This window comes from Micromonospora sp. NPDC000121, assembly GCF_042899165.1.
Classification (GTDB): domain Bacteria; phylum Actinomycetota; class Actinomycetes; order Mycobacteriales; family Micromonosporaceae; genus Micromonospora.
In genome coordinates, this window is sequence record NZ_JBIAZP010000011.1 from 225,932 (window position 1) to 280,511 (window position 54,580).

The window sequence follows — 54,580 nt, forward strand, 5'->3', positions numbered from 1 at the left end:
TGTCCCGGCTGGGCCTCCGGTCCCTCGCCGACGGTGATGTCCTCGATGACGAGATCGGCGGGCGGCGCGCCCTCGATCGGGCCCACCTCGGGTTTGCCGGAGCGGGCGCCTGCTGCCTGGTTCATACGGGAGTCTCCTGCCGTTTCGGTCCTGATGTCCCGGTCACCATCCTGCCGGATGGCGACCGGTCGGCGCGCGGCGGTCCCGGGGACCCGCTCGCGTGGCGGGCGTGAGCCGCGCCCGGCCAGGCCCGAGGCGGGCGCGCGCACGGATCGGCGGGCGCCACCGGTGGTGACGCCCGCCGAGGGAGGTGCCGGACCCGGTCAGCGGAGCCAGGGGAACCGCCGGACGAGGGGGAGCTTCGCCCACGTCGCGCCCAGGCCCAGGGTGGCGCCGGCGTCGACCAGCGCGAGACCGACCAGCAGGGCCGCGTTGAGCAGGTGGTCGTCGAGGAAGGGGTTGTTCTCCGGGGGCAGGACGACCGTCCACATCATCACGTAGAGCACCGCGCCGGCGACGGCGGCGACGCGCATCCCGATGCCGAGCAGCAGCGCCACGCCGATCGCGGCCAGGCCGGTCATGAAGAGCACGTCCGCCCAGGCGGCCCCGGCGATGCCGGTGTAGAAGCCCTTGAAGGGGCCGGTCGCGCCGAAGGTCAGGAAGCCCTTGGTGGGGCTGCCGCCGTTGATCCAGGCGTTCTTCGCCTCGGTGGCGTGCCCCAGGCCGAAGACCTTGTCCAGGAACGCCCAGAGGAAGGTCCAGCCGAGGGCGATGCGGATGCCGGCGAAGACGTACCGCGTGGCGCGCTCCCGGGTGGTCTCGGCGGGGTGTCGGGTCTGCGCCGCGGGGGCGGTGGTCCCGGCGGTGGTCCGCTCGGTCGCGATCATGGTCTCCACGTCCCTTCCTGTGCCTCGCACCGCGCTTCCCGGTGGCGTCTCCATTGGACGCTCGCGGGCCGCCCGCCGGCCAGGGCCGACCGGGCCCCGCCGGACCGGGACCTTGGGCCCCTTCCGCACCGGTCCAACCGGCCGTGTCGACCCGGTCGCGCGGCCCTGACCCGGCGGGTCGTCGCGGCCATACCGTCGCAGGTGCCAACGACAGGGAGGTCGTGATGAGGACGTGGCAGGTGGGCGACGTGATGACGCGGGACGTCGCGACAGTGGGGGAGGACACCCCGTACCGCGAGATCGTCGACGCGCTGGTCCGGCGGGGCATCAGCGGCGTGCCCGTGGTGGACGGGTTCCGCCGGGTGCTCGGCGTGGTGTCCGAGTCGGATCTGCTGCACAAGGTCGAGCGGGCCGGCCACCCGGACGAGCGGCGGATCTTCGAGGGGCGGCGACGCCGCAGCGCCCGGGAGAAGGCCGACGCGCTGCTGGCCCGGGACCTGATGACCGCGCCGCCGGTGACCACCTGGCCGGAGGCGACCGTCTCCGCCGCCGCCCGGCAGATGGACCGGGAGACGGTCAAGCGGCTGCCGGTGCTCGACGACCTGGGTCGGCTCGTCGGCATCGTCACCCGGGGCGACCTGCTGCGGGTGCACCTGCGCACCGACGCGGAGATCCGCGAGGACGTGGTGCAGGAGGTGCTGCGCCGGGTGCTCGCGGTGCGGGACGGCCTGGTCACCGTCCAGGTGCGCGACGGTGAGGTGACGCTCGACGGCCGGCTGGACCGGCGCAGCGCGGTGGAGCTGGCGGCGCGGCTGGCCGGGCAGGTCAGCGGCGTGGTCCGGGTGACCAGCACCATCGCGTACGACGTCGACGACGACGCGCCCGCCGAGCGGGACGCGACCCGGCCCTCCCGGGCGGCCTGACGGGCGACGCCGGGGGTCCCGCCGTCCGGGCGGGGCCGTCGGCATGCCGCCCGGCCGGACCCGCGCGGCCGGACCCGCGCGGCTCCGGCCGACGGCAGCCGGCGTCAGGCTCGGAAGCAAGCCGGGCCGCGGTGGCGGGGCCTGGCCGGCCGCCCCGCCGACTTGCCCGGACGGCCGTCGGCCGGCGGGCGGCTCGCCTAGGCTCGGGGGCGGACGCGGTGCGGCGCCGCCGCCGAGCCCCGCGCCGCGGTGACCGCGCCCGTACCGGAGCCGGCGGGCATGCGGAGCGCGGAGAGCGGAGCCGCCCTGTCCCGTCGTGGATGCGGAGGGCGCCGGGTGGACGAGGCGACGTTCGCGGCGCCGCTGTGGGCCTGGGCGGCGGTGGGCGCGGTCATCGCCGTCATGCTCGCCGTGGACATGTTCTCCCACCGCGACAACCACGTGATCGAGCTGCGCGAGGCGCTGGTGTGGAGCGGCGTCTGGATCACCGCCGGGCTCACCTTCGGCCTGGTGGTCTGGCTCTGGCGGGGCGGCGAGCCGGCCGTGGCGTACTTCTCCGGCTACCTGCTGGAGAAGGCGCTCTCGGTCGACAACGTCTTCGTCTTCGCGCTGTTGTTCGGCTACTTCCGGGTGCCCGCCGGCTACCAGCACAAGGTGCTCTTCTGGGGGGTCGTCGGGGCGCTCGCGTTCCGGCTGGCCTTCATCTTCGCCGGTGCCGCGCTGCTGGAGCGGCTGGCCTGGGCCGGGGTCGGGCTCGGCGCCTTCCTGGTCTGGACCGGGTGGCGACTCGCGGTGCGCGGCGAGCCGGACGTCGATCCGGACCGCAACGTCGCGGTCCGGTTGTTCCGGCGGCTGGTCCCCACCGAGCCGCGCTACCACGGTGGCCGGTTCCTCGTCCGGGTCGACGGCCGGCGCAGGGCCACCCTGCTGCTGGTCGCGCTGGTCGCGATCGAGGCCACCGACGTGGTCTTCGCGATCGACTCGGTGGCGGCGATCCTGGCCATCACCACCGACACGTTCCTGGTCTGGACGGCGACGGCGTTCGCCGTGCTCGGGCTGCGCAGTCTCTACTTCTGCCTGGCCGGGCTGCTGCGGCACTTCGGCTACCTGCGGTACGGGCTGGCCGTGCTGCTGGCCTTCGCCGGCGCGAAGCTGATCCTGGCCGAGACGCCGGTGGGGAAGCTGCCGGTCTGGCTCACGCTCGCGGTGGTGGTGCTGACCCTGTCGGTCGCGATCGGCTGGAGCGTGCTCGCCGCCCGTCGGGAGCGACGCCGGCACGCGGGCGCCTGACTCCGCCCAGCGCGTCGACCCGCTGACCTTCCCATTCGCCGCCGGGGCGGGAGGACCGCCGGGCGGCGGGGCCACGGCGGTCAGCCCGGCCCGACGACCGGGTCGGCGAGCTGGGCGGACAGCAGGGCGGGCGCCTCGGCCAGGGACGGGCCGTACCAGGTCAGGTGCCGCCCGGACAGCAGCGCGCAGGGGACGCCGGGAAACGCCTCCGGCCCGTCGTCGGCGGTGAAGCGGTACGGCTCGTCCGGCAGCACCACCAGCTCCGGCTCCCGGGCGCGCAGCTCGTCGAGGCCCGGCCGGGGATAGCGCTCGGCGTCGTCGGCGTACAGGTTGGTGACGCCGAGTCGGCGCAGCACGTCCCCGGCGAACGTGTCGGCGCCCAGCACCACCCACGGACGACGCCAGACCGGCACCACCGCCCGGCGGGGCGGCCCGGCCGCCGGCGGGGCGGCCCACGCCCGCCGGGCCGCCGCCAGCCACTCCGGCTCGGCCGGCGCGCCCAGCTCGCGGAGCAGGTCGCCCAGTTCGGTAAGCGCCCCGTCGACGGTCCGCGGGTAGGTCACCCGCACCGGCACGCCGGCCGCGGCCAGGGCGTCGGCGTCGGCGCGGCGGTTCTCCTCGACGTTGAGCAGCACCACGTCCGGTCGCAGCGCGAGCACCCGGTCCAGGTCGGGGTACTTGCTGCCGCCGACCCGCGGCACGTCCAGCCCCGCCGGGTGGGTGCACCAGTCGGTGGCCCCGACCAGCAGGCCGGGCAGGGTCAGCGCCACCGCCTCGGTCAGCGACGGCACCAGCGACACGACCCGCACCCCGCACCCCCGCTCCGCCGGTCGACGACCGGCCACGCTCGATCATGCCTCGGCGCGGGGTCCGCTCCGCCGCCCGGTCGCCTTGCGGCGGTTCTACAACGTTTAATACTCGCCTCGTCCCCTCAGGAGGTTCGATGAGGTCCCACGCCACGCCGCCCTCGCCACGCACCGGCCAGCACCCCGCCCCGCCCGAGGACGACGTCCCCGTGGAGGCGCTCGGTGACCTCTACCGGGACGGCATCACCGCGTGTCGGGGCGCCTTCGACGTGGAGTGGGTGGAGCGGGTCGGCGAGGACATCGAGGCAGCCTTCCGGGAGGCCCGCTCCCGCCCGGACGGCGCGGTGGGTCGCGGGCCCCAGCGGTGGTACGTGGAGATCCACCCCGAGCAGTTGCGCGGCTTCGTCGACCTGGTCACCCACCCGTGGGTGGTCTCGGTGTGCCGGGCCGTGCTCGGCCCCGACTACCAGATCGTCGAGTTGGGCTTCGACATCCCGTTCCCGGGTGCGGTCACGCAGCCGTGGCACCGGGACTTCCCGATGCCGGAGGACACCAGGCGGCAGCGGCGGCTGACCTCGCTGGCCTTCAACCTCACCACCGTCGACACCGTCGACGAGATGGGGCCGTTCGAGATCGCCCCGGGCACCCAGTGGGACGACGGCCGCGACTTCGACCACGAGATGTTCCCGCCGAAGGAGCGCTATCCGCGCTACGAGCAGCGGGCGGTCCGCAAGTACCCGCGGCGCGGCGACATCTCCGCCCGGTCGGCGCTGACCATCCACCGCGGCACGCCGAACGTCTCCACGCTGGCCCGGCCGGTGCTGGTGCTCGGTGTCGACGCGCCCGGAGCGGGCAACGCCGGCCACCACGACATGGCGGTCACCCGGGGCTACCGGGCGAGGCTGCCCGAGCTGGTGCACGCCCACCTGCCCTGCCCGGTGGTCGACGCCCTCACGCCGATCCGGCAGAAGCACACCATCGAGGGCCTGGTGATGGGCGCGGAGTAGCCCGGGCGGGCCCGAGGCTCGCGGCGGGCTAGTCGGTGCCGGTCAGCCACTCCTGTCGGGTCAGCGCGTACTCGACCTCGCCGTGCTCCGCCCCATCGATCATCTCCGGCCAGTCCCCGACGTACGTACGCACGTGGCGCAGCCCGGACTTCTCCATCACCCGGCGGGAGGCCGCGTTGACCGTCATCGTGTTGGCGGTGACCCGCTCCACGCCCAGCTCGGTGAAGCCCTTGTCGACCAGCGCCCGGCAGCCCTCGGTGGCGAGGCCGCCGCCCCACGCCGCCCGGCGCAGCCGGTAGCCCAGCTCCACCTCGCGGGCGTCGCCGTCGCGCGTCGGGCGGAACTCGAACCAGCCCAGGAACTCGTCCGATCCCCGGCCGAGGGCCGCCCACCAGCCAAGCCCCGGCGGCCGCCGGTAGTGGGCGAGGATCCGGGGCAGGGTGCGCTCCCGGACCACCTCCGGCGGGGTGGGGCGCCCGCCGGTGAGATATCGCATCACCTCGGGGTCGCCGTCCAGCTCGACGAGGAGTTCCGCGTCGTCGGGGGTGAACTGGCGCAGCACCATCCTGTCGGTGCTCAGGAACAGCGTCACCGGCCCATCCCACCGGGCGGCTCCCGGCCGGCTCAACCGAATTCCCCGCCCGTGCCGCCCGGCCGCACCACCGCGGTGCCGGCCATGATCGACGGCCTAGACTCGCCTCCGGCCGACCAGTCGGCCCGGGTCGACGGCACGACGGACGGATCACGCGGATGACGAGCACCGGTGGCGGGGACGGTTCCTGGCTGCGGGCGGTGACCGGGGACGGCGACCGCGGTCCGCTGCTCGTCCGGGCCGGGCAGCTCGTGCACGGCGCCCGCCGCCTCGGCGAGCTCGCGCACCGGCGCCCGACCGGCATCACCGGGCACCAGTGGAGCACGGCCACGCGGGAGGGCTACGACTTCGTCGTCTGCGCCGCCGACACGGCCCGGCCGGTCTTCGCCGTCGAGGTCGGCCCGGTCGCGCCCGCCGGCTCCGCCGGGCAGCGCGCCGAACGGATGAAGAACGTGGTCGCCGAGGCGGTCGGCCTGGCGGTGCTGCGGATCGGGTCGCCCACGCTGCGCGCCGACGAGCACGGACGGCGGATCGTGGCGTACGTGCTCGACGCCCGTGCCTACGCGGCGCTCGGCGCCGGGGAGCCGGAGGCGGGGGACGTGCCCCCGCTCGGGTTCCGGGACATCCTCGGCCGGCTGCCCGACGGGCGGACGGGCCACGTCAACGACCTCGGCGCGCTGGCCCGGGCCGCGGCGGTCGACGCGTACGTGTCGCGGCGGCTGGTGGATCCGATCGTGCGGGGGCTGCACCTGAGCTGGCGGGGCGGGCCGGCCGAGGGGTGGAGCTGGGTCGAGGTGCGTCCCGGCGCCTGCCTCGTGGAGCGGGTGACGGTGCACGAGCAGCGCGTCTCCGCCGGCGTGGACCCCGCCCGCCTGGCCGAGGACCTGGCGGCGATGGCCGTCGGCGAGCGGCTGCGCGAGCTGGAGACGGCCGAGCCGGTCCTGACGCCCCGCGAGGAGCTGCTCGCCGACATCCGGCTGCTGGAGTCGCGGCGCGACGAGATGGCGCACGGATTCGCCTTCGCGCACCTCTGCGCGGACTGACCCGCCCGACCCGCCGGCCGCCGCGGCCTGTCTGGAGCCGAGCCCCGGCGGCCCCGGCAGGGCGGTCAGGCCAGCGCTGCCGCCTTGCGGGCGGGGGCGGCGGCGGAGGTGGCGCCGGCCCGGAGGGCCTCGATCCGCCTGGCCCGGGGGCGGACCGCGAGGAGGTTGCCGGCGGCCACCAGCAGGGCCAGACCGAACAGGCCCAGCCAGAGCGCGTCGGTGGAGAACCGGGCGGCGACCAGCCCGCCGAGCGTCGGCCCGGCGAAGCTGGCGAAGGCGTAGCCGAGCGAGTAGACCCCCTGGTAGCGGCCGCGCTGCGCCGCCGGCGACAGGTCCGCTGTGAGAGCCGAGTTCGCCGGGGTCATCAGCATCTCGCCGAGCGTCCAGACGGCGACCGTGAGCGCGTAGAACCACACCGCGTCGGCCAGCGCGGTCAGCGCGAAACCGGCGCCGACCACCACGACGGCGGCGGCGATGGTGCGGGACCGGTCGTAGCGGCCGACCAGCCGGGGCACGAAGAGCTGCCCCAGCACGATCATCAGCCCGTTGACCGCGATGACCGGCCCGTACGCCGACGCCGGCAGCCCGTCGGCCTGCAACGCGACGGGGAGCATCACGCTGCCCTGGATGCAGAGCCAGGCCAGCCCGGTGAGGGCGGTGAACGCCAGGAAGACCCGGTCGCGCAGCACGGTGCCGAGCCCGCCGGAGTCGGCGCGGGTGAACTGCCCGACGGTGACCGGTGCGGGGCGCGACTCGGGCACCTTCAACCCGATCAGCGCGGCGGTGCCGAGCAGCACCGCCGCGTTGACCACGAACAGCAGCAGCGGATCGGCACGGACCAGCAGGCCGGCGACGGTAGCGGCGACGGCGAACCCGATGTTGATCGCCCAGTAGTTGAGCGTCAGGGCACGCAGCCTGTCCCGCTCGCCCACCACGTCGATGATGGTGGCGGTGAAGGCCGGCCGGGCGACGCCGAGGAAGAGCCCGAGCAGGAGGGTGAGCGCCGCGACCGCCGTCGGATGGCCGCTCAGGCCCAGCGACACGGCCGCCGCGGCGGCGGCCACGTTGCCGGCCAGCATCGCCGGCCGCCGTCCCCACCGGTCCGCGACGACTCCGCCGAGCACGCCCCCCGCCGCGCTGCCGGCCCCGTGCAACCCGATCACCACTCCGGCGTACGCGGGGCTGAAGCCCCGCACCGAGACCAGGTAGACGCCGAGGTAGATGGCGACGAAGCTGCCCAGCCGGTTGATCAGGGTGGCCGTCCAGAGGTACCAGAACGTGCGGGGCAACCCGCCGGCCGTCTGGCTCCACCAGCGCGTCATCCGCCACCCCCGAGTCGCGTTGCGTAATGCCCGACAAAGCTGTCGCTCATTACACCCCGGGGGTGCGACGGTCCCGGGCCGCGCGGGCGCGAATCGTGGCGGCGATCACGCGCGGGCGGGTCCGCCCGGCTCGCCGCCGGCCGCGTCGTCACCCGGGCGAGCCGCCGGTGCTCGACGGGACGCCGTCAGCGTCGCCGTGGGAATCCGCCCGACGCGACCACTCGGGGGCGACCCGTCAGCGGGCGGTCGGTGAATGCGCCGCCCGCGAATGCGTCAGCCGCCAGACGCGGGCCGTGCGAATGGGTGGCCGTGGGAAAAGACCGGCGGGGCCCCGCTGATTCCGCAGCGTGACCCCGCGTGGACGCGAGCGTGAACCCGGCGCCGGGTCAGCGGTTCTTGTACGCCTCGGCGACCTCGACCGGGATCCGGCCGCGCTCGGAAATCTTGTAGCCGTTCTTGACGGCCCATTCCCGGATGGCCCGGTTCTGCTCCCGGTCCATTCCCGCGCCGCCCGGGGCGCCCGCCCGGCGGGGTGCCCGCCCGACGTCGACGGCGCCGCGCCCGATCCGCCGGCCAGCGCTGATGTACGGGTCGAGAGCCTTGCGCAGCACGCCCGCGTTCTCGTCGGAGACGTCGATGGTGTACGCCACGCCGTCCAGACTGAACTCGACGGTCCGGTCGGCCTTTCCGCCGTCAAGGTCGTCGGTCAGAACCGTGATTACTTTTCTCGCCATCGCCGATTACTCCTAGTGTGGGGCGGGGTGTGGTCAAAGTTTGACCTATGCCGCGCCAATTGCGCAACAATACGCGTCGTTTTCATTTCGGCGGGTCGCGTTATCGCGGGAAATCGGTGGGGCCGACGCAAAGACGGGGAAGTGCAGTCGCCTGGCATACCGGCCTGGCCGGCGAGCGCCGCGGTCGCGGCCCGACTGGATGGCCGGGCTGCCCGGCTGGGCGGTCGCCACTGGCGCTGAGCGGCCTCGGGGATCCCGCTCGCCGTGGCGGTCGCCGGAGGCGCCGGCCTGGTGCGTGAGCTGCTGCTTTCAAGACGGCCGGTGGCGCGGGGAAGTGGTCTGGGTCACAATGCGGAACAAGGGGAACGGTTTGTTACTTGAGTTGGACACGCTCAACCCAACGCGATAGCAGGTGTTCGATGGCAACTCTTCCGGTACTGCCCCTGACCGACGCCGTGCTGCTGCCCGGCATGGTCATCCCGGTGACCCTCGACCCCACCACCCAGGCGGCCGTCGACGCGGCCCGCGCCACCGGCGAGGGCACCCTCCTCGCCGTGCCCCGCATCGACGGCGAGTACGGTCCCGTCGGCGCGGTCGCCACCATCGAGAAGGTCGGCCGGCTGCCCAGCGGCGAACCGGCCGCCGTCGTCCGCGGTCTGTCCCGCGCCCGGATCGGCTCCGGCGTCCCCGGACCCGGCGCCGCCCTCTGGGTCGAGGCCACCGAACTCGACGAACCGGCCCCCGCCGGCCGCGCCCGCGAACTCGCCCGCGAGTACCGCGCCCTGATGACGTCCGTGCTCCAGCAGCGCGGCGCCTGGCAGGTCATCGACGCGATCGAGCGGATGACCGACCTCTCCGAGCTGGCCGACTCCGCCGGCTACGTCTCCTGGCTCAGCCTCGCCCAGAAGACCGAGCTGCTCGCCGCGCCGGACGTCACCGCCCGGCTGGAGCTGCTCGTCGGCTGGGTGAAGGACCACCTGGCCGAGCAGGAGATCGCCGAGCAGATCAACACCGACGTCCGCGAGGGGCTGGAGAAGTCCCAGCGGGAGTTCCTGCTGCGCCAGCAGCTCGCCGCCATCCGCAAGGAACTCGGCGAGGACGAGCCGGACGGTTCCGCCGACTACCGGGCCCGCGTCGAGGGCGCCGACCTGCCCGAGAAGGTCCGCGAGGCGGCGCTGCGCGAGGTCGGCAAGCTGGAGCGGGCCAGCGACGCCTCTCCGGAGGCCGGCTGGATCCGCACCTGGCTCGACACGGTGCTGGAGATGCCGTGGAGCACCCGTACCGAGGACAACACCGACCTGGCCGCGGCCCGCGCGGTGCTCGACGCCGACCACGCCGGCCTGGCCGACGTGAAGGACCGCATCCTGGAGTACCTCGCGGTGCGCAACCGTCGCGCCGAGCGCAACCTCGGCGTCGTCGGCGGCCGCGGCTCCGGCGCGGTGCTCGCCCTCGCCGGCCCGCCCGGCGTCGGCAAGACCAGCCTCGGCGAGTCGATCGCCCGCGCGCTCGGCCGTAACTTCGTCCGGGTCTCCCTCGGCGGCGTCCGCGACGAGGCCGAGATCCGGGGCCACCGCCGCACGTACGTCGGCGCGCTGCCCGGGCGGATCGTGCGCGCCCTGCGCGAGGCCGGTTCGATGAACCCGGTCGTGCTCCTCGACGAGGTCGACAAGCTGGCCGTCGGCTACTCCGGCGACCCGGCCGCGGCCCTGCTGGAGGTGCTCGACCCGGCGCAGAACCACACCTTCCGCGACCACTACCTGGAGGTCGACCTCGACCTGTCCGACGTGCTCTTCCTGGCCACCGCCAACGTGGTGGAGACCATCCCCGGCCCGCTGCTGGACCGGATGGAGCTGGTCGCCCTGGACGGGTACACCGAGGAGGAGAAGGTCGCCATCGCCCGGGACCACCTGCTGCCCCGGCAGCGGGAGCGGGCCGGGCTCACCGCCGAGGAGGTCGGCGTCGGCGACGACGCCCTCGCCCGGATCGCCGGCGAGTACACCCGGGAGGCCGGCGTGCGCCAGCTCGAACGGTCGCTGGCGAAGATCCTCCGCAAGGTCGCGGTGGCCCTGGCGACCGACCCGGCGCCGGTACGCGTCGACGCCGGCAACCTCGCCACCTACCTGGGGCGGCCGAAGTTCACCCCGGAGTCGGCGGAGCGGACGGCGGTGCCCGGCGTGGCCACCGGCCTGGCCGTCACCGGCGCCGGCGGCGACGTGCTCTTCATCGAGGCCACCAGCATGGAGGGCGAGCCGGGGCTGACCCTGACCGGCCAGCTCGGCGACGTGATGAAGGAGTCCGCGCACATCGCGCTGTCGTACCTGCGCTCCAACGGGCGCCGGCTCGGGCTGGACCCGAACGCCCTCGCCGGGCGGCGGATCCACCTGCACGTGCCGGCGGGCGCGGTGCCCAAGGACGGCCCCAGCGCCGGCATCACCATGGTCACCGCCCTGGCGTCGCTGGCCAGCGGCCGGCCGGTGCGGCCCGAGTTCGGGATGACCGGCGAGGTGACCCTCTCCGGCCGGGTGCTGCCCATCGGCGGGGTGAAGCAGAAGCTGCTCGCCGCCCACCGGGCCGGCCTGACCGAGGTGATCATCCCGGCCCGCAACGAGCCGGACCTCGACGACCTGCCGGCCGAGGTCCGCGAGGCGTTGACGATCCACACCCTCGCCGACGTCGCCGACGTGCTCGCCCTGGCACTGCGCCCGGCCGAGGCCGACACCGAGTCGCTGGACGGCCGGGCGCTCGCGGCCGCCTGAACCTGCCGGGAGCGTGCTCCGGCGCAGGTGGGCCCCTGTCGTCCGAACCGACGACAGGGGCCCACCTGCTAGGCGGGGGCGCCGGTGCGGCCGAGCCCGAGCCGGCGCGCACCACGGCCCATGGCCTGCGACAGGCGGGCGGGCGCCGAGTCCGGCGCGGGAATCCGCACCGGACGGACGCGGCCGTTGTGCAGCGCGGTGAACCGCCACCCGGCGGCCGTCCGCACGGCGACCAGGGTCTGCCGGGACAACCGGCGGCGCGGCAGGCGCGAACGCCAGGGCATCAGCACCGAGCCGGTGCCGTGCACGATCGCCACGTCGGGGGTCACCGCCCGGATCGACTCCACCTCGCCCACCAGCGCGGACCCGGCGAGCACGCCCCGGAAGAGCCGGTCGTGCGCGTCCTGCATCGGCGCCCGCCCGGCCGCCCGGGTGCCGTCGTACGACACGTAGTCGGAGTCCGCGGTGAAGCAGGCGCCGTACGCGACGGCGTCGTTGTCGGTCCACGCCCGCAGCAGCCGGTCGAAGAGCTCGTGGATCTCCCTGCGGTCGTTCTCGGTCATGGTCGCTCCCTGCTAAAGTTCGACTATCGAAATCTAAGATAGCAGGAAGGTTCGAATGTCGAAAGATGAGCTGGTGTTCCGGGTGGCCCAGGAGATCCGGCTGCTGCAGCAGAGCTTCGACGCCTTCGACGAGGCGGCCGCCGGCCGCCTGGGAATCAACCGGACCGATCTGCGGGCGCTGGACATCGTCCTCGGCCGTGGCCCGGTGACGGCCGGCGAGTTGACGGCGGCGCTGCGGCTCAGCCCGGCGGCCACCACCACGGTCATCGACCGGCTGGAACGGGCCGGCCTGGTGGCGCGCACCCGGGACGCCGCCAACCGGCGTCGGGTGCTGGTCGAGGCGACCGGGGCCGCCCGGGCCGCCGAGCGGAGGATCTACCAGCCGGTCGGAGAGGCCGGCCTGCGCGCGCTGGCACGCTACGACCAGCGACAACTCGAGACGATCATCGACTTCCTCGGCACCGCTCGCGCCGTGCAGCAGGAGCACGCCGAACGGGTGGCCGAGGAGCCGGCCGACTGATTCCCGCGCAGACGCGACGAGGCCCCCGCCGGCAACAGCGGGGGCCTCGTCGGTTCGTCAGCGGCGGTCGCGGCGGTCGAAGTCGCGGTCGCGGCGCTCGCGCCGGTCGGCCCCGTCGAAGCGGCGCTCGCCGCCGCCGTCACCGTCACGATCCCGGCGTACGGTCGCCTTGCGACCCTTGATCGTGCTGCCGCGCAGCCCCGCGATCACCTCGTCGGCGACGGCGTAGGGCACCTCCACCAGCGAGAACCGGTCGGCGATCTCGATCGAGCCGATGTCCCGGCCGCTGACCCCCGTCTCTCCGGTGATCGCGCCGACCAGGTCCTGCGGGCGGACCCCGGCGCGCCGGCCGAGCCCGATGAAGACCTGCGTGGTGCCGCCCGCGCGGGGCCGGCCACCGCCGCGCCGCTCGCCCCGGCCGCCGCCCTCCGGCCGCCCCTCGCGCGGGCCCCGCACCGGGACCTGCGGGATCTCCTCCTCGTCCTCGGTGCCCGGCGAGGTCGCCTCGTGCGCCAGCTTCACCGCCGCGAGCGCCACCTCCACCAGGTCGAACTCGTCGGTCAACGACTCCACGATCGCCCGGTACGGGTCGAGGTCGTCCTCGAGCAGGCTCTCCCGCAGGGCGCCCTGGGTCAGCTCCAGCCGCCGGGTGCGCATGTCCGCCACCGTCGGGATCTTGTCGATGGTGATCCGCTGGCCGGTGACCCGCTCGATGGTCTTGAGCATCCGGTGCTCGCGCGGCTCGGCGAGGGTGATCGCCACGCCCTCCCGCCCGGCGCGGCCCACGCGGCCGATCCGGTGCACGTACGACTCCGGCGCCGACGGCACGTCGTAGTTGACGACGTGGGTGAGCTGCTCGACGTCCAGGCCGCGGGCGGCCACGTCGGTGGCCATCAGCAGGTCCGCGGTGCCCGCGCGCAGCCGGCCCATCACCCGGTCGCGCTGCTCCTGGCTCATCCCGCCGTGCAGCGCCTCGGCGCGGTAGCCCCGGCCGTTCATGGTCTCGGTGAGCCGGTCGACCTCCTCGCGGCTGCGGCAGAAGACGATCGCCGCGGTGGGGGACTCGACGTCGAGCACCCGGCCCAGCGCCGCCGGCTTGTGCGCCCGGGCGACGATGTACGCGCTCTGTCGTACCCGGGGCGCCTCGCCGGCCACCGGCTGCTCCCGGGCGATGAGGATGCGCACCGGATCGGTCAGGTGCTGGCGGGCCAGCCCGTCGATCCGCGCCGGCATCGTCGCCGAGAACAGCACCGTCTGCCGCTGCGCGGGCGTGTGCTCCAGGATCGCCTCGATGTCCTCGGCGAAGCCCATGTCGAGCATCTCGTCGGCCTCGTCGAGCACGACCGTGGCCAGCGAGCCCAGGTTGAGCGTGCCCCGGGCGATGTGGTCCAGCGCCCGGCCCGGGGTCGCCACCACCACGTCCACGCCCATGTCCAGGGCGCGCAGCTGCCGGCCGATCGGCTGCCCGCCGTAGATGGGCAGCACCCGGGTGCCCAGGTCCTTGCCGTAGCGGTGGAACGCCTCCGACACCTGCACCGCCAGCTCCCGGGTCGGGACCAGCACCAGCGCCACCGGGTCGCCGGGCCGCTCGTCGGGCATCCGCTGCAGCAGCGGCAGGGCGAACGCGGCGGTCTTGCCCGTACCGGTGGCCGCCTGGCCGAGCAGGTCCCGACCGGCCAGCAGGGGAGGGATCGCCTCCCGCTGGATCGGCGTGGGCTCCTCGTAGCCGAGGGCGGACAAGGCGCCCAGCAGCTCGGCGCGCAGTCCGAGATCCGCGAAGGCGGTCGCCTCGTCGGTGGCGTCCAGGGCGGGGTCGGTCGGTGGGTCGTGCCGTACGGGTGCGGAACTCATGCGGCAAGCTTTTCATCATCACCGGCCGGCGGTTCCGCCGACCGGCACAACAGCCCGCCCGTGCCGGGTCGCCGCCCCGTGTCGGCGACCCGGCACGGGCGGGATCAGCGGGTCAGCAGGGCCAGCACGACGGCGACCCCGACGACCGTGTCGATGACGGCGCACCACTCCGCGTAGCCGCGCGGGACGACCCGGTTCGCGCGGTGGTGCACCACGTCCCAGGCCGCGTGACCGAACCAGCCGGCGGCCACCAGCCAGCCGGCCAGGCCGTGGTCGACCACGGTGGCGGCCAGGGCCAGCGCCGCCCAGCCGGCCAGCCCGGCCACCTGGAGGACGAGCACCCGGCGCTCGCCAAGCTGCCCGCGCGCCGCGCCGATGACCAGGTAGGCCGCCGGCAACGCCAGCAGGAACAGTGCCGGAAGCACCGACGGGGACAGGAGCATGTCCAGCGTCATCAGCAGCGCGAGCCCCGTCGGCCAGCGGCGCGCCAGCGCCGCGACGAGCCGGTGACGCGCGACCGCGGGCGCGGTGGCCGGGTGCCGGGCGTACTCGGCGCGCCGGCGCAGCACCGCGAGCGCCATCGCCGGGAGCATCAGCAGGTGGCTGCCGAGAAGCAGGGCGTCCGCGCCGATCAGTCCGGCCCGGAACGGTACGAACAGCACCAGCACCGGCAGGTACATCGCCGCGGTCATCTCGCCGACGGCGGCCCAGGAGTGCCTCCGGTACCGCATCCACACCGCCATGCCGACGCTCATGTCCGTCGCCATCAGCACGGCGCCGACGTCGGCCCGTCCGAGGTCGGGGGAGAAGCCGAGCGCTGTGCCCACGGCCGCGCGGAACGGCCCGAGCAGCAGCATCCCGGCGATCATGGCCAGCGCCATCTCCAACAGGTGCCGCAGCAGCGCGGCGCGCGGTCCCGCGTGACCGGCGTGCGGTGTTGTCGGGATGGCGTTCGGCGTCGTCTCCGTCATGCCATCGAGCCTGCTTCCGGGTGGCCGCGTCGGACACCCTCGCCGGGTCACCCGTCGACCGTGCGAAACGCACCGCCGATCCGTGCGTCCCGCGTACGGCGGCGGGTCGGTGCCGGGCCCTACGATTCGGACCGTGGCGTTCGACCCGACGGTGTCCGGACCCGACCGGCGCCTGCGCCGGGCCCGGGCCGGCGCGACGGTGTCCCTCGCCACCGGGGTGGCCTCCGGCCTGTTCCTGCCGGCGGTCGGGCTGACCCGGGAGCCGGCGGGGCTGCGGGTGGCGCTCGGTGCGGTGGGGCTCACCGCGGTCGCCGTGGTGCTGGCCGTGGCGTTGTACGCGACCGTCACGCCGGACGTGGCGGACCGGGTCCGCCGCCGGTGCCGCGTGGCGTTCGCCGTCGTGGCGGTGCTGAGCGTCCCGTTGGTGGCGCCGGTCGCCACCGGGGCGTGGCCCACCTGGGCGTGGCTGGGCGCGGTGGTCGTGGGCGCGGTGCCGCTGGTCGCCCGGCCCTGGACGGTGGCCCCGGTGGCGGCGGCCACCGCGGCCGTTGCCGGGGCGGTGGCGACGGCGACCGGGACGCCGGTCGGTCGGTCCCTGGTGATCAGCGGCGGCCTCGGCCTCGGCATCGCCGCGGTGAACGGATTCCAGGTGTGGTTCTGGGAGCTGCTGGTGCAGGCCGGCCGGGGGCAGGTCGCCCAGGCCCGGCTCGCGGCGGCGCAGGAGCGGCTGCGCTTCGCCGGCGACGTGCACGATCTGCTCGGGCACCACCTCACGGTCATCGCGCTGAAGGCCGAACTCGCCGCCCGGCTCGCGGCGACCGACGCGGAGCGGGCCGGCCGGGAGGCGGCCGAGGCGCAGCGGCTGGCCGCCACCGCGCTGACCGAGCTGCGTCGGACGGTGCACGGTTACCGCCGCGTCGACCTGACCGAGCAGGTGAACGCCGTCGGGCAGGTGCTGCGCTCCTCCGGGGTCCGGTGCACCGTGGTGCCGCCGGCCCACGAGTTGCCGGCGGAGGCGTCCGCCCAGCTCGCGGCGGTGCTCCGCGAGGCCGGCACCAACGTGCTGCGGCACAGCCGGGCCGGCTGGTGCCGGATCGAGATCGACCAGGAGGCGGACGTGGCGCGGATGACGGTGACCAACGACGGCGCGGGCGCGGCCGGCGCGCCCGACCGACACAGCCACGGCCTGCGCGGGCTGGCCGAGCGGCTGGCCGCCGCCGGCGGGGAACTGCGCACGTACCGGGAGGACGGTGTCTTCACCGTCGAGGCGACCGTCCCGACGGCGTCATGATCCGGGTCCTGCTCGCCGACGACGAGGAGCTGATCCGGGCCGCCCTCGCCGCCCTGCTCGACCTTGAGGAGGACCTGACGGTGGTGGCGCAGGCGGCCGACGGCGGCGCCGCTGTGACCGCCGCCCTGGCGCACCGCCCCGACGTGGCCGTCGTCGACCTGGCGATGCCCGGCCCCGACGGCTTCCAGGTCGCCGCCGAGCTGGCCCGGGTGCTGCCGTCCTGCGCGGTGGTGATCCTCACCGGTCAGGGCCGGCCGGCGCACCTGGCCCGCGCGCTCACTGCCGGGGCCCGCGGGTTCCTGCCCAAGGGCGCGCCCGGCGGGGCGCTCGCCGACGTGATCCGGCGGGTGCACGCCGGCGGCCGGTACGTCGACCCGGCGCTGGCCGCCGACGCGCTGACCATCCCGCCGTGCCCGCTGACCCCGCGCGAGCTGGACACGCTGCGGCTGGCCGAGGACGGCGCCCCGGTGGCGGTGGTGGCCCGCCGAGCCCACCTGTCCAGCGGCACGGTCCGCAACTACCTCGCCGCGGCGGTGCAGAAGCTCGGCGCGACGAGCCGGGCGGAGGCGGCGCGGACGGCCCGGGACAACGGCTGGCTCTGACCGGGCCGCCCGTTAGCCTGGCGCAGTGCGTACGGTCGAACTGGTCTGCTCGCCCGGTCTGGAGGCGGCGGTGCGCGGGGCGTGGCAGCGGCTGGCCGCGGCGGGGCTGCCCAGCCTCGCCCGCAACACCCACCCGACGAACCGGCCGCACCTGACCCTCGCCTCCGTGGACGAGTTCCCGCCCGGCGCGCGGGAGCGGCTGACCGCCCTGGTCGACGCGGCGGTGCCGCTGCCCGTACGGCTGGACCGGATCGCGGTCCTCGACGGCAGCGCCCCGCTGGTGTGGCTGCTCCGCCCGTCGCCGGAGCTGACGGCGCTGCACGCGGCGGTCTGGGACGTCCTCGCCACGGCCGGCGGACAGAACCCGTGGCACGCGCCGGGGCGCTGGGTGCCGCACCTGAGCCTGGCGCTGCGCTTCCGCGACGCCGACCGCCGGCTCGCCCGGGCGGTGGCGGGCGTCGACCGCCCCACCGGCGCCTTCGTCGCCGGGCGCAGCTACGACGGGGCGAGCAGGACCGTCAGCCGGCTCGGCGGCACCGAGCGCTGACCCGCGACATCCACCCACCGGCGGAGATCGCGCGGGCGTACGGGCTGGCCGGCCCCTGCCGCGAGGAGCAGAACCGGCGGGCCCCTGCCGCCCCTCGACGGCGGGGGCCCCGACCCGCTCAGCGGTGGAAGCGGACGTAGTCGAACTGCGCGGTGAGCGCCGGCTCGGCGCCGCCGTGGGCGACCAGCCCGATGCGCGGGGTGGTGTCGGCCGGGAAGGTCCACACCCCGCCCCACGTCCAGTTCCGCCCGTCCCGGCTGGAGGCGGCCCGGAACTCGTGCTCGCCGGTGACCGGGTCGACCCGGTGCGCCAGCCGCAGCCAGGTGGTGGTCGCCGGGGTGCCGACGATGTTGCCGCCGTAGACCGGCCGGCCGGCGAAGGGCAGCTCGTAGCCGTACTCGACCTGGCGGGTGTTCCAGATGGCGACCTGCGTGAGCCGGGCGAAGCGGTCGTCGTCGACGTAGGCGACCAGGCCGGCCTGCTGGTAGTTGCGCACGGTCTCCTCGCCGAGGTCGAGCGTCACCTTCGTCTCCACGACGTAGTCGCCCGTCGGCGCGTCGCGCAGCAGCACGCCGGCGTTGTTGCCGGTGCCGGTCAGGTCGGCGCCCTGCACCGGCCAGCGCAGCGTCCCGCCGGACACGGTGGCCGCCGGGTCCGGCCGGACCCACCGCCACGCCGGGCCCAGCCCGTCGGTGAACTCGTCGGAGAACGCCGGCAGCAGGGCACCGGGTCGGGGCTCGGGGACGGCGTGCCGCACCGGCCGGTGCAGCCGGGCGACGCTCACGTTGTCGAACCCGGCGTCCCCGCCGGTGGCGGTCAGCGCGATCCGGCCGACGACCGGGCGGTCCAGCCGCAGCGAGACCACGGCCACCTGGTCGCCGAGGCGCGCGGGGCTCAGCTCGGCCGTCAGGTCCCGGCCGCGTACCTCGACGGCGAGGTTGTGCCCGACCGCCGCGTCGAAGCCGGCGGGCAGCGGCGCGCTCGCGGTGCGGGCGCCGTCCCGGGCGACCAGCCTGCCGGCGGCGGCGTCCACCCGCACCGCGACGCGGTCGCCGAGGGTGAGCCCGGCCGCGCCGGTGGCGGCGGGCCGCAGGTCGACCTCCGCGCGCACGTCCCCGCCGACGGTCGTACGGCCGGTCAGCGTGCCGCTGCCGGTGAGCCGGCCGTCGGCGACCCGCCAGTCCCCGGCGGTGCCCCGCCAGCCGGCGAGGCCGGCGTCGAAGCGCTCGTCCACCCGGCCGGTGGTGACCGGCGCGGGCCGGGTGCCCTCCGACGGGCCGGCGCCGGCGTTCACGGTCGGCCAGCCGTCGATCCAGTCGAGGCGGTCGAGCAGCATCGGCCGCTCGTTGATGCCGAACGGTTCGTCCAGGTACGGGTCGGCCCGGTCGATGGCGTGGTAGACGATCCAGTCCTGGCCGGACAGGTCGGTCAGGAAGCCGTTGTGGCCGGTGCCGATCCAGCGGTTGCCGTTCTGGGCCAGTACGGGGGTGCCGCCGGCCCGCGAGGCGGTCAGCGGGATGCCGTCGCGGTCCACGAAGGGCCCGCGCGGGGTCCTCGACCGGCCGACGTGGACGGAGTAGCCGGTGGCCGGGCCGGCGCAGCAGTTGGCGGCCGACGCGAACAGGTAGTACCAGCCGTCGCGGCGCAGCACGTAGCTGCCCTCGAACTTGTTGTCGATGGCGACCAGCGTCGGCGTGCCGATGGCGCGCAGCCCGTCGGGGGAGAGTTCGGTGACGGAGATGCCGCCGTAGTAGCTGCCGTAGTAGAGGTAGTGCCGGCCGTCGACGTCGGTGAACTGGCTCGGGTCGATGGTCCACAGCCAGCCGCCGCCACCGCCGGGGCGGGGCGCGACCACGGGCTCGTCGGCGAAGGTCCACGGGCCGGTCGGGGTGGGCGCGGTGGCCGCGCCGACGGCGAAGTCGCCGCCCTCGGGGGAGACGGTGGTGTCGGTGACGGTCACGTACATGACCCAGCGGTCGCCGACCCGGCGCACGTCGGGGGCCCAGAAGCCGGCGCCGGGCGCCGCGTACGCCGGGCGCTGGTCGGCGCCGAAGGCGTCCCCGACGTACGTCCAGTCGACCAGGTCGGCGGAGCGGGCGGTGGGCACCCGGTGGAAGGTGCCCTCGCCCTCGCGCAACGGGTCGGTGGTGCCGTACGCGTACCAGAAACCGTCCTCACCACGGACGATCACCGGGTCGGCGAAGGTGTCGGCGAACCCGGCCGAGACCGGGTTGCGGTAGCGGGGGTCGGGCGCGGCGGCGGCCGGCGCGGACGCCGTCCCGGCCAGGACCAGACCGATGACGGCGGCGAGCGCGCCGGCGCGGCGGAGATGTCCCATCAGACCTGCCTCGGGTGGAGAGATGTCGACCAGGATCACTGGGACCGTTTCTACAACGTTGGATACAACGTTGTAAAGGCGCGGGCGACGCTTCGGTGGGCACCGGAACGAGTCCGTGCCAGCATGGGCCCGTGACCACCACCGCCACGGACGGCCCGACCCTGGCCCGGCTCGCCGCCCTGCTCGCCGACGACACCCGGGCCCGCATCTGCCTGGCCCTGCTCGACGGCCGGGCGTGGGCGGCCGGCGAGCTGGCCCGGCTCGCCGGGGTGGCGCCCTCCACCGCCAGCGACCACCTCACCCGCCTGGTCCGGGGCGGGCTGCTCGTCGAGGAACGGCAGGGGCGGCACCGCTACGTCCGGCTCGCCGGCCCCTCGGTGGCCCAGCTGATCGAGGACCTGGCCGGCCACGCGCCGGCGCGGCCCCGGCCCGCCCGCTCGCTGCGCGCCGTCCGCGCCGACGCCGCCCTGGCGTACGCCCGCACCTGCTACGACCACCTGGCCGGCCGCCTCGGCGTGCTGCTGCGGGACACGATGCTCGACCGCGGCCTGCTCGACGGCGCCGACGGGCTGGCGCTGACCCCGGCCGGGGTGGGCTGGCTGGACGGGCTCGGGGTGCCGGTCGCGCCGCTGCGGGCCGCCCGCCGCCCGTTGATGCGCGACTGCCTCGACTGGACCGAACGCCGGCCGCACCTGGCCGGTGCGCTGGGCGCCGCGCTGTGCGCCCGGTTCCTCGACGTGGGCTGGCTCACCCGGGGCGGCGGCCGGGCCGTCCGGCTCACCCCGGCCGGCGGCCCCGCGCTGGCCGCCGCGCTCGGCCTCGACCCGGCCGACCTCGCGCCCGACGGCGCACCGGACGCTGGCGGCGGGCGCGCCTGACCGGCTCGCGTCCGCCCGACCGGGGACCGCCGCGCGGGGAAGGGCCGACGGTTCGGCGGCGGCCGAAGGAATCGGGCCCTACCGTCGCCCGGTGACCGTCGACGAGCCGACGAGTGTCGAGGGGGATCCCGATGAACGAGCGCTGCGCCGCCTTCCACGCCCTGCACCACGCCGACCGGCCGCTGCTGCTGCCCAACGCCTGGGACCACGCCAGCGCCGCCGCGTTCGCCGCGCGCGGACATCCGGCGGTCGGCACCACCAGCCTCGGGGTCGCCGCGGCCGCCGGGCTGCCGGACGCGGCGGCGGCCACCCGGGCGGAGAACCTCCGGCTGGCCCGGGCGCTGCGCGGCCTCCCGGTGCTGCTGAGCGTCGACGTGGAGGCGGGCTGCGCCGACGACCCGGCGGCCGTGGCCGACCTGGCGGTCGAGCTGGCCGCCCTCGGGGTGGTCGGGATCAACATCGAGGACGGCCGGGCCGACGGCACCCTCGACCCGCCGGCGCTGACCGCGGCCAAGGTGGCCGCCGTCAAGGCCGCGGCGCCGGCCCTGTTCGTCAACGCCCGCACCGACACGTGGTGGCTGGGGACGCCCGACCCGCTGCCGGCGGCCCTGGCCCGCGCCCGGGCCTACGCGGACGCCGGCGCCGACGGGATCTTCGTGCCCGCGGCGCCGGACGCCGACACCATCGGCGCCCTCGTCGCCGGGATCGACCTGCCGCTGAACGTGCTGTACCGCCCGGGCGGGCCCACCCTCGACGAGCTGGGGGCGCTCGGCGTGGCCCGGGTGAGCACGGGGTCGCTGCTGTTCCGGGCCGCGCTCGGCGCCGCCCTGGGCACCCTGGACGCCGTCCGGTCCGGCGCCGCACCGCACCGGGAACCGCCCTCGTACGCCGAGGTGCAGCGGTTGAGCGCCGCGTCCCGGCCGTAACGGTTCGTGCCCGCCCACGCATCGGTCCGCCCCCTAGGAGGAGATAAGAGGATTGTTCGTACTTATCCCGTCGCGCCTGATTACGGTATGCGCAGGGCGATGCACACAGTGATGTCGTGACGGGAGAGAGGACCCGACCATGCGAGTGCCCAGCCGAAGTCCGGGGCAGCAGCCCGGGCCCTCCGTCACACCCGCAGCCCGCGCCCGCCGTCGGGTGCCCGGCACGCCGCCCCGCCCCGCCCCGCCGGACCTCGACGCCTACCGGGCGGCCGTCGCCGACCTGCTGGTCGAGGTGGGCGCCCTGGCCGGCGCGTCCTGCACGGCGGCCCGGCAGGTGCTGATCGACGACCGGCTGCGCGAGCCCGCCATCGCCGCGGTGCTCGACGCCACGCCCCAGGGGCTCGTCGGCGCCCGCGAGACGCTGCTGCTGGAGATGGCCCGGTACCAGCCCAGCCCGCGCAGCTCCGCGGCCGACCTCACCGCACTGGTCCGCATCTACCTGCTCTCCCGCGTCGACGTGATGTGGTGGCGCGGCGCGCCGACCTTCCTCACCGACGCCCAGGTCGACGCCAGCCCCGACCTGGTCGACCTGGAGTGGCTGCGCCGCCGCGACCTGCTCCGCTTCCGCTACACCGAGCAGCCGAAGACGCTGCTCGGGCGCGGGATGCGGGCGGCCCGGCGCCGGCTGCTGCCCGACGCCACGCCGCGCACCGCTGGGCTGCGGTTCCGGCGGGCCCGCCGGGAGGTCGTGGCGCTGCTCAACGACATCGGCCGGGAGTTCGCCGCCAACACCCCGCCCGCCACCCCGCCGTTGTGGGTGACCAGCCTGGTCCGCAGCGCCGAGCACCAGCACCGGCTGCGCCGCCTCGGGTACGCCGCCATGGTCCCCAGCGGCCACTGCCTCGGCTGGGCGGTCGACGTCGAGCTGGAGTGGTTCGGCCGCTTCGGCGTCCGGGACACCCTCGCCGAGCTGCTGCTGGCCCGGCAACGGGCCGGCGAGGTCAACGTGGTCGACGAGGGGCAGGCGTGGCACCTGTGCCTCGCGCCCGCCAGCAGCCGGCGGCTGCGCCGGGCGTACGAAGCCGAGATGGGGGTCTGAGCCGATGTGCGGCATCGCGTTGAGCCTCGGCCCCGAGGCCGATCCGGCGATCTTCCGGCGGACGCTCGCCACCCTCGCCCCCCGCGGCGAGGTCACCGAGGCCCGCTACGAGAACGGCCTGTTCGCCGGCACCCGGCGGTTGAAGGTGGTGGACCGGGAGCGCGCGGTGCAGCCGTGGACCTCCGTGGACGAGCGGTGGCTGCTCTGCTACAACGGCGAGGTCTTCAACCACCACGAGCTGCGCGCGGAGCTGGTCCGGCTCGGGCACCGCTTCCGCAGCGTGAGCGACACGGAGGTCGTGCTCGCCGCGTTCCTCCAGTGGGGCGAGGACGTGGTCACCCGGCTGCGCGGCGAGTACGCCTTCGCCGTCGTGGAACGGGCCACCGGCCGCGCCTACCTGGTCCGGGACCCGCTCGGCGTGAAGCCGTTGTACTGGGCCCGTACGCCCGGCTGCCTGCACGTCGCCAGCGAGGTGAAGGCGCTGGTCGGGCACGGCGTCCCGATCGGCGAGGTGCCGCCCGGGCACCACGGCTGGGCCGAGCCCGACGGGCGGGTCCGGCTGCGCGCGTACGTCGACCTGCTCGCCCTCGGCGACGGGCTGTCGGTGGTGGACGACCCGGACGAGGCCGCCCTGCTCGTCCGTGCCGCCCTCACCGACAGCATCCGGATGCGGGTGGACACCGACCTCACCGTCGGGGTGGTGCTCTCCGGCGGGTTGGACAGCTCGCTGGCCCTGCTGCACGTGCGCGACCTGCACCCCGACTGCGTCGCCGTCACCGTCGGGGTGCCGGACAGCCCCGACGTGGCGTACGCGCGGCGGCTGGCGCGCGACCTGGGGGTGGCGCACGAGGTGGTCGAGCTGCGCCCGCGCGACATCCGGCTGGCCGACATCCGGGAGGCCATCCGGATCTCCGAGCTGACCGAGTACGGCGACATCATCAACGCGGTGGTCTCCGTGCCGCTCTTCCGCCGGCTGCACGAGCTGGGCGTGAAGGTGGTGCTGACCGGGGACGGCTCGGACGAGCTGTTCGGCGGCTACCCGATGTACCACCAGGTCGGCCCCGAGGCGTCCCGCCGGCTCTTCCTGCACAGGATCCGCAACCTCTGTCGTACGGAGTTGCAGCGCGTCGACCGGGCCAGCATGGGGCACGGGGTGGAGGCCCGCGTGCCGTTCCTCGACCTGAGCGTGGTGGAACTGGCGATGCGGCTGCCGATCGGGCTGAAGATGCGCGAGGGTCAGGAGAAGTGGATCGTCCGGCGGGCCTTCGCCGACCTGCTGCCCGACTACGTCCGGCGTCGGCCGAAGAACCCGATGTCGTACTCGTCGGGCCTGCACGAGCGGGCCAGGCTGTACAAGCCGCTCTTCGCCCGGCTGCACCGGTCGTTCGGCTACCACCTGCTGGAACCGGTCCGCCGTGACTTCGACAGCGTGCTCACCCGCTGCGGCAACGACCTCGACCGGGCGCTCGCGGCCGGCCGGGCCCGGCCCGACTACACCATGCTGGAGCACGCCCGGGACCTGGTGGGCGCGGCGAAGTGGAACGCCGCGCCGATGATGCGCCGGCTGGTCGGCCCGCGCCGCACCCGGGGCGACGAGGCCCCGCTGCCGGGGTGAGGTGACGCCTCCGGGGTTGCGTGGCGGATCCCGGCCGGGGGTAGTAGCGGTGGCATGACCCTGGACGTGGTGGTGGTCGGGCAGGTGGCCCGGGACCTCGTGCTGCTGGTGGACGAGGTGCCGGAGGCCGGCGGCACCGCACCCGTGCGGCAGCGGCGCGAGCTGCTCGGCGGCAAGGGGGCCAACCAGGCCGTCGGGCTCGCCCAGCTCGGCGCGTCGGTCGGGCTGCTCGGCGTGGTCGGCGACGACGAGGTGGGGGAGCGGCTGCTGGCGCAGGCGCGGGCCGACGGGATCGACGTCGCGCGGGTGCTGCGCCGGCCCGGCACCCCCACCGGGCTCATCGTCGACGTGGTCGACGCCGGGGCCCGCTGGCGCTACCTCGAGGACCTGCCCGAGGCCACCCTGCTCACTCCCGAGGACGTGGCCGGGGCCGCCGACGTGCTGCGCGCCGCGCGGGCCGTCCTGGTGCAGTTGCAGCAGCCGGCGCGGGCCGCCACGGTCGCGGCGCGGACCGCCCGGGAGGCCGGCCGGCTGGTCGTGCTCGACGGCGCCCCGACCGACCTGGCCGACGCCGACGGTTTGCTCGCCCTCGCCGATGTGCTGCGGGCCGACGCGCAGGAGGTCGAGCTCATCACCGGCGACGCGCCGCGCGACGCCGAGGGCGGGCTCGCCGCCGGGCGCAAGCTGCTGCGGCGCGGCCCGTCCCTGCTGGCGATCGAGGTGGCCGGGGAGGGCAACGCGTTCGTCTGGCCGGACGGCGAGCTGTTCCTGCCGCTGAGCGAGACGCCCACGGTGGACAGCACCGGCGCCGGGGACGCGTTCGTCGCGGCGCTGACCCTAGCTCTGCTGCGCGGCGAGTCCCGGGACAGCGCCGCCCGGTACGCCGTGGCGGCGGCCGGCGCCACCGTCGGCCACCCCGGCGGCCGCCCGGCGCTGACCGACGAGGCGATCCGGGAGCAGCTCGACCGGATCCCCGCCGGCTGACCGGCGCTCCGCCGGTCGACGACGGTCCAGCCCCAGGCCCACCGCGATGTCGAGTCCGTGGACGACGTCGTGCGAGAGCGCCCCGCGGACGACGTCGTGCGAGAGCGCCCCGTGGACGACGTCGCCTGGTGGCGCCCACGGGTGCGTGACGTTGTCGGGGGTACGTTGAGCGTCGGAAACTCATCGCCGCCGGTGCGTATGGTCGACCGGTGGCGCAGACGTCGACCCGCGAAGCCTCGGCCCGGCTGGAGCCGTTCCGCACGGAGCTGACCGGCTACTGCTACCGGATGCTCGGCTCCGGCTTCGAGGCGGAGGACGCGGTGCAGGAGACGCTGGTGCGCGCGTGGCGGTCGCTCGACCGCTACGACCCGGGACGGGCGTCGCTGCGCACCTGGCTCTACCGCATCGCGACCAACGTCTGCCTCGACATGCTCCGCAGTCCGCAACGCCGGGCCCTCGCCGTGGACCTGGGCGGGCCGGCGGGCGGCGGGCCCGACATCGGCGAGCCGCTGTCCGAGCGGGTCTTCGTCCAGCCGGTCCCGGACTCCCGGGTGCTGCCCGCCGACGGCGACCCGGCGGAGCTGGTCGTGCGGCGGGAGACGATCCGACTGGCGTTCGTCGCCGCGTTGCAGCACCTGCCGCCCCGGCAGCGGGCCGTGCTGATCCTGCGGGACGTGTTGTGCTGGACCGCCGAGGAGGTCGCCCACCTGCTGGAGACCACCGTCGCGGCGGTGACCAGCGCGGTGCAGCGGGCGAGGGCGACGTTGCGGGCGGTGGGCCCGACGCTCGGCGAGCCGCTGCGTCCGTCGGACCCCGCCCAACGCGACCTGCTCGCCCGCTACTGTGCCGCGTTCGAACGGCACGACGTGGCCGCGCTCGTGGCTCTGCTGCACGAGGACGCGACGATGTCGATGCCGCCCTTCGCGTGGTGGATCGGCGGCCGGGACCGGATCGGGCGGGTGCTGCGCGCCCCGGACGCGTCGTGTGCGGGCGCCCGCCTCGTGCCCGCCGAGGCGAACGGCGTGCCGGCGTACTGGCAGACGCGCCCCGGCCCGGACGGCGTCCACGCGCCCTTCGGGCTGGTCCTGCTTGACGTGTCCGCGGGACTGGTCACCGGCATCACCACCTGGCTCGACGTCGACCGCCTGATCCCCCTGTTCGCCGTTCCGGCCGGGGCGACCGATCGGCCGGTGGACAACCCTCGATTCCTGCCCTAGCGTCCAGAAGATATGCGGAGGACTCTTCTGGGCGCCGGTGTCGCCCTGCTGCTCGCCGTGACCGCCTGCTCCAGCGCGGAGTCCGGGCCGCCCGCGCCCGCGGGAGCCGCGACGCCCGCCGGCACGCCCAGCGCCTCCCGGCAGGATCCGGGCGAGGTCGAGAAGACCCTGGCCAGCCTGCGTAAGGTCAACGACCTTCCGTTGTACGAGATGACCTATGTCGGGGCGTACGACGCGACGGTCGGCACGGACGCGCGCCCGGCGAAGGCGTTCGGCTGCTCGCTCTTCGCCGCCACCGGCGACCCGGCCCGGCCGTTGTTCGCCCGCAACTTCGACTGGGACGCCAACCCGGCGCTGGTGCTGCGCACCGATCCTCCCGACGGGTACGCCTCGATCTCTGTGGTGGACATGTCCTACCTCGGGGTGGGCCCCGACCCGACCGGCGACCGGCGGCTGCTCAACGCGCCGCTGCTGCCGTTCGACGGGATGAACGAGCGGGGGCTGGCGGTCGGCCTGGCCGCCGACGACGGCGCGCGGGCCGTCGCCGAACCCGGCAAGGCGACCGTCGGGTCGGTCCGCATCCAGCGTCTGGTGCTCGACCAGGCGGCCACGGTGGACGAGGCGGTGGCCGTGTTCGAGCGGTACAACCTCGATTTCACCGACGGGCCACCGCTGCACTACCTGCTCGCCGACGCGACCGGGGCGTCCGCGGTGGTCGAGTTCGTCGACGGGAAGATGTCGGTGGAGAAGGGACGGGGCGCCTGGCGGGCGCTGACCAACGTGCCAGTCGTGGGGGTGGACGAGCAGCGCCGTCGGGCCGACCACCGCTACGGCGTGATCGCCGCGGCCCTCGACCGGGCGGGCGGCGCGGCGGACGCCCCGGCGGCGTTCGAGATCCTCAACGACGTACGCCAGTCGCACACCCGCTGGTCGGTGACGTACGGCCTGCGCAGCGGCGAGGTCCGGCTGGCCACCGCGACCGGCGGCGGCGAGCGGCGTTACCAACTCCCGGTGAGCTGACCCACGGTCCCGTCCCTGCCGGCGTCCGGGACGCGGGCAGGGCCTCGGGCGCGCCGTGACCGTGGAACGCGGGCGGGCCCGGCCCCCGAGGTGGAGGGCCGGGCCCGTCGGCGCGGTCGTGCGTCTACCAGCCCAGGTAGCTCGGCTGGGTCTGCACGTTCAACTCGCGGTAGCGGACGAGGTTCGCCGTCCAGGTCCGCCAGTCGGTCAGCTTCAGGACGTCGAAGCCCTTCTGCATGTCGTTGGAGTAGATGTAGCCGTTGTAGTAGTACGCGGACCAGGAACCGCCGCCGGTCAGCCGCTCGGTCGACAGCGGGCCCCGCTCCCAGAACGCGATCTCCTCAGGGTTGGCCGAGTCGGTGAAGTCGAAGACCGAGATGCCGCCCTGGTACCACGCCTGGACCATGATGTCGCGCCCGAGCACCGGGATCAGCGAGCCGTTGTGCGCCACGCAGGTCTCGGTGTCGGCGTTGGGCCGGGGGATCTTGAAGTAGCTGCGGAAGACCATCGTCCGGGCGTCGCCGCTGCCGGTGATGTCGTAGATGGCGTCCGCGCCCCGGTTGGGGCCGATGGCCTCGTTGCAGGTGGCCGCGCCGCCGCCGCCCAGCTCGTCGGTGAAGATCACCTTGGTGCCGGCGTTGTTGAACGTGGCCGAGTGCCAGAACGCGAAGTTGACCGTGTCCCGGACCTGGTTGATGACCCGCGGGGCCTCCCGGTCGGTGATGTCCATCAGGATGCCGTCACCCATGCAGGCGCCAGCGGCCAGGTTCTTCTCCGGGTAGGCGGTGATGTCGTGGCAGCCGGTGGTCGCCGACCCGCCGGGGCGGCCCTCGTAGCCGCCGTCGGGGAAGAGGTTCGGCGTGGCGACGACCGCCGCGTCGGTGGGCTTCTTCAGCGGCACCTTGACGATGGAGATGGAGTCGTGCGGCGGCTGGCAGTCGGGGAACTCCGCCCGCGGGCTGTACGACGAGACGTACAGGTAGACCGCCTTGCGGTCCGTGCCCGGCACGAGGGTGTGCGTGTGCGAGCCGCAGGCCGTCTCCACCGCCTTGACGTAGCGCGGGTTGGCCTTGTCGCTGATGTCGAAGACCCTGATGCCCTCCCAGGACTCCTTGACCGTCGCCGACGATCCGGTGCTGTTGCAGGAGTCGTCGCTGCGGGGCGCGTCGGTGGAGAGGAAGAGCAGGTCGTCGTGGACGGAGATGTCGTTCTGCGACCCGGGGCAGTACACCTGCGACACGACCGTCGGCGCGGTCGGCTGGGAGATGTCGTAGATGACGAACCCGTTGTAGTTGCCGGCGAAGGCGTAGCGGCCCTGGAAGGCGAGGTCGCTGTTCGTGGCGTTCAGCGGGGCCTGCTTCGGCAGGTTGGCGACCTGCCGCAGGTTGGGGCTGCTGACGATCTCGTCGATGCCGGGGATGGTGTAGGCGGGGTCGACCGTGCCGGAGGGCGCCGCCACCCCGGCAGTCCCGGGTGGGGCGGTGGCGACGCTGGCGAGGAGGAGGCCGGCCGCGGCCAGGCTCACCGTGGTGAGCCGCCGGGCCCGCGCAGTGCGAAGTCTGATCATCGGCGAGGCCCTTCGCAAGGGGATGACGATTGTCGACACCTTACCGTCCGATGAGGGTCATCGATGTGATCTGGGTCACATGTAGTCGTCTCCGTCAATGGATACGATCGCCATGACCTCTACCGGGGGGAGTGGCCCATGACCAACCGGCGCGCACGGATCCTGGCCGTCGTCACATCCGTGTTCGTGGTGTCGGTGGTGGCCGTCGTCCTGTCCCGGTCCGGCGACGGATCGACGGCGCCACCCGCGCCGCCGGTCGCCGCCCCCGCCTCGGCCTCGGCGCCCGTCGATCCCGCCCGGCCCGCCGTGATCGTGCCGGGTCGGCCGGGGGAGACCGCCGCGGTGCGCCGCGCCGAGGAGCTGCGCGACGCCGCCCCCACGTCCCGGCACAACTCGATGGACGTCTGGTTCGTCCGGATGATGATCCCGCACCACGCGCAGGCCCTGGAGATGGCCGAGCTGGCCCCGGACCGCGTCGCCGACCCGGACCTGCGCGCCCTCGCCGAGCGGATCAGGGCCAGCCAGGGCCCGGAGATCGGCATGATGCGGGGCTGGTTGCAGGCCCGCGGGCTCTCCCCGGACGTGCCGGGGCACGACCACGGCACCATGCGGGGCATGCAGTCGCCCGAGGCGATGCGCCAGCTCGCGGCGGCCCGGGGCGCCGAGTTCGACCGCCTCTTCGTGCGGATGATGACCGAGCACCACCAGGGCGCGGTCCAGATGGCCACCGACCTGCTCAAGGTCGGCGCCGACCTCACCCTGTCGGAGTTCGCCAACTCCGTCGCCACCGAGCAGGCCGTCGAGATCGACCGGATGCGCGACGTGCTGGCCCAGTGACCCGGCCGCGGCGGTCCCGTCCGCGCGGGTGACCGGCCGCGCGGCGGCGGCACGTACGCTGGGTGACCGTGAACCGCACGATCTTCGGCCGCCCGCTGCGCAGCGTCGCCTTCGACGTCTTCGTCGCCGGCCTGGTGGTGCTCTTCGGCCTCGCCGGCCTGGTGAACCAGCCCGGTGGGTGGAAGGCCGCCCTCGTCGGCGCCGCGATGGCGGTGGCGCTGCTGTTCCGCCGGTCCCACCCGTCGGCGGTCGCCGCCGCCGTGGCGGTGCTCGCGCTGGTCCAGGTGTTCGCCGGCTGGGGCCCACTGGCCTTCGACGTCGCGGTGCTGGTCGCCCTCTACAGCGTCGTGAAGTACGCCGACCGGCTCCGCGACGGCATCCTCGCCGGGATCACCGCCGCCGTCGGGGTGGTCCTCGCCGCCATCCAGACCGAGAGCACCGTCGCCTGGTGGGCGACCGCGATCTATATCGGGCTGGTCACCGGGGCGGTCTGGCTGGTCGCGCTCAACGTGCGGACCCGCCGGCTCTACGTGCTCAGCCTGGAGGAGCGGGCCGCCACCCTGGAGCGGGAACGCGAGGCGGAGGCGCGCGCCGCCGTCGCCGGGGAGCGCACCCGCATCGCCCGGGAGCTGCACGACGTGGTGGCGCACAGCATGGCGGTCATGATCGTGCAGGCCGACGGGGCGCGGTTCATGCTCGACCGCGACCCGGAGACCGCCAGGAACGCGGTGAAGGTGGTCGCCGACACCGGCCGCCAGGCGCTGGAGGAGATGCGCCGGCTGGTCGGCGTACTGCGGGAGCCGAGCCCGCCCGACGCGACGGCCGGCCCCGGCGCGGCGGACGAACCCGGCGGCGCCGGGGTGGCCGCCGACCCGGAGCACCGCCGGCTGGCGCTGACCGAGCTGCCCGCCCTGCTCGACCGGTTCCGCGCCGCCGGCCTGCGGGTGCGCCACACGGTCACCGGGGAACCCGCGCCGCTGCCGGCCGGGCTGGAGCTGACCCTCTACCGGGTGGTGCAGGAGGGGCTGACCAACGCGCTCAAGCACGCCGGGGTCGGCGCCGGCGTCGAGGTCACCCTCGACCACTCCCGCGACGCCGTCGTGGCCCGGGTGCTCGACGACGGGCGCGGCCGCCCGCCGGTCAGCCCGGCCCCGTCCGGCGGGCACGGCCTGGTCGGCATGCGCGAGCGGGTGAGCGTGTACGACGGCAGCCTCACCGCCGGCCCGCGACTGGCCGGGGGCTGGCAGGTCGAGGCGCGGCTGCCGCTACCGTCGACGCCCGGGACGACGGAGGTGATCGCGGCATGACGGTCCGCGTGGTGATCGTGGACGACCAGGCGCTGGTCCGCGCCGGCTTCCGGATGGTGCTGGACTCCCAGCCCGACCTGGAGGTCGTCGGCGAGGCGATCGACGGCGCCGACGCGCTGCGGGTGCTGGCCCGGGTCGAGGCCGACGTGGTGGTGATGGACGTCCGGATGCCGACGATGGACGGGGTGGAGGCGACGCGCCGGATCTGCCGGGACCGGCCCGCCGGGTCGCCCCGCGTGCTCGTGCTCACCACCTTCGACACCGAGGAGGACGCCTTCGCCGCGCTCCAGGCCGGCGCCAGCGGCTTCCTGCTCAAGAACGTCCCGCCGGAGGAGTTGCTCGCCGCCATCCGGGTGGTCGCCCAGGGCGACTCGGTGGTCGCCCCGTCCATCACGCGCCGGCTGCTCGACCGCTTCGCCGGCCGGCTCGGCCCGGGCCCCGCCGAGGATCCGCGCCTCGCCCAGCTCACCGAGCGGGAGCGGGAGATCCTCCTGCTGGTGGCGCAGGGGCTCTCCAACGCCGAGATCGCCGCCCGGGTGCACGTCGCCGAGGCGACCGTGAAGACGCACGTCGGGCGGATCCTGGCCAAGCTCCAGCTCCGCGACCGGGTGCAGGCGGTGGTGCTGGCGTACGAGAGTGGGCTGGTCACCCCCGGCGGCTGAGGCGGCGTACGACCCAGGTCGTACGGGTCCGCCCGTCGGGGCCGCCTGCGGTCGCAGCAGGGTCGAGCGCGCGGGTGGACGCCCGCGGGCCGCCGCGCCCATAGCGTCGGAGACGTCCCAGTCACGATCTTCACGGGGAGCTCCACGTGTCCGTCGCACCTCCCGCGCACGCCACCGCCGGCGTCGCGGTCTCCGCCCGCGGCCTGTCCAAGCGGTACGGCTCCGGCCAGGCCGCCGTCGTCGCCCTCGACGGCGTGGACGTCGACTTCGCCGCCGGCCGGTTCACCGCCATCATGGGCCCGTCCGGCTCCGGCAAGTCCACGCTGATGCACTGCCTCGCCGGCCTTGACCGCCCCACCGCGGGCAGCGTACGTATCGGTGACGCCGACCTCTCCCGGCTCGACGACAAGCGGCTCACCCTGCTGCGCCGCGACCGGGTCGGCTTCGTGTTCCAGAAGTTCAACCTGCTGCCGGCGCTGACCGCCGAGGAGAACATCGTGCTGCCGCTGGCGATCGCCGGCCGCCGGCCGGAGCGGGCCTGGCTGCGTCAGGTCGTCGCCGCGGTGGGGCTGGCCGACCGGCTCGGCCACCGGCCCGCCGAGCTCTCCGGCGGGCAGCAGCAGCGGGTGGCGGTGGCCCGCGCGCTGATCACCAAGCCGTGGGTGATCTTCGCCGACGAGCCGACCGGCAACCTGGACTCGCGCTCCGGCGCGGAGGTGCTGCGCCTGCTCCGCGAGGCCGTCGACACCCTCGGCCAGACCGTGATCATGGTGACCCACGACCCGATGGCGGCCGGGCACGCCGACCGGGTGGTCTTCCTGGCCGACGGCCGGCCGGTGCGGGACCTCACCGCGCCGACCGCGGAGGCGGTGCTCGACACCCTCGCCGGCCTCGACTCGGCGCGCGTGCCGGCCGCCGGCCGCGAGGCGGTGGCCCGGTGATCCGGCTGACCCTGCGCCAGCTCCGCGCCGAGGCGCTGCGTCTGCTGCTCTCCTCGCTGGCCATCGTGCTCGGCGTCGCCTTCATCGCCGGCACGCTGATCTTCGTCGACGGGATGCGCGCGGGAGCGTACGACCGGGCCGGCACGTTCGACCGGCACACCGACCTCGCCGTGTACTCCGCCACCAGGAACCCCCTTCCGGGCGCGCTGGTCGACCGGGTGCGCGCGCTCGACGGGGTCGCCGCCGCGGAGGGCGAACTGCTCGGCTCCGGCGGGATCGTCGGCGCCGACGACCGCCCCGTGCTCGGCTACGCCGTCCTCGCCGCGATCCCCGTCGACGAGGCGCTGCGCTCGTACGACGTGGTGGCCGGCCGGCTGCCCGACCGCCCCGGCGAGGTGGTGCTGGACGCGCCCACCGTGGCCGAGGAGGGCTTCACCCTCGGCGGCCCCGTACGCGTCGGCGGCAGCGGGGGAGCGGCCCGCCCGTACACCCTGGTCGGCACGGTCGACGTGGCCGGCACCGCCCGCGACGTCGGCGGCCCGTTCATCGGCCTGGTCGGCGCGGACGCCATGGCCGTGACCGGCCAGCGGGGATACGACCGGATCATGGTGGCCGCCCGTCCCGGGGTCTCGGACGCGGCGCTGGTCGACCGGGTCGCCGAGACCGCCGGAGCCGGCGCGACCGTCAAGACGCGCCACCGCATCCTCGACGACGCCGTCGAGGACGCGGTCCGCAACCTGGAGCAGTTCAACATGGTGCTGCTGACCTTCGCCGGGGTCGCGGTGGTGGTCGCCGGGTTCGTCATCGCCAACACCTTCGCCATCGTGCTCGCCCAACGGATCCGGCGTACGGCGCTGCTGCGGCTCGTCGGCGCGACCCGGGGGCAGCTGTTCCGGGCGGCGCTGCTGGAGTCCGCGGTGATCGGCGCGGTCGCCTCCGCGGCCGGCGTGCTGCTGGGCGTCGCCCTGGCCGGCGGCATGAGCCAGCTCATGACGCGACTGGACGCGCCGGTCTCTGGCGGGCTCACCCTCACCGCCCCGACCGTGCTGCTCAGCCTGCTGCTGGGCACGGCGATCACGGTGGGCGCCGCCCTGCTGCCCGCGTGGCGGGGCACCCGGGTGCCGCCGATCGCCGCGCTCACCGACGCGGCGGTCCAGCCCGCCCGCGGCGCCGGCCGGTTCCGGCTCGCCGTCGGTGCGCTGGTCTTCGTCGCCGGCATCGCGGCGCTGGTGGCCGCCGCGTCCGCCGTCCAGGTGGTGCTGGTGGCGCTCGGCGGGGTGCTGACCTTCTTCGGCATCGTGCTGTTCGGGCCGGTGCTCGTCCCGGCGCTGGTGCGGGTGCTGGGCTGGCCCGCCCGGAAGCTGTTCGGCGCCACCGCCGGCCTGGCCGTGGCCAACGCGGTGCGCAACCCGCGTCGCATCGCGGCGACCGCGACCGCCCTGGTCATCGGCATCGGGCTGGTGTCGGCGTTCGTGGTGGGCGCGCGCAGCACCAAGGACGGCATCGAGCGCAGCGTGGACGCCGAGATCGGGGTCGACTGGCTGGTCACCGGGATCGGCGGGGACCTGCCCGCGCCGCTGGTCGGCGAGTTGCGCGCCCGGCCCGAGCTGGCGGTGGTGCACGAGCAGCGCAGCGCCGTCACCGCCGGCGTCGAGGTCCGGGCCGCCCATCCCGCCCTGGTCGGCCGGACGTTGACCGGGGTCGTGGCGGGCGACGTCGACCGGCTCGCGCCCGGGTCGGTGCTGGTGCACCGGGAGTTGGCGCAGGCGCGGGGCTGGACGACCGACTCCACCGTCACCGTGCGGGGCCGCTCGTTCCGGGTGGCCGCGGTCGTCACCGACGACGGGCCGGCCCTGGCCGGCAGCTCGGTCCCGGCCGGTCACGTGATCGACGTGGTGGACGCCGACTTCACCGCGCTCTTCCCCGCCGAGCGGGGCTACCTGGCCGAGATCGACCCCGCCGACGGCGTCACCGCCGACCAGGCCCGGGCCGCCATCGAGGCGGTGGTCGCCCGCTACCCGACGGCCAACCTGATGGACCAGGGGGCGTACAAGAAGATGCTCACCGGCACGGTCGACATGATGCTCGCGTTCGTCACCGCGCTGCTCGGGCTGGCCGTGGTGATCGCGCTGGTCGGCGTGGCGAACACGCTGAGCCTGTCGGTGGTGGAGCGGACCCGGGAGAACGCCGTGCTGCGGGCGGTGGGCCTGACCCGGGGCCGGATGCGGGTCGTGCTGGCCGTCGAGGCGGTGCTGATGGCGCTGGTCGGCGCGCTGCTCGGGGTCGGTCTCGGCACCGGCGTCAGCGCGGCCGCGATGGCCCTGCTGGCCCGGATCAGCGGGGACTTCGCCGTGGTGCTGCCCCTGGGCCAGCTCGGGCTGATCCTCGGGGTCGCCGTGGCGGCCGCCCTGGCGGCCTCGGTGCTGCCGGCCCGCCGGGCGCTGGCCCGGCCGGTGGTCGAGGCGCTCGGCGACCAGTGACACCCGCCGGCCGGTCCCGCCGCCCACCGCGGTGGCGGGACCGGCCAGCGGTGCCGGGTCTAGAGGCGCTCCACCATCGGGCCGGAGCACCGGTTGCGGGAGTCGAAGACGTACCGGGCGTGCCGCACGACCAGGTCGTAGTCGAAGGCGTCGTGGTCGGTGACCACCACCACCGCGTCGGCCGCCCGGACCTCCCGCTCGGTCAGCTCCACCACGAGGACCCCGCCGGGGATGTGGTGCGGCTCGGCGTACGGCTCCACCGCCCGCACGTCCGCGCCGAGCGCCTGCAGGCGGCGGGCCACGTCGACGGCGGGGGAGTCACGCATGTCGCCGGTGTTCTTCTTGTACGCCAGCCCCAGCAGCAACAGCCGGGCCCCGCTGATCGTGCGGCCGGTCCGGTTCAGCCCGCCCATGATCCGCTGCGCCACGTGCTCGGGCATCTCGTGGTTGATGTCGTTGGCCAGCTCGACGAACCGGAACTGCCGCCCGAGGCGCCGCTTGACCTGCCAGGACAGGTAGCACGGGTCGATCGGCAGGCAGTGCCCGCCGACGCCGGGGCCGGGCCGGAACGGCATGAACCCGAACGGCTTGGTCTCGGCCGCCTCGATCGCCTGCCAGACGTCGATGTCCAGTTGGTGCGAGAGCATGGTCAGCTCGTTGATCAGTGCGATGTTGACCTGGCGGAAGGTGTTCTCGATCAGCTTGGTCAGCTCGGCCACCTGGGTGGAGCCCACCGGCACGGTCCGCTCCACGATGCGACGGTAGAACCCGTCCACCCGGGCCAGGGAGTCCGCGTCCACCCCGGAGACGACCTTCGGGGTGTTCTCCAGCCGCCACGTGCGGTTGCCCGGGTCGATCCGTTCGGGGCTGTAGCCGAGGTGGAAGTCGCCCGGGCTGCGCAGCCCGCTGGCCGACTCCAGCAGTGGGCGCAGCAGCTCCTCCGTCGTGCCGGGGTAGGTGGTCGACTCGAGCACCACCGCGCAGCCCGGCCGGACGTACGGGCCGATGCCGATGCCGGCCTGCTCCACGAAGCTGAGGTCGGGCGTGCCGTCGCGCAGGGGCGTGGGCACCGTGATGACGCAGATGTCGAAGCCCTCGGCGTCGGCGTACTCGGCGCTCGGGCGGTACCGGCCGCTGGCCAGCGCCCGGCCCAGCCGGTCGGCGGGGATGTCCTCGACGAACGACTCGCCCGACGCGAGCCGCTTGACCCGGTCGGAGTCGACGTCCAGGCCGATCACGTCCAGGCCGGCCTCGACGGCGCGCATGGCCAGTGGCAGGCCGACGTACCCCTGGCCGATGACGACCAACTTCTCAACGCTCACCCGGACTCCCGAGGCAGACGGAAACAACCTGCTTGGGAGCCTAGAGCGACCTCTGTGCCCGTAAGTCCGTTTTGGGATTATCGGTGCTGCCGAGGTGTGCGGGGTGTCGGCAGCACGTCACCACGAGAGCCCGCCCGCCGGGCAGGGGTGCGGCGCGGGCGGCGGGATCAGGCCGAGCGGGCCGTCGCCGCGCCGTCGCCCCCGCCGCCCGGCGGGTTCTCCCCGTCGTCCGCCGGCGTGCTCTGCGTGCCCGTCGGCGCCGGGGCCGTGGTCTCCGTCGGCGGGCTCGTCGGGGAGCTGCCGCTGGGCGCCGGATCCGTGCTGCCCGTGGGCCCTGGCGACTCCGGGCCCGCCGTCTGGCTCGGCTCGGGCGACTCCGGCGGCGCGGTGGCCGACGGCGACGGGCTGGAGGTGGAGCCGGCGGGGCGGTACGGCCGATTGGGGTTCGGCTTCTGCTTCTGCTCCGTCGGCGCCTCCGCGCTCGGTACGGCGGCCGGCGCCGACGTCTCCGGCACGTTCACCGCGGGCGCGTCGGTCCCGCCCGCCGCGCCGAGCGCCGCGCCGAGACCCGCCAGCGCCACCAGCACCGCCGCGGCCGCGCCCACCAGGGGGCCGCGGCGCTTCTTCCGCCCGGCCGCGGCCGGCACGACCGGGACGTCGGTGCGGGTGCCCGGGTCGGCGCCGCGCAGCGCGGCGACGCCGGGGGCGGGCACCATGGCGGTCGCCGCCGACGGGTCGGAGACCGCGGCGCGGGCGGCCTGGGCCATCGCCGCCCCGCTGCTGAACCGGTCGGCCGGGTCCTTGGCCAGGGCGCGGGAGACCAGCGCGCGAACGGCCTCCGGGATGTCGTGCGGCAGCTCCGGCGGCTCGTCGTCGAGGTGCCGGACGGCGACCTGGAGCGGGTTGTCGCCGGTGAACGGCGGGCTGCCGCTCAGGCAGCAGTAGGCGACGGCGCCGAGTGCGTAGATGTCGGTGGCTCCCGAGACCGGCCGGCCGGCGGCCTGCTCGGGCGCCATGTAGAGCGCGGTGCCGGGCACCGCGTTGGTGCTGGTGATGCTCGTGACGTTCGTCGACCGGGCGACGCCGAAGTCGACCAGCACGACGCTGCCGTCCTCCTGCACCAGCAGGTTGCTCGGCTTGACGTCGCGGTGCACGATCCCGCCGAGGTGCGCGGCGTGCAGGGCCTGCGCGACCTGGGCCACGATCGCCATGGTCTCGCCGACGTCGAGCCGGCCGGCGGCCTCGATCCGCTTGGACAGCGGCTGGCCGGTCACGAACTCCATGACCAGGTAGTCGGCCCGGTCGCCGTCGGGCAGGTCGTCCTCGCCGCAGTCGAAGACCTGGACGATGCCGGGGTGCCGCAGGGCGGCCATGATCCGTGCCTCGGCGCGGAAGCGGGCGATGAAGTCGGGGTCGGAGACCAGTGCGGGCAGCAGGACCTTGACCGCGACCTGACGGCCGAGGACGAGGTCCTTGGCCCGCCAGACGTCGCCCATGCCGCCCGTGGCGACACGCTCGTCCAGGCGGTACCGACCGCTGAGTACGACCTCCGATGACAACACAGCACCACCGTACCCAGAGCGGCGGAGAACGGCGCGCTGTGAGCGGGCCGGCCCGCCGGCGTGGGCCGCCTGGCGATGGCTGCGTGCCGACGACCAGCTCCGATATGGTGTGACCGCCCGGGGACGCGCCGTGACGAGGTCCGACCGCCACCGCCGTACGCTGGACGAACGCCCCTTCGTCGGGGCCGCGCGCGGGCGCAGCGTCCCGGTCGCCCGCCGCGTTACGGCGACCCGCCGCTCGATCGGGTAGATAATTCTCACTCTTTTGCCGACCGGGCCTGACTTGTCCGATCGGCCCGGTGCTCCTACCGTTAGCCCGACTCGGGCCCGCCCCACGGCGTCGCCGGCGCCGCGCCGCCGGCTGTGCCGCCGTGGCGAGAGTCCAGAACTACCGTCCGGGCCGCCGCGGTCCCGGGCGTGACCAGGTCAGCGGGGGGCTGAGGGTGCGGGATCAGGTCCGGGTGCCGGACCATGCTGGCGTCGCGCGCGCCGGGGTCGGCGTGCGTCACCCCGGCATGTCCGGAAAGCGGAAGCGGTGGTCCCGTGTCCGCTGAGCTGAACGACGCGGTCGCGGCGGCGCAGGCCGGCGACGAGGACGCCTTCCGCTTCCTCTACCGCAGCCTCCAGCCCGGTCTGCTGCGGTACCTGACCGCCCTGGTCGGCGCCGACGCCGAGGACGTCGCCTCGGAGACGTGGCTGCAGATCTCCCGCGACCTGCCCAGTTTCACCGGCGGCGAGTTCCGGGCCTGGACGGTGACGATCGCCCGCAACCGGGCCATGGACCACCTGCGGCGCCAACGCCGCCGTCCGTCGCTACCGGTGCCGGTGCAGGCGCTCAGCGAGCTGGCCGGCGACGCCGACACCGCCGAGCGGGCCGGCGAGACCATCGGCACCGAGGCGGCGCTGGCGTTGATCGCCACCCTGCCGCCCCGGGAGGCCGAGGCGGTCCTGCTCCGCGCCGTCATCGGGCTGGACGCCGAGACGGCCGGGCGGGTGCTCGGCCGCCGGCCCGGTGCCGTGCGCACCGCCGCCCACCGGGGGCTGCGCCGCCTCGCCGCCCTGATGGAACGCTACGACCTGTCCCAGCCGCCGGCCGCCCCCGAGGGAGCCACCCCGCCGCGTCCGCGCGCCGGTCGGCGGCAGGCGCCGCACGCCGAGCCGGCGGACGGTTGACGTGAGGGGATCCCGATGACCTTCCGCCGGAGCGAGCGGCCCGCCGACCGGGCCGAGTCCGACCGGCTGCTCGACGCGGCCCGCGCCGGCTCGCCCGACGCCGCCGGACCGGAGCCGCTCGCCCGGCTGCTCTCGGCCGCCGCGGCTCCCGCCCGCCCCGGCGAACTGGCCGGCGAGGAGGGGGCGCTGGCAGCCTTCCGGGCCGCCCGCGCCGCCGCGCCCACCGCCACCACCTCGGCGCGGCCGCCGCGCGGCCGCCGGTTCACCGCCGGCGCCGTGGCCTGGGCCGCCGGCATCGCGGTCACCGCGACGGCGGGCGCCGCCTTCGCGGCCGTCACCCTGGACCGCCCCGACGATCCGGCCCCGCCGCCGCGCCCGACCACGCCGGCGCCGGCCACCACGGGTACGGAGCAGGGTGGGTCGACCGGCGCCACCGGTAGTGGCGGCACCCCCTCCGCCGCGCCCACCGAGGGTTCGCGCGGCCCGTCCGCCGCCCCCACGTCCGGTGCGGGCACCCCCGGCGTCCCGGGCGGCGGGCCACGGTCGCCGGAGCAGCGCACCGAGCAGATGCGGGGGCTCTGCCGGGCGTACCTGGCCAAACCGCCGGCCCAGCGGGAGACGGCGCTGGACAGCTCCGCGTACGCCGGCGTGGTGACCGCGGCGGGCGGCCGGGAGCACGTCGACGACTTCTGCCGGGAGCTGGCGCCCGAGGCCGAGCCGGAACAGTCGAGAAGGTCCGAGCCCACGGCGGCGGCGTCCCCGGAGGCGAGCGACTGATCCCCTGCTCGTTCCGGCCGGCCCCGCGAGATCCGTCTGTTAGAACTGGAGTGGGTGGACCGCCGACGCCCTGCCGATGACGGTGGGTGGCGCTACGGTGGCACGGTCCGGAAGTCGGCGCGGGGAAGGGAGCCCGTCCTGTGGTGACGTCGCCGGAGCTGGACCGGACCATCGTGCTGCGGGAGCGCGGCGCGGCCGCGGGTCACCTCGCCCGGATCTGCTTCAAGACCGGCCCGCCGACCCGCACCGGCGTCGAACTCGAATGGACCGTGCACGACGCCGCCGACCCCGCCCGCCCGGTCGACGGCGAGCGGCTCCGGGCGGCGCTGGGGCGGCACAGCCCTCAGACCCTCGACCGCGCGAGCCCCGCCGCACCGCTCCGTCACGGTGGCACCGTGACCGTCGAGCCCGGTGGGCAACTGGAGATCTCCACCGCGCCCCGCACCTCGATCGCCACCCTCGTCCACGCCACCGACGGTGACATCGCCCAGCTGAGCGGCCTGCTCGCCGCCGCCGGGCTGGTCCTCGGGCAGAGCGGCATCGACCCGCACCGGCGACCCCGGCCCGTCGTGGAGACCCCCCGCTACCGCGCGATGCGGCACGTCTTCGACCGGCGTGGCGTCGCCGGCCGGACGATGATGTACAGCACCGCCGGCCTGCAGGTCTGCCTGGACGCCGGGGAGCCGGAACACCTGCCGGCCCGCTGGGCGGCGGTGCACGCGGTCGGGCCGCCCCTGCTGGCCGCCTTCGCCACGGCCGACCGGCACGCCGGCCGGGCCACCGGCTGGGCCTCCGCGCGGATGGCGGCCTGGTTCGCCATCGACCCGGCCCGTACCCGGCCGGTGTGGACGCCGGAGCGGGCCGACGTCGACCCGGTCGTCGCCTGGACCGACTACGTTCTCGCCGCGCCGCTGCTCTGCGTACGCGACGACGGCCCCGACTGGACTCCGCCGCCGGCCGTCACCTTCGCCGACTGGGTCGACGGGGCGCTGCCCCGGCCGCCGACCACCGACGACCTCGACTACCACGTCAGCACCCTGTTCCCGCCGGTGCGGCCCCGGGGCTACCTGGAGCTGCGCTACCTCGACGCACAGCCGGGCCGGGACTGGGCGGTCGCGCTCGGGGTGGTGGCCGCCCTGCTCGCCGAGCCCGGCACGGTGGACGCGGCCCGCGCCGTCGCCGGCCCGGTGGCGCACCGCTGGCGCGCCGCCGCCCGGCACGGCCTGCGCGACCCGGCGCTGGCCGCCGCCGCCGTGGAGCTGTTCGACCTGGCGCTGACCGCCCTGCCCCGGCTCGACCTGCCGGCGGCCCTGCACGACGACATCGACCGAGGCGTACGGCGGCGACGGGCCGCCGCGGGGAGGAGGCACGCGTGACCGGAGCGACCACGCAGCGGCCGGGCGCGGAGCAGTTGCGCAGCCGGATCGCGGCGGAGCTGGAACGCACCCGCGCCCGCACGGCGCTGCTGACCGAGGCGGTCGACGAGGCCGACCTGGTGCGGCAGCACTCGCCGCTGATGTCCCCGCTGGTGTGGGACCTCGCGCACGTGGGCAACCAGGAGGAACTCTGGCTGGTCCGGGACGTGGGTGGCCGCGAGCCGGTCCGGCGGGACATCGACGACCTGTACGACGCGTTCAAGCAGCCCCGCCGGGACCGCCCGTCGCTGCCCCTGCTGCCGCCGGCCGAGGCCCGCGCCTACCTGCGCACCGTCCGGGACAAGGTGCTCGACCTGCTGGACCGGGTGGCGTTCACCGACCGGCCGTTGGTCACCGACGGCTTCGCCTTCGGCATGATCGTGCAGCACGAGCAGCAGCACGACGAGACGATGCTCGCCACCCACCAGCTCCGCGCCGGCCCGGCGGTGCTGCACGCCCCGCCGCCGCCGGAGCCGCGGGCCGCGGTCGGCGGCGAGGTGCTGGTGCCGGCCGGTGAGTTCACCATGGGCACCGACACCGACCCGTGGGCGCTGGACAACGAGCGTCCCGCCCACCGGGTCCACCTGCCGGCGTACGTCATCGACGCCACGCCGGTGACGAACGGCCGCTACCGCGAGTTCATCGCCGACGGGGGCTACGACGACCCGCGCTGGTGGAGCCCGGCCGGCTGGCGGCACCGCCGGGAAGCGGGGCTGTCCGCGCCGATGCACTGGCGGCGCGACGGCGACGGCTGGGCCTATCGGCGCTTCGGGCGGTGGGCCCCGGTCCGCGACGACGAGCCGGTGGTGCACGTCTGCTACCACGAGGCGCAGGCGTACGCGGCCTGGGCCGGCAAGCGGTTGCCGACCGAGGCGGAGTGGGAGAAGGCGGCCCGCTGGGACCCGGCCACCGGCCGTTCCCGCCGCTACCCCTGGGGCGACGACGACCCCACCACCGCGCACGCCAACCTGGGGCAGCGGCACCTGTGGCCGGCCCCGGTGGGCGCCTACCCGGCGGGCGCCTCCCCGCTGGGCGTGCACCAGCTCATCGGCGACGTGTGGGAGTGGACCGCCACCACCTTCCGGGGGCATCCGGGCTTCACCGCGTTTCCCTACCGGGAATACTCGGAGGTCTTCTTCGGCGACGACTACCAGGTGCTGCGGGGCGGGTCGTTCGGCACCGACCGGGCCGCCTGCCGGGGCACCTTCCGCAACTGGGACTACCCGATCCGGCGGCAGATCTTCAGCGGCTTCCGCTGCGCCCGCGACGCCCGGCCAGAGGAGTCGCAGCCGTGAGGACGGCCGACTGATGTGCCGCCATCTGGCCTACCTGGGGCCGCCCGTCACCCTGCGGGAGCTGCTGTTCGACCCGCCGTACTCCCTGGTGCGGCAGTCCTGGGCGCCGCGCGACATGCGCGGCGGCGGGACGATCAACGCCGACGGCTTCGGCGTCGGCTGGTATCCGGGCTCCGGCGAGCCGGTGCGCTACCGGCGGGCCCAACCGATCTGGAGCGACCCCACGATCGCGCAGCTCGCGGGAGTCACCTCCGCCGGCGCGGTGCTGGCCGCCGTCCGTTCCGCCACGGTCGGCATGGCGGTGCTCGACGGGGCCGCCGCCCCGTTCGCCGAGGGGCCCTGGCTGTTCAGTCACAACGGTGTGGTGCGGGGCTGGCCCGACACCGTGGTCCCGCTCGCCGGCACCCTGCCCGTACGTGACCTGCTCACCCTGGATGCGGCCACCGACTCCGCGCTGCTCTGGGCGCTGGTCCGGCACCGGCTGCGGGCCGGGGTGAAGCCCGCCCGCGCGATCGCCGAGACCGTCACGGCGGTGGCCGCGGCGGCCCCCGGGTCCCGGCTCAACCTGCTGCTCACCGACGGCCACACGGTGGTGGCCAGCGTGGCCGGGCACGCGCTGTCGATCCGGGCGACCCCGGCCTCGGTGCTGCTGGCGTCCGAACCGCACGACGACGACCCCGGCTGGCAGGCGGTGCCGGACGGGCAACTGGTGGAGGCGACCGCGACGGGGGTGCGGCTGCGCGCCCTCGCCGAGGTCTGACCGCCGACCGACAGGGACGTTCCGACGACGAAGGGGAAGACATGGGCGCCGAGCCGCTGGAGATCCACCTCGAGGAGCAGGACCTGGGCCGCAGCCTGCGGGAGGACGTCCGTGCCGGCCTGACGGCCGAGCCCAAGTGGCTGCCGCCCAAGTGGTTCTACGACGCCCGCGGCAGCGAGCTGTTCGAGGAGATCACGCGGCTGCCGGAGTACTACCCGACCCGGGCCGAACGCGCCGTGCTGGCCGAACGGGCGGGCGCGATCGCCGAGCTGACCGGCGCGAAGACGCTGATCGAGCTCGGTTCGGGCTCGTCGGAGAAGACCCGGCTGCTGTTGGACGCGTTCACCCGGCGGGGCGGCCTCGGCACGTTCGTGCCGCTGGACGTGTCGGTCAGCGCCCTGCGCCAGTCCACCGCCGAGATCGCGGCCGACTACCCGGGGCTGCGGGTACGCGGCATCGTGGGGGACTTCACCCGCCACCTGGACCGGCTGCCGACCGGCGGGCGGCGGCTGGTGCTCTTCCTCGGCGGCACCATCGGCAACCTCCTGCCCGCCGAGCGGGCGCGTTTCCTGGCCGCGATGCGGGACGCGTTGGAGGCGGGGGACTGGCTGCTGATCGGCACCGACCTGGTCAAGGATCCGGCGGTCGTCGTGCCGGCGTACGACGACGCGGCCGGGGTCACCGCCGAGTTCAACCGCAACGTGCTGCGGGTGGTCAACCGGGAGTTGGGCGCCGACTTCGACCCGGAGGGGTTCGCCCACGTGGCGCTCTGGGACCCGGCGCGGGAGTGGATCGAGATGCGGCTGCGCGCGCGCCGGCCGATGCGGGTCCGGGTGCTCGACCTGGCGGTCACCTTCGTCGAGGGCGAGGAGTTGCGCACGGAGGTGTCCGCGAAGTTCCGGCCCGAGGGCATCGCCGCGGAACTGGCGGCGGCACGCTTCGCCGTCCACGACTTCTGGACCGACCCGGACGGCCTGTTCGGCGTCACCCTGGCCCGCGCGGAGTGACCGGGGCCGCCCGGCTGGCCGGCGGCGCGTGACGATCTTCACCCGCGGCGCCCGTCCCGACCGGTGGTCGGCTAGGCTGGGCGGCGCGAAGGGGAGTAGCCCCCAATGTCGTGGTCGACACACTGGTGCGTTCCGCATCCGGCCACGCGGCCTCGTCATCCGAGGCGGGCGAGACCTTCGACTCAGGCTGTCGCAGCCGGGTCGAGGGCGCCCCCGTACCTCCTCCCGGCGTGATCCGGAAGGATGTCATGGAAGGTTTCCTCGTCGCGCTGGTGGTCAGCTTCGGCGTCATCTTCGTCGCCGAGCTGGGCGACAAGTCCCAGCTGATGGCCCTGACCTTCGCCACCCGCTTCAAGACCGTGCCGGTCCTGATCGGCATCACCGTCGCCACCGCCGTCGTGCACCTGGCCTCGGTGGCGATCGGCTACGGCCTCGGCGCCGCGCTGCCGACGGAGTGGATCTCGCTGGTCGCGGGCCTGGCGTTCCTCGGTTTTGGCGCGTGGACCCTGCGCGGCGACACGCTCACCGAGGAGGAGAAGCGCAAGGCCGAGAAGAGCAGCAAGTCCGCCATCGTGGCGGTGTCGATCGCGTTCTTCCTGGCGGAGTTGGGCGACAAGACCATGCTCGCCACCATCACCCTCGCCACCCAGTACGGCTGGTTCGGCACCTGGCTCGGCTCGACGGTCGGCATGGTGGCGGCGGACGCGCTGGCCATCCTGGTCGGGCGGATGCTCGGCCGGAAGCTGCCGGAGAAGACCATCAAGTACGGCGCCGCCGCGCTCTTCGCGATCTGCGGGCTCTGGCTGATCCTGGAGGCGGTCGCGCAGCTCACCTGACCCCGACTACCGCCCGGCGGGCCGGGTAAGGCCAGCGGGTGGGCGTTGAGGAAGTGCTGCGCCACGGCTACCAGTCGCTGGTCACCGCGGTGGAGGTCGTCGGCGCGGTGGTCATCTTCGTCGGCGCGGCCTGGGCGGCGCTGCGGTTCGTGGTCGAAGGGCTGCGGCACCGCAGCGCCGCCGTGTTCACCCCGATCCGGCTCTCCCTGGGGCGGTTCCTCACCCTCGGGCTGGAGTTCCAGCTCGCTGCGGACATCCTGCGTACGGCGGTCTCGCCGACCTTCACCCAGATCGGGCAGTTGGCGGCCATCGCCACCATCCGGACCGCGCTCAACTACTTCCTCGGTCGGGAGATCCGCCAGGAGCAGCGGCAGGTGGGGGAGAGGGCGCACGCCAGATGACTCGTGCCCTGGTCACCGCCACCACCGCCCTGGCCACGCTCGCCGGGCTGGCGGTGCTGGTCGGCACGCGCTCCTGGCGGTGCGCGCTGCGGGTGCTGCTGGACCTGCTCACCGCCGCCGGCCTGCTGCGGCTGGCCGTGGACCAGGGTTGGGCGGAGCTGGCCGGCGCGGCGGCGATCATCCTGCTGCGCCGGCTGCTGTGGGCCGCGCTCACCACCGCGGCTCCGGCGCGACTATCGGCGGCCTCCAGCGGGCAAGAGGATCACCACCTACCGTTGCGGTAGGAGGCGAAACCGGAGAAAGCGGGAGGACTGCCACATGAGCAAGCATGACGAGCCGAACGAGTACGGCTTCGCCGGAGACGCCACCGCCCCGCAGCCGCCGGCCGGTGGGCGGGTCGACGAGCAGGACCGGGCGGAGGAGGTGGCGGTGCCGGGCGACGACCTGATGGAGCCGGTCAGCGACGCCCTCGCCGACGAGCAGGAGAAGCGCCGGGCGGCCGAGCGGCGCCGCTGACCCGTCCGGGCTCCGGCGGGCCGGTCGCCGTCCCGCCGGAGTTCCGCTCGTTTGAGGCCGTAGCCGTCCGGCGTCGGCCGGCGGTGTGGACCGTCCGGGTCAGTCGTCCCCGCGCTGGTAGACGTCCGGCACGCCGTCGCGGTCGGCGTCCACGCTCTCCTCCTCGGCGATCCGCCGGTAGGCGGCGTTGCGCCGGACCAGTACGACCGCGGCGAGCAGCGCCGAGACCACCGAGCCGGTGAGCACGGCCGCCTTGACGTTGTCGTCGGCCGCGCTGCCGGCGCCGAACGCGAGTTCGCCGATCAGCAGGGAGACGGTGAACCCGATCCCGGCGAGCAGCGCCACCCCGAGCAGGTCGGTCCAGGTGATGTCCTCGTCGAGCCGGGCCCGGGTGAAACGGGCGAGCAGGAACGTCGAGCCGAAGATTCCGATGGCCTTGCCGACCACCAGGCCGGCGACGACGCCGATCACGATCGGGTCCGTGACGACCGCGCCCAGGTCGGCCCCGCGCAGCGACACCCCGGCCGCGAAGAACGCGAAGACCGGCACGGCGAAGCCGGCGGAGACCGGGCGCCAGCGGTGTTCCAGGTGCTCGGCGAGCCCGTGCGGTTCGCCGTCCCTGTGCAGGACCGGCACCGTGAAGCCCAGCAGGACGCCCGCCACGGTGGCGTGCACCCCGGAGGCGTGCACGAGCGTCCACGCGGTCACCGCGAGCGGGATCAGGGCCCACCACCAGGTTTTGCGGCGCTGCACGAGCAGGCCGAAGACCGCGATCGGGGCGAGCGCGGCGAGCAGCGGCAGCGGGCTGAAGTGGTCGGTGTAGAAGACCGCGATGACGGTGATCGCGAGCAGGTCGTCGACCACCGCGAGGGTGAGCAGGAAGGCCCGCAGGCCCTGCGGCAGGTGGGAGCCGATGATGGCCAGCACGGCCAGGGCGAAGGCGATGTCCGTCGCGGTGGGAATGGCCCAGCCCCGCAGGTCGCCCCCGCCGGCCAGGTTGACCGCGACGTAGATCAGCGCCGGTAGCGCCATTCCGCCGACCGCCGCGACCACCGGCAGGGCCGCCCGCCGCGGGTCCCGCAACTCGCCGACGACGAATTCCCGCTTCAGTTCCAGCCCGACCACGAAGAAGAAGACCGCCAGCAGTCCGTCGGCCGCCCAGGCGGAAAGGCTCAGGTCGAGGTGCAGCCCCGCCCCGCCGGCCCACGGCACCCAGCCGCCGAGGGCCTGGTAGGCGGGCTCCCAGGGCGAGTTGGCCCAGACCAGCCCGATCACCGCGCCGAGCAGGAGGAGACCACCGCCGACGGTCTCGGTCCGCAGCACGTCGGCCAGGAAACGGGCCTCCGGCCAGGACGTACGCGAGAAGAGCCGGCGGGAGGGGTCGGTGTGCGGGGCGCGGTCGCTCATGCGCGAGGTCCACCTCGGTGTGGGGGCAGTAGGGGGCAACTGCCGACCAGGCTTCCCGGCACACCGTCCCCGACCCTATCCGGCGGTGCCGGAACCGGCACGTCGGGACGGCTCGTGGTCGGGGACGTCACGCCCGGTTCGTTTCTCCCCGCGTCCCGGGACGCCGCCCGCCCGTTTGTCGGTTGGCGGGTCGGGCGCGGATGTCAAGGGGTGAAAATAGATAACTCAGGACATAAGTGGTATGAGTCGCTTTAATGGTTTCACGAGATTAAGTCGACCTTGGGGGTTTTCGTGAAGTTCTTTGGCGTTACCGGCCTGGTACGGAGGCGCGCCTGATGGACCTGTACCGCCACCTCCGCCTCGTGCGTCAGCACTGGTGGATCGTGCTTCTCACCGTCATGGTCGCGCTCGGCGTCACCGCCCTCGTCACCGTCCGGGCCCAGCCCCGGTACGTGGCGTCGGTGACCTTCTTCGTCACCACGCCCAGCCAGGGCGTCACGGACGCCTACCAGGGCGGCCTCTTCCTCCAGCAGCGCGTCAAGTCGTACGCCGAGCTGCTGACCAGCGACCGGCTGGCGCAGAGCGTGGTGGCCGAGAACGCGATCGGGCTCACCGCCGAGGAGGTCCAGCGCCAAGTCAGCACGTCCACCGAGACGGGCACCGTCCTGCTGCGCGCCACGGTGACCGACACGGACCAGAACCGGGCGCTGAAGGTCAGCGAGCTGCTCTCCGCGAAGTTCGTGGAGCTGGTGCAGAAGGTGGAGACGACCCAGGACGGCAAGGCCGGCCCCATCAAGATCGAGGTGGTCAGCGGGCCGCGGGTCAGTTCGACCCCCGTCTCGCCGCAGCCGGTGCGCAACTTCGTCATCGGGACGCTGCTGGGGCTGCTCGCCGGCGTGGGCCTGGCGATCCTGCGCGGGGTGGCCGACGTCCGGCTGCGCGACGCCGCCGCCCTGCGGCGCACCACCGGCAGCCCGCTGCTCGGCGAGATCCCGTTCGAGAGCACGGCGAAGTCGGAGCCGTTGATCGTCGGCGACGCGGCGAACTCCGCCCGCGCCGAGGCGGTCCGTAAGCTGCGTACCAACCTGCGCTTCGTCGACGTGCACGAGCCCGCCCGGGTCATCGCGGTCACCAGCGCCCTACAGGGCGAGGGGAAGACCACGCTCTCCTGCAACCTGGCGATCTCCCTGGCCGAGGCCGGGTGGCGGGTGCTGCTGGTCGACGCCGACCTGCGCCGGCCGAAGGTCGCCGACTACCTGGGGCTCGACGCCGGCATCGGGCTCACCGACGTGCTCGTCGGCGACGTCCAGGTCGGCGACGTGGTGCAGCGCTGGGGCGACAAGTCCCTGCTGGTGCTGCCGAGCGGTTCGGCGCCGCCCAACCCCAGCGAGCTGCTCGGCTCGAAGGCGATGGCGGACCTGCTGCTCGCCCTGCGGGAGTCGGCCGACATCGTCATCATCGACACCGCCCCGCTGCTGGCGGTCACCGACGGCGTGGTGGTGGCCGTGCAGGCCGACGGCGCGCTCCTGGTCTCCCAGCAGGGACGCACCTCGCGGACCCAGGTGGCCGCCGCCGCGCGTTCCCTGCACTCGGTCTCCGTCCGGCTGCTCGGCTGCGTGCTGAACATGGCCAAGGTGGCCAAGGCCGAGGCCTACCAGTACGAGGCCTACCGGGTGGTGGCGGCCGGCGGGTCCGCGGACGTGCCGGCCGACCGGGCCACGACCGCCCGGCACGCGGACCGGATCGACGGCCTCAGCGACCGTACGCAGGAACTCACCCGGCTGCCCCGATGAGCGCCGCGAGGGGTCGCAGCGACCGTTCGATCTCCTCGGCGCAGCGTCGGAAGTCGGCGGCGGTCCCGCCGATCGGGTCCACCAGGTCGTCCGCGTCCGGGCTGGCGGGTTGCAGCCGCCCCCGGGCGCGGGCGGCCGCCCGGATCGCGGCCCGCACGGGCCCGTCGGCCGGGTCCGTCACCGCGTGGTCCGCCGGATCCGCGGCGTCGGCGGCCTCGGCCAGCCGAGCGAACTGGCGCAGGGTGAACGTCCGGTGCAGCGCCGCAGGCACCAGCGCGGTGCAGACCGAGCGCTGGCGTCGGGTCGCCGCCAGCACCAGCGTCGCCCCGACCAGGTGCTCCGCGCGCAGCCGGCGGCTGCGGAAGCCGGTGGGGTCACCGCCGGCCCACGTCGCCACCTCCGCCGCGTACGGGTGCATCGGCAGGCCGTCGACGGCGTCGGTGCCCGCGCTGGAGACCACGACCGGCTGCCCGGTCAGCAGGCGGCGGGCGAGGTACTCGGCCATCGGGGACCGGCACAGGTTGGCGTGGCAGACGAACAGCACGCGGTCGACCATCTGGATCCCTCTCGTCGGTGCGGGCGCGGGCGACGCCGCGACGGCCGCCGGCGGTCGCCGCCGGCCGGACTCGGAGGGGATGCGGGCATCGTACGCGGGCCCGACGCGTCCACCACGCCATGCCGCGCCGGACCGCCTGACCCGGACGGAGGTGCGCCGATGAGGATCGGGGTCCTGTCCTACCACTTCCCGCCCGAGCCGGCGTTCATCCCGGGCAGCCTCGCCGAGGAACTCGCGGCGCGGGGACACGAGGTGAAGGTGCTGACCGGCTTCCCCGACTATCCCGGCGGGCACGTCTACCCCGGGTGGCGGCAGCGGTGGCGTCACGAGACCCGCAGCGAGCGGCTGACCGTCCGGCGGGTTCCGCGCTACAGCGCCGGCGACGGCTCGCTGCGCACGCGGATGGCCGGCTACCTCTCCTTCGCCGGCAGCGCCACGCTGACCGGGCGGGCGTTCCTCGCCGACGTCGACGCGCTCTACGTCCACCTGCCGCCGGCGACCGCCTTCGCCGCCGCGGGCCTGCTGCGGCTGCTGGGCCGGGTGCCGACCGTCGTCCACGTGCAGGACGTCTGGGCGGCGGACGAGCCGACCGGCGGCGGGAACGGGCGGTGGGCCGGGCGGATCGGCGCGGCGATGACCCGGGCCTACCGCGCCGCCGACCGGATCGCGGTCTCCGCGCCGTCGCTGCGGGACAAGGTCGTGGCCGCCGGCGCCGACCCCGCCCGGGTGCAGGTGGTGCTCAACTGGACCGACGAGCGGATCTTCCAGCCCGCACGGCCCAGCGGGGCGGCGCGCCGGCTGGTGCGCCGCGACGACCGCTGCGTGGTGATGCACGCCGGGACCATCGGCGCCCGGCAGGGACTGGAGACGGCGGTACGGGCGGCGGCGGCGCTGGACCGCACCATGGACCTCGTCCTGGTGGGCTCGGGCGCGGACGAGCGGCGGGTGCGGGGGCTCGCCGCCGAACTGCGCGCCGAGAACGTGCGCTTCGTCGAACGCCGCTCTCCGCTGGACATGCCGGAGCTGTACGCCGCCGCCGATTACCAGCTCGTCATGCTGCGCGACCTGCCGGAGCTGCGCAGCACCCTGCCGGCGAAGCTCCAGGCGGCGTTCTCCTGCGCCGCGCCGGTGGTGGCCTCGGCCGGGGGTGACACCGCCGAGCTGGTGGAGCGGGCCCGGGCCGGCCTGTCCTGCCCGCCGGAGGACTGGGCGAGCCTGGCCGACCGGTTCTGGCTGGCCGCCACCATCCCGCCACCCGCCCGGGTGGACATGGGCCGGCGCGGCCGGGAGGCGTACCTGCGGGAGATGTCCATGCCGGCGGGCGTCGACCGGATCGAACGCCTGCTGTACGACGCGGCGGCCGGCCGCACCGCCGGCCGCTGAGCGCGAGCAACAATCGCGTACCGGCTAATACCGTCATCTACCGGCGAAAACGCTCGTTACCTGTTAGGAACAGGCGGAGGAATGGGGTCCTCTGTCCGTTTCTAGGAAGGGACGTGTGGTGTGACGGAGAGCCAGAGAAGGCGCCGCCGGCGTGGTCGGTCCCGGCGGCGCCGGCAGCTTCGCCGGGCCCTGCTCGCCTGCCTCGTGGTGGGTTCGCTGCTCCTGCTGACGGGCGGCTGGGTGGGGTTCCGGGGCTGGCAGGCCCGCGCCCACCTGCTCAACGCCGCCGGGCTGGCGCGCGAACTCAGCGCCCAGGTCGTCGGCGGCGACACGGCCCGCGCGCAGCGCACCCTGGCCGCTCTCCAGGAGCAGGCGGGCAAGGCCCGGTCGGCGACCGGAGACCCCGGCTGGTGGCTCGGCCGGCACACCCCGTACGCCGGGGACAACCTGGCCGCCGTGCGGCAGATCTCGGTCACTGTCGACGACCTGGCCCGGCGGGTGTTCCCGCTGCTGCTCCGCACCGACCTGGCCAGCCTGGTGCCGGCGGGCGGGCGGCTCGACGTGGCCCGGCTGCGAACGGTCTCGGCGGAACTGACGACCGTCAACGCGGCCGTGCAGGGCACCCGCAGCGGCCTGGCGACGGTGCCCACGGACGGCCTGGTGAGCCAGGTCCGGCAGGCGCTCGCCGACCTGCGCGGGGAGATCGACCGCCTGGCGGGTCTCACCGCCGCGGCGGACCAGGCCACCCGACTGCTCCCGTCCCTGCTGGGCGCCGCCGGCCCCCGCACCTACCTCGTGGTGTCCCAGAACCCGGCCGAGCTGCGTGCCACCGGCGGCATGATCGGCGCGTACGCCGTGATCCACGCCGACGACGGCCGGGTCCGGATGGGGCGGCAGGGCACCAGCAGCGCGCTGGGCCGGTTCCAGCCGCCGCTGAAGGTGCCCACGGAGGTGCGCCACCTCTGGGCCGACCTGCCGGGGATCTATCCGGCGGACGTCAACCTCACCCCGCACTTCCCGACCGCCGCCGCGCTCTACCGGGAGATGTTCCGCCGGCGTACGGGGACCACGGTGGACGGTGTGCTCGCCGTCGACCCGGTGGTGCTGTCGTACCTGCTGAAGGCCACCGGCCCGGTGATGGTGCCCGGCGGCGTCCCGCTGACGGCGGAGAAGGTCGTCCAGACGGTGCTCGGCGACAGCTACCAGCGGATGGACAACGAGGGGCAGGACGCCTTCTTCGCCGCCTCCGCCGCCGCCGTGTTCGACGCGCTGGTCACGAAGAAATACGACCCGAAGGGGTTATTGTCCGCTTTTGACCGTGCTGTCACCGAACGCCGGATATTGTTCTGGAGTGCCCGACCGGAAGAGCAGCGGACGATCGGCGACAGCCGAATGGCCGGCGTGCTTCCGGAGAAGGACACCGTGCCGACGGTCGGCGTGTTCCTCAACGACGGCAGCGGCGCGAAGCTCGGCTACTACCTCCGGCAGGCGGCGACTCTCACCGTTGGCGACTGCCGCACCGACGGTCGTCGGGAACTCCGGCTCCGGGTCACCCTGCGCTCGTCGGCGCCGAAGTCGGGTCTCAGCAAGTCGGTCCTCGGCCTCGGCCTGGCCGGCGACCCGTACACCGCCCGCACGTTGGTGTCGGTGTACAGCCCGGCCGGCGGGACCGTGCTCACCACCCGCCTCGACGGCGTCGAGACGGCGGTCGGCAGCGGCACCGAACGGCGCCGCCAGGTGACCACGGCAAACGTCGAGGTCAGCCCTGGAGGCTCCCGCACCTTGGAGGTCACCGTGCTCACCGCGAAGACCGGCGTCGGTACGGCCGAGCTGTGGCTGACCCCCACCGCCACCCCATGGACCACCCAAGTTGTTTCCGCACCAAGCTGTGACCAGTAGGAGGGAACCAATCATGCGGCTATCCCGCATCATCATGGCGCTCGCGGTCGGTCTGGCCGTGGTGGCCGCACCGTCCGCCGCGGCGGCGGCGCAGCCGCAGCCGGCACCAGGCGACACACAACCACCGCCCTACGTGCCCGGCCCCGCGACGCTCGCGGTGAGCCCGACGACCGTCGTGGTCGGTCAGACGTGCACGCTGATCGGCACCGGCTGGACGCCGGGCGAGACGGTCGTGATCACCGTCGGCACCACGCCGCTCGCCGCCGCGGTTCCGGGCGTCGAGCAGGCGCGGCGCAGCAACGGCGAGCTGGTCGCGATGGCGCCCGTCTCGTACCAGCAGGCCCCGCAGCCGAACCCGAGGCGCTGGGAGGTCACGGCCGACGGCGAGGGCAACTTCCGCACCACGTACACGCCGCGCCACCACGGCACCTACACCTTCCGCGCCGAGGGCGAGACGTCGGACCGCGTGGCGACCGCGACGCTCACCGTGCTGAAGAAGGACTCCCCGGCGCCGCCGCTGCCCGTCACGGGTGACAGCCTGAGCACCCCGATGAAGTTCGGCGGCGGCCTCGTCGGCGCCGGGGCGGTGCTCCTGCTGCTGTCGCTGGCCTGGCGCAAGCGCCACCGCCTCGGCATGGGGGCCGCGCGCTGACGGAGAGCGCCTTCCGGGCAGGGCCCGGGCACCGCGAAACGGCTGACGCCCGTCGGGAGATTTCCCGGCGGGCGTCGGCTTGTTTCTCTTCTGTTCGCCTGCTGCGCCCGTGGGGGTGTGGGTTGCTGTGCGGTCGGGGTGGGGCTGTGGGTTGCTGTGCGTCGGGGTGGGGGTGTGGGCCCCCGGGGGGGGGGGCGGGGCGGCGGGGGGGTGCCGCCAGCCGGGGCGGCCGGGCACACAACCCGCGAGC

Annotated in this window: 50 protein-coding genes (1 of these 50 only partly in view); 35 read left to right on the plus strand and 15 right to left on the minus strand. The window is 75.0% G+C overall.

The features are described 5' to 3' along the window. A protein-coding gene (locus tag ACFY23_RS26720) for an FKBP-type peptidyl-prolyl cis-trans isomerase (RefSeq protein WP_350681535.1) crosses the window boundary here: on the minus strand, positions 1–125 show its beginning. Its footprint begins 268 nt before the window's first position; only the first 125 of its 393 coding nucleotides appear in the window; the start codon lies at positions 123–125; its stop codon lies off the left edge, out of view. A 198-nt stretch (positions 126–323) separates the two neighbouring features. Continuing rightward, positions 324–896 carry a hypothetical protein gene (locus tag ACFY23_RS26725; protein ID WP_350681533.1) on the minus strand — a complete coding sequence of 191 codons (573 nt, stop codon included), beginning with the start codon at positions 894–896 and terminating at the stop codon, positions 324–326. 215 nt (positions 897–1,111) lie between these two features. Here ACFY23_RS26725 and ACFY23_RS26730 point away from each other — a divergent pair, with 215 nt between their 5' ends. Together ACFY23_RS26730 and ACFY23_RS26735 are read left to right on the plus strand one after the other, a co-directional pair. Continuing rightward, the gene (locus ACFY23_RS26730) at positions 1,112–1,810 is read left to right on the plus strand and encodes a CBS domain-containing protein (protein WP_350681531.1); all 699 of its coding nucleotides are present in this window, start codon (positions 1,112–1,114) and stop codon (positions 1,808–1,810) included. A 336-nt stretch (positions 1,811–2,146) separates the two neighbouring features. Beyond that, on the plus strand, positions 2,147–3,100 hold the full coding sequence (locus ACFY23_RS26735; RefSeq protein WP_350681529.1) for a TerC family protein: 954 nt from the start codon (positions 2,147–2,149) through the stop codon (positions 3,098–3,100). A gap of 80 nt (positions 3,101–3,180) precedes the next feature. Here ACFY23_RS26735 and ACFY23_RS26740 read toward each other — a convergent pair whose 3' ends face one another. Further along, positions 3,181–3,909, minus strand: coding sequence for a helical backbone metal receptor (locus ACFY23_RS26740; RefSeq protein WP_350681543.1), 729 nt, complete (start codon positions 3,907–3,909; stop codon positions 3,181–3,183). A 134-nt stretch (positions 3,910–4,043) separates the two neighbouring features. Here ACFY23_RS26740 and ACFY23_RS26745 point away from each other — a divergent pair, with 134 nt between their 5' ends. Continuing rightward, positions 4,044–4,913 (plus strand): phytanoyl-CoA dioxygenase family protein, encoded by an 870-nt coding sequence (locus tag ACFY23_RS26745; RefSeq protein ID WP_350681527.1) that lies wholly within the window; start codon positions 4,044–4,046, stop codon positions 4,911–4,913. Between the two features lie 28 nt (positions 4,914–4,941). On the opposite strand, the gene ACFY23_RS26750 is transcribed toward ACFY23_RS26745, so the two are convergent. Then, complete coding sequence (locus ACFY23_RS26750) at positions 4,942–5,505, minus strand: GNAT family N-acetyltransferase (protein ID WP_350819396.1); 564 nt, start codon at positions 5,503–5,505, stop codon at positions 4,942–4,944. A gap of 158 nt (positions 5,506–5,663) precedes the next feature. On the opposite strand from ACFY23_RS26750, the gene ACFY23_RS26755 reads away from it, so the two are divergent. Beyond that, the gene (locus ACFY23_RS26755; protein ID WP_350681523.1) at positions 5,664–6,548 is read left to right on the plus strand and encodes a hypothetical protein; all 885 of its coding nucleotides are present in this window, start codon (positions 5,664–5,666) and stop codon (positions 6,546–6,548) included. A gap of 65 nt (positions 6,549–6,613) precedes the next feature. Here the strand turns inward: ACFY23_RS26755 and ACFY23_RS26760 are convergent, their stop codons facing one another. Both ACFY23_RS26760 and ACFY23_RS26765 read right to left on the minus strand, forming a co-directional pair. Next, positions 6,614–7,870: an MFS transporter gene (locus tag ACFY23_RS26760; RefSeq protein ID WP_350681521.1), complete on the minus strand. Its 1,257-nt coding sequence runs from the start codon at positions 7,868–7,870 to the stop codon at positions 6,614–6,616. A gap of 386 nt (positions 7,871–8,256) precedes the next feature. Continuing rightward, a complete protein-coding gene (locus ACFY23_RS26765; protein WP_350681519.1) occupies positions 8,257–8,604 on the minus strand; it encodes an Lsr2 family protein in 348 nt (115 codons plus the stop codon). A 419-nt stretch (positions 8,605–9,023) separates the two neighbouring features. Here ACFY23_RS26765 and lon point away from each other — a divergent pair, with 419 nt between their 5' ends. Next, on the plus strand, positions 9,024–11,360 hold the full coding sequence (lon, locus tag ACFY23_RS26770) for an endopeptidase La (protein ID WP_350681517.1): 2,337 nt from the start codon (positions 9,024–9,026) through the stop codon (positions 11,358–11,360). 68 nt (positions 11,361–11,428) lie between these two features. Here the strand turns inward: lon and ACFY23_RS26775 are convergent, their stop codons facing one another. Then, positions 11,429–11,923 carry an SgcJ/EcaC family oxidoreductase gene (locus ACFY23_RS26775; protein ID WP_350681515.1) on the minus strand — a complete coding sequence of 165 codons (495 nt, stop codon included), beginning with the start codon at positions 11,921–11,923 and terminating at the stop codon, positions 11,429–11,431. Positions 11,924–11,978: 55 nt separating this feature from the next. Between ACFY23_RS26775 and ACFY23_RS26780 the strand changes: the two genes are divergently transcribed. Further along, positions 11,979–12,443 (plus strand): MarR family transcriptional regulator, encoded by a 465-nt coding sequence (locus ACFY23_RS26780; protein WP_350681513.1) that lies wholly within the window; start codon positions 11,979–11,981, stop codon positions 12,441–12,443. A gap of 57 nt (positions 12,444–12,500) precedes the next feature. On the opposite strand, the gene ACFY23_RS26785 is transcribed toward ACFY23_RS26780, so the two are convergent. After that, complete coding sequence (locus ACFY23_RS26785) at positions 12,501–14,294, minus strand: DEAD/DEAH box helicase (RefSeq protein ID WP_350681511.1); 1,794 nt, start codon at positions 14,292–14,294, stop codon at positions 12,501–12,503. 104 nt (positions 14,295–14,398) lie between these two features. Next, positions 14,399–15,265 carry a hypothetical protein gene (locus tag ACFY23_RS26790; protein WP_350681509.1) on the minus strand — a complete coding sequence of 289 codons (867 nt, stop codon included), beginning with the start codon at positions 15,263–15,265 and terminating at the stop codon, positions 14,399–14,401. Positions 15,266–15,398: 133 nt separating this feature from the next. On the opposite strand from ACFY23_RS26790, the gene ACFY23_RS26795 reads away from it, so the two are divergent. Genes ACFY23_RS26795 through ACFY23_RS26805 form a run of 3 tightly spaced genes read left to right on the plus strand, consistent with a single transcriptional unit; the run spans position 15,399 to position 17,705 of the window. Next, entirely contained in the window at positions 15,399–16,556 is a 1,158-nt protein-coding gene (locus ACFY23_RS26795) for a histidine kinase (RefSeq protein WP_350681507.1), read from the plus strand. Then, positions 16,553–17,158, plus strand: a complete 606-nt coding sequence (locus tag ACFY23_RS26800) for a response regulator transcription factor (protein WP_350681505.1) — start codon at positions 16,553–16,555, stop codon at positions 17,156–17,158. Before ACFY23_RS26795 ends, ACFY23_RS26800 begins: the two co-directional genes overlap by 4 nt. A gap of 25 nt (positions 17,159–17,183) precedes the next feature. After that, positions 17,184–17,705 (plus strand): 2'-5' RNA ligase family protein, encoded by a 522-nt coding sequence (locus ACFY23_RS26805; protein WP_350681503.1) that lies wholly within the window; start codon positions 17,184–17,186, stop codon positions 17,703–17,705. A 118-nt stretch (positions 17,706–17,823) separates the two neighbouring features. On the opposite strand, the gene ACFY23_RS26810 is transcribed toward ACFY23_RS26805, so the two are convergent. Further along, positions 17,824–20,043, minus strand: coding sequence for a family 43 glycosylhydrolase (locus tag ACFY23_RS26810; protein ID WP_350681501.1), 2,220 nt, complete (start codon positions 20,041–20,043; stop codon positions 17,824–17,826). A gap of 131 nt (positions 20,044–20,174) precedes the next feature. On the opposite strand from ACFY23_RS26810, the gene ACFY23_RS26815 reads away from it, so the two are divergent. The 7 genes from ACFY23_RS26815 (at position 20,175) to ACFY23_RS26845 (ending at position 27,782) form a co-directional block, all read left to right on the plus strand. Beyond that, positions 20,175–20,921, plus strand: coding sequence for a winged helix-turn-helix domain-containing protein (locus ACFY23_RS26815; RefSeq protein ID WP_350681499.1), 747 nt, complete (start codon positions 20,175–20,177; stop codon positions 20,919–20,921). A gap of 131 nt (positions 20,922–21,052) precedes the next feature. Beyond that, positions 21,053–21,847 (plus strand): isocitrate lyase/phosphoenolpyruvate mutase family protein, encoded by a 795-nt coding sequence (locus ACFY23_RS26820; protein WP_350681497.1) that lies wholly within the window; start codon positions 21,053–21,055, stop codon positions 21,845–21,847. Positions 21,848–21,986: 139 nt separating this feature from the next. Further along, entirely contained in the window at positions 21,987–22,946 is a 960-nt protein-coding gene (locus tag ACFY23_RS26825) for a DUF5715 family protein (protein ID WP_350681495.1), read from the plus strand. A gap of 4 nt (positions 22,947–22,950) precedes the next feature. Then, complete coding sequence (locus ACFY23_RS26830) at positions 22,951–24,561, plus strand: asparagine synthase-related protein (RefSeq protein WP_350681493.1); 1,611 nt, start codon at positions 22,951–22,953, stop codon at positions 24,559–24,561. Between the two features lie 54 nt (positions 24,562–24,615). Further along, positions 24,616–25,545, plus strand: coding sequence for a PfkB family carbohydrate kinase (locus ACFY23_RS26835; RefSeq protein WP_350681491.1), 930 nt, complete (start codon positions 24,616–24,618; stop codon positions 25,543–25,545). Between the two features lie 209 nt (positions 25,546–25,754). Further along, positions 25,755–26,762 carry a sigma-70 family RNA polymerase sigma factor gene (locus ACFY23_RS26840; RefSeq protein ID WP_350681489.1) on the plus strand — a complete coding sequence of 336 codons (1,008 nt, stop codon included), beginning with the start codon at positions 25,755–25,757 and terminating at the stop codon, positions 26,760–26,762. A gap of 12 nt (positions 26,763–26,774) precedes the next feature. Continuing rightward, positions 26,775–27,782, plus strand: a complete 1,008-nt coding sequence (locus ACFY23_RS26845; RefSeq protein ID WP_350819398.1) for a linear amide C-N hydrolase — start codon at positions 26,775–26,777, stop codon at positions 27,780–27,782. Positions 27,783–27,906: 124 nt separating this feature from the next. Here ACFY23_RS26845 and ACFY23_RS26850 read toward each other — a convergent pair whose 3' ends face one another. Next, complete coding sequence (locus ACFY23_RS26850; RefSeq protein ID WP_350681485.1) at positions 27,907–29,349, minus strand: hypothetical protein; 1,443 nt, start codon at positions 29,347–29,349, stop codon at positions 27,907–27,909. Positions 29,350–29,487: 138 nt separating this feature from the next. On the opposite strand from ACFY23_RS26850, the gene ACFY23_RS26855 reads away from it, so the two are divergent. The 5 genes from ACFY23_RS26855 (at position 29,488) to ACFY23_RS26875 (ending at position 35,576) form a co-directional block, all read left to right on the plus strand. Beyond that, positions 29,488–30,186, plus strand: a complete 699-nt coding sequence (locus tag ACFY23_RS26855; protein WP_350819400.1) for a DUF305 domain-containing protein — start codon at positions 29,488–29,490, stop codon at positions 30,184–30,186. 62 nt (positions 30,187–30,248) lie between these two features. After that, positions 30,249–31,493 carry a sensor histidine kinase gene (locus ACFY23_RS26860; RefSeq protein ID WP_350686542.1) on the plus strand — a complete coding sequence of 415 codons (1,245 nt, stop codon included), beginning with the start codon at positions 30,249–30,251 and terminating at the stop codon, positions 31,491–31,493. Continuing rightward, complete coding sequence (locus tag ACFY23_RS26865) at positions 31,490–32,155, plus strand: response regulator transcription factor (protein ID WP_350686544.1); 666 nt, start codon at positions 31,490–31,492, stop codon at positions 32,153–32,155. Before ACFY23_RS26860 ends, ACFY23_RS26865 begins: the two co-directional genes overlap by 4 nt. 146 nt (positions 32,156–32,301) lie before the next feature. After that, entirely contained in the window at positions 32,302–33,096 is a 795-nt protein-coding gene (locus tag ACFY23_RS26870) for an ABC transporter ATP-binding protein (protein ID WP_350819402.1), read from the plus strand. Next, positions 33,093–35,576 (plus strand): FtsX-like permease family protein, encoded by a 2,484-nt coding sequence (locus tag ACFY23_RS26875; protein ID WP_350686547.1) that lies wholly within the window; start codon positions 33,093–33,095, stop codon positions 35,574–35,576. Before ACFY23_RS26870 ends, ACFY23_RS26875 begins: the two co-directional genes overlap by 4 nt. Before the next feature lie 59 nt (positions 35,577–35,635). Here ACFY23_RS26875 and ACFY23_RS26880 read toward each other — a convergent pair whose 3' ends face one another. Further along, positions 35,636–36,898, minus strand: coding sequence for a nucleotide sugar dehydrogenase (locus ACFY23_RS26880; RefSeq protein ID WP_350819403.1), 1,263 nt, complete (start codon positions 36,896–36,898; stop codon positions 35,636–35,638). A 167-nt stretch (positions 36,899–37,065) separates the two neighbouring features. Next, on the minus strand, positions 37,066–38,460 hold the full coding sequence (locus ACFY23_RS26885) for a protein kinase (RefSeq protein WP_350819404.1): 1,395 nt from the start codon (positions 38,458–38,460) through the stop codon (positions 37,066–37,068). A gap of 543 nt (positions 38,461–39,003) precedes the next feature. On the opposite strand from ACFY23_RS26885, the gene ACFY23_RS26890 reads away from it, so the two are divergent. The 10 genes from ACFY23_RS26890 to ACFY23_RS26935 all read left to right on the plus strand — a co-directional run bounded on the left by ACFY23_RS26890 (position 39,004) and on the right by ACFY23_RS26935 (position 46,640). Continuing rightward, positions 39,004–39,633 (plus strand): RNA polymerase sigma factor, encoded by a 630-nt coding sequence (locus tag ACFY23_RS26890; protein ID WP_350684860.1) that lies wholly within the window; start codon positions 39,004–39,006, stop codon positions 39,631–39,633. Between the two features lie 15 nt (positions 39,634–39,648). Beyond that, on the plus strand, positions 39,649–40,410 hold the full coding sequence (locus tag ACFY23_RS26895) for a hypothetical protein (protein WP_350819406.1): 762 nt from the start codon (positions 39,649–39,651) through the stop codon (positions 40,408–40,410). 140 nt (positions 40,411–40,550) lie between these two features. After that, positions 40,551–41,786, plus strand: coding sequence for an ergothioneine biosynthesis glutamate--cysteine ligase EgtA (gene egtA / locus ACFY23_RS26900; protein ID WP_350819407.1), 1,236 nt, complete (start codon positions 40,551–40,553; stop codon positions 41,784–41,786). Further along, a complete protein-coding gene (egtB, locus tag ACFY23_RS26905) occupies positions 41,783–43,120 on the plus strand; it encodes an ergothioneine biosynthesis protein EgtB (protein WP_387038111.1) in 1,338 nt (445 codons plus the stop codon). Before egtA ends, egtB begins: the two co-directional genes overlap by 4 nt. Positions 43,121–43,133: 13 nt before the next feature. After that, positions 43,134–43,880 carry an ergothioneine biosynthesis protein EgtC gene (egtC, locus tag ACFY23_RS26910; protein WP_350819408.1) on the plus strand — a complete coding sequence of 249 codons (747 nt, stop codon included), beginning with the start codon at positions 43,134–43,136 and terminating at the stop codon, positions 43,878–43,880. A 41-nt stretch (positions 43,881–43,921) separates the two neighbouring features. Continuing rightward, positions 43,922–44,887 (plus strand): L-histidine N(alpha)-methyltransferase, encoded by a 966-nt coding sequence (gene egtD, locus ACFY23_RS26915; RefSeq protein WP_350684856.1) that lies wholly within the window; start codon positions 43,922–43,924, stop codon positions 44,885–44,887. Between the two features lie 248 nt (positions 44,888–45,135). Beyond that, positions 45,136–45,723 carry a TMEM165/GDT1 family protein gene (locus ACFY23_RS26920; RefSeq protein WP_350684855.1) on the plus strand — a complete coding sequence of 196 codons (588 nt, stop codon included), beginning with the start codon at positions 45,136–45,138 and terminating at the stop codon, positions 45,721–45,723. Positions 45,724–45,761: 38 nt separating this feature from the next. Then, the gene (locus ACFY23_RS26925; RefSeq protein ID WP_387038116.1) at positions 45,762–46,124 is read left to right on the plus strand and encodes a DUF1622 domain-containing protein; all 363 of its coding nucleotides are present in this window, start codon (positions 45,762–45,764) and stop codon (positions 46,122–46,124) included. Further along, a complete protein-coding gene (locus ACFY23_RS26930; RefSeq protein ID WP_350684854.1) occupies positions 46,121–46,408 on the plus strand; it encodes a hypothetical protein in 288 nt (95 codons plus the stop codon). The genes ACFY23_RS26925 and ACFY23_RS26930 overlap by 4 nt, the downstream gene beginning before the upstream one ends. Positions 46,409–46,442: 34 nt before the next feature. Beyond that, on the plus strand, positions 46,443–46,640 hold the full coding sequence (locus tag ACFY23_RS26935) for a hypothetical protein (RefSeq protein ID WP_350684853.1): 198 nt from the start codon (positions 46,443–46,445) through the stop codon (positions 46,638–46,640). 99 nt (positions 46,641–46,739) lie between these two features. On the opposite strand, the gene nhaA is transcribed toward ACFY23_RS26935, so the two are convergent. Continuing rightward, on the minus strand, positions 46,740–48,047 hold the full coding sequence (gene nhaA, locus ACFY23_RS26940) for a Na+/H+ antiporter NhaA (protein ID WP_350684852.1): 1,308 nt from the start codon (positions 48,045–48,047) through the stop codon (positions 46,740–46,742). Between the two features lie 335 nt (positions 48,048–48,382). On the opposite strand from nhaA, the gene ACFY23_RS26945 reads away from it, so the two are divergent. Continuing rightward, positions 48,383–49,840: a polysaccharide biosynthesis tyrosine autokinase gene (locus tag ACFY23_RS26945; protein ID WP_350819410.1), complete on the plus strand. Its 1,458-nt coding sequence runs from the start codon at positions 48,383–48,385 to the stop codon at positions 49,838–49,840. On the opposite strand, the gene ACFY23_RS26950 is transcribed toward ACFY23_RS26945, so the two are convergent. Beyond that, on the minus strand, positions 49,821–50,396 hold the full coding sequence (locus tag ACFY23_RS26950; protein ID WP_350684850.1) for a low molecular weight phosphatase family protein: 576 nt from the start codon (positions 50,394–50,396) through the stop codon (positions 49,821–49,823). The two genes, ACFY23_RS26945 and ACFY23_RS26950, sit on opposite strands and share 20 nt — an antisense overlap. Before the next feature lie 159 nt (positions 50,397–50,555). Between ACFY23_RS26950 and ACFY23_RS26955 the strand changes: the two genes are divergently transcribed. The 3 genes from ACFY23_RS26955 (at position 50,556) to ACFY23_RS26965 (ending at position 54,330) form a co-directional block, all read left to right on the plus strand. Continuing rightward, positions 50,556–51,779 (plus strand): glycosyltransferase family 4 protein, encoded by a 1,224-nt coding sequence (locus ACFY23_RS26955; protein ID WP_350684849.1) that lies wholly within the window; start codon positions 50,556–50,558, stop codon positions 51,777–51,779. A gap of 207 nt (positions 51,780–51,986) precedes the next feature. Beyond that, positions 51,987–53,678 carry a DUF4012 domain-containing protein gene (locus ACFY23_RS26960; protein ID WP_350819412.1) on the plus strand — a complete coding sequence of 564 codons (1,692 nt, stop codon included), beginning with the start codon at positions 51,987–51,989 and terminating at the stop codon, positions 53,676–53,678. 13 nt (positions 53,679–53,691) lie between these two features. Further along, a complete protein-coding gene (locus ACFY23_RS26965) occupies positions 53,692–54,330 on the plus strand; it encodes a hypothetical protein (protein ID WP_350684847.1) in 639 nt (212 codons plus the stop codon). Positions 54,331–54,580 lie beyond the last annotated feature (250 nt).

Coding starts and splice junctions, on each gene's coding strand:
- ACFY23_RS26730 (WP_350681531.1), top strand. CDS start 1,112: ATGAGGACGTGGCAGGTGGGCGACGTGATGACGCGGGACGTCGCGACA.
- ACFY23_RS26745 (WP_350681527.1), top strand. CDS start 4,044: ATGAGGTCCCACGCCACGCCGCCCTCGCCACGCACCGGCCAGCACCCC.
- ACFY23_RS26755 (WP_350681523.1), top strand. CDS start 5,664: ATGACGAGCACCGGTGGCGGGGACGGTTCCTGGCTGCGGGCGGTGACC.
- ACFY23_RS26760 (WP_350681521.1), bottom strand. CDS start 7,870: ATGACGCGCTGGTGGAGCCAGACGGCCGGCGGGTTGCCCCGCACGTTC.
- ACFY23_RS26765 (WP_350681519.1), bottom strand. CDS start 8,604: ATGGCGAGAAAAGTAATCACGGTTCTGACCGACGACCTTGACGGCGGA.
- lon (WP_350681517.1), top strand. CDS start 9,024: ATGGCAACTCTTCCGGTACTGCCCCTGACCGACGCCGTGCTGCTGCCC.
- ACFY23_RS26775 (WP_350681515.1), bottom strand. CDS start 11,923: ATGACCGAGAACGACCGCAGGGAGATCCACGAGCTCTTCGACCGGCTG.
- ACFY23_RS26780 (WP_350681513.1), top strand. CDS start 11,979: ATGTCGAAAGATGAGCTGGTGTTCCGGGTGGCCCAGGAGATCCGGCTG.
- ACFY23_RS26785 (WP_350681511.1), bottom strand. CDS start 14,294: ATGAGTTCCGCACCCGTACGGCACGACCCACCGACCGACCCCGCCCTG.
- ACFY23_RS26790 (WP_350681509.1), bottom strand. CDS start 15,265: ATGACGGAGACGACGCCGAACGCCATCCCGACAACACCGCACGCCGGT.
- ACFY23_RS26800 (WP_350681505.1), top strand. CDS start 16,553: ATGATCCGGGTCCTGCTCGCCGACGACGAGGAGCTGATCCGGGCCGCC.
- ACFY23_RS26810 (WP_350681501.1), bottom strand. CDS start 20,043: ATGGGACATCTCCGCCGCGCCGGCGCGCTCGCCGCCGTCATCGGTCTG.
- ACFY23_RS26820 (WP_350681497.1), top strand. CDS start 21,053: ATGAACGAGCGCTGCGCCGCCTTCCACGCCCTGCACCACGCCGACCGG.
- ACFY23_RS26825 (WP_350681495.1), top strand. CDS start 21,987: ATGCGAGTGCCCAGCCGAAGTCCGGGGCAGCAGCCCGGGCCCTCCGTC.
- ACFY23_RS26830 (WP_350681493.1), top strand. CDS start 22,951: ATGTGCGGCATCGCGTTGAGCCTCGGCCCCGAGGCCGATCCGGCGATC.
- ACFY23_RS26835 (WP_350681491.1), top strand. CDS start 24,616: ATGACCCTGGACGTGGTGGTGGTCGGGCAGGTGGCCCGGGACCTCGTG.
- ACFY23_RS26845 (WP_350819398.1), top strand. CDS start 26,775: ATGCGGAGGACTCTTCTGGGCGCCGGTGTCGCCCTGCTGCTCGCCGTG.
- ACFY23_RS26850 (WP_350681485.1), bottom strand. CDS start 29,349: ATGATCAGACTTCGCACTGCGCGGGCCCGGCGGCTCACCACGGTGAGC.
- ACFY23_RS26855 (WP_350819400.1), top strand. CDS start 29,488: ATGACCAACCGGCGCGCACGGATCCTGGCCGTCGTCACATCCGTGTTC.
- ACFY23_RS26865 (WP_350686544.1), top strand. CDS start 31,490: ATGACGGTCCGCGTGGTGATCGTGGACGACCAGGCGCTGGTCCGCGCC.
- ACFY23_RS26895 (WP_350819406.1), top strand. CDS start 39,649: ATGACCTTCCGCCGGAGCGAGCGGCCCGCCGACCGGGCCGAGTCCGAC.
- egtC (WP_350819408.1), top strand. CDS start 43,134: ATGTGCCGCCATCTGGCCTACCTGGGGCCGCCCGTCACCCTGCGGGAG.
- egtD (WP_350684856.1), top strand. CDS start 43,922: ATGGGCGCCGAGCCGCTGGAGATCCACCTCGAGGAGCAGGACCTGGGC.
- ACFY23_RS26920 (WP_350684855.1), top strand. CDS start 45,136: ATGGAAGGTTTCCTCGTCGCGCTGGTGGTCAGCTTCGGCGTCATCTTC.
- ACFY23_RS26930 (WP_350684854.1), top strand. CDS start 46,121: ATGACTCGTGCCCTGGTCACCGCCACCACCGCCCTGGCCACGCTCGCC.
- ACFY23_RS26935 (WP_350684853.1), top strand. CDS start 46,443: ATGAGCAAGCATGACGAGCCGAACGAGTACGGCTTCGCCGGAGACGCC.
- nhaA (WP_350684852.1), bottom strand. CDS start 48,047: ATGAGCGACCGCGCCCCGCACACCGACCCCTCCCGCCGGCTCTTCTCG.
- ACFY23_RS26945 (WP_350819410.1), top strand. CDS start 48,383: ATGGACCTGTACCGCCACCTCCGCCTCGTGCGTCAGCACTGGTGGATC.
- ACFY23_RS26950 (WP_350684850.1), bottom strand. CDS start 50,396: ATGGTCGACCGCGTGCTGTTCGTCTGCCACGCCAACCTGTGCCGGTCC.
- ACFY23_RS26955 (WP_350684849.1), top strand. CDS start 50,556: ATGAGGATCGGGGTCCTGTCCTACCACTTCCCGCCCGAGCCGGCGTTC.
- ACFY23_RS26965 (WP_350684847.1), top strand. CDS start 53,692: ATGCGGCTATCCCGCATCATCATGGCGCTCGCGGTCGGTCTGGCCGTG.